General features: G+C 64.9%; 45 protein-coding genes and 1 pseudogene (1 of these 46 running past the window's edge). 20 read left to right on the forward strand and 26 right to left on the reverse strand.

What is annotated here, in order from left to right; all coding sequences use genetic code 11:
• Both GGR46_RS14495 and GGR46_RS14500 read right to left on the reverse strand, forming a co-directional pair.
• A protein-coding gene (locus tag GGR46_RS14495; protein ID WP_425506561.1) for a (2Fe-2S)-binding protein crosses the window boundary here: on the reverse strand, positions 1-151 show its 5' portion. It extends 149 nt beyond the left edge of the window; 151 of the gene's 300 nt are visible here — the first part of the coding sequence; its start codon is at positions 149-151; the stop codon falls past the left edge of the window.
• A gap of 287 nt (positions 152-438) precedes the next feature.
• Positions 439-954, reverse strand: coding sequence for a DoxX family membrane protein (locus GGR46_RS14500; protein ID WP_221262747.1), 516 nt, complete (start codon positions 952-954; stop codon positions 439-441).
• A 213-nt stretch (positions 955-1,167) separates the two neighbouring features.
• On the opposite strand from GGR46_RS14500, the gene GGR46_RS14505 reads away from it, so the two are divergent.
• The gene (locus GGR46_RS14505) at positions 1,168-1,977 is read left to right on the forward strand and encodes a LysR family transcriptional regulator (RefSeq protein ID WP_343058173.1); all 810 of its coding nucleotides are present in this window, start codon (positions 1,168-1,170) and stop codon (positions 1,975-1,977) included.
• A gap of 241 nt (positions 1,978-2,218) precedes the next feature.
• On the opposite strand, the gene GGR46_RS14510 is transcribed toward GGR46_RS14505, so the two are convergent.
• On the reverse strand, positions 2,219-2,695 hold the full coding sequence (locus GGR46_RS14510; RefSeq protein ID WP_183998635.1) for a MarR family winged helix-turn-helix transcriptional regulator: 477 nt from the start codon (positions 2,693-2,695) through the stop codon (positions 2,219-2,221).
• A gap of 42 nt (positions 2,696-2,737) precedes the next feature.
• Between GGR46_RS14510 and GGR46_RS14515 the strand changes: the two genes are divergently transcribed.
• Positions 2,738-4,249: an FAD-dependent oxidoreductase gene (locus GGR46_RS14515; RefSeq protein WP_183998636.1), complete on the forward strand. Its 1,512-nt coding sequence runs from the start codon at positions 2,738-2,740 to the stop codon at positions 4,247-4,249.
• A gap of 681 nt (positions 4,250-4,930) precedes the next feature.
• On the opposite strand, the gene GGR46_RS14520 is transcribed toward GGR46_RS14515, so the two are convergent.
• From GGR46_RS14520 to GGR46_RS14535, 4 genes are all read right to left on the reverse strand, one after another.
• Complete coding sequence (locus tag GGR46_RS14520) at positions 4,931-6,445, reverse strand: DHA2 family efflux MFS transporter permease subunit (RefSeq protein ID WP_246426091.1); 1,515 nt, start codon at positions 6,443-6,445, stop codon at positions 4,931-4,933.
• Between the two features lie 58 nt (positions 6,446-6,503).
• Positions 6,504-7,967, reverse strand: a complete 1,464-nt coding sequence (locus GGR46_RS14525; RefSeq protein ID WP_183998638.1) for an OprO/OprP family phosphate-selective porin — start codon at positions 7,965-7,967, stop codon at positions 6,504-6,506.
• 64 nt (positions 7,968-8,031) lie between these two features.
• Entirely contained in the window at positions 8,032-9,354 is a 1,323-nt protein-coding gene (tcuC, locus tag GGR46_RS14530) for an MFS transporter (protein WP_183998639.1), read from the reverse strand.
• Complete coding sequence (locus GGR46_RS14535) at positions 9,351-10,220, reverse strand: substrate-binding domain-containing protein (RefSeq protein ID WP_183998640.1); 870 nt, start codon at positions 10,218-10,220, stop codon at positions 9,351-9,353. Before GGR46_RS14535 ends, tcuC begins: the two co-directional genes overlap by 4 nt.
• A 191-nt stretch (positions 10,221-10,411) precedes the next feature.
• Here GGR46_RS14535 and GGR46_RS14540 point away from each other — a divergent pair, with 191 nt between their 5' ends.
• Complete coding sequence (locus GGR46_RS14540) at positions 10,412-11,626, forward strand: cation:dicarboxylate symporter family transporter (RefSeq protein WP_183998641.1); 1,215 nt, start codon at positions 10,412-10,414, stop codon at positions 11,624-11,626.
• Here GGR46_RS14540 and GGR46_RS14545 read toward each other — a convergent pair.
• A complete protein-coding gene (locus GGR46_RS14545) occupies positions 11,561-12,493 on the reverse strand; it encodes a LysR family transcriptional regulator (protein ID WP_183998642.1) in 933 nt (310 codons plus the stop codon). The two genes, GGR46_RS14540 and GGR46_RS14545, sit on opposite strands and share 66 nt — an antisense overlap.
• A gap of 777 nt (positions 12,494-13,270) precedes the next feature.
• The gene (locus GGR46_RS14550) at positions 13,271-14,842 is read right to left on the reverse strand and encodes a methyltransferase regulatory domain-containing protein (protein ID WP_183998643.1); all 1,572 of its coding nucleotides are present in this window, start codon (positions 14,840-14,842) and stop codon (positions 13,271-13,273) included.
• 292 nt (positions 14,843-15,134) lie between these two features.
• Here GGR46_RS14550 and GGR46_RS25180 point away from each other — a divergent pair, with 292 nt between their 5' ends.
• The 5 genes and pseudogenes from GGR46_RS25180 to GGR46_RS14570 all read left to right on the forward strand — a co-directional run bounded on the left by GGR46_RS25180 (position 15,135) and on the right by GGR46_RS14570 (position 19,456).
• Positions 15,135-15,275, forward strand: a complete 141-nt coding sequence (locus tag GGR46_RS25180; protein WP_221262749.1) for a hypothetical protein — start codon at positions 15,135-15,137, stop codon at positions 15,273-15,275.
• Positions 15,276-15,288: 13 nt separating this feature from the next.
• Positions 15,289-15,522: a hypothetical protein gene (locus GGR46_RS25185; protein WP_221262750.1), complete on the forward strand. Its 234-nt coding sequence runs from the start codon at positions 15,289-15,291 to the stop codon at positions 15,520-15,522.
• 451 nt (positions 15,523-15,973) lie between these two features.
• Positions 15,974-16,324: pseudogene (locus GGR46_RS14560) on the forward strand (YciI family protein); the annotation flags it as partial.
• Between the two features lie 130 nt (positions 16,325-16,454).
• Positions 16,455-17,726, forward strand: coding sequence for an RNA polymerase sigma factor (locus tag GGR46_RS14565; protein WP_183998645.1), 1,272 nt, complete (start codon positions 16,455-16,457; stop codon positions 17,724-17,726).
• A 452-nt stretch (positions 17,727-18,178) separates the two neighbouring features.
• The gene (locus GGR46_RS14570; protein ID WP_183998646.1) at positions 18,179-19,456 is read left to right on the forward strand and encodes a DUF6602 domain-containing protein; all 1,278 of its coding nucleotides are present in this window, start codon (positions 18,179-18,181) and stop codon (positions 19,454-19,456) included.
• A 68-nt stretch (positions 19,457-19,524) separates the two neighbouring features.
• Here GGR46_RS14570 and GGR46_RS14575 read toward each other — a convergent pair whose 3' ends face one another.
• Positions 19,525-20,901 carry a hypothetical protein gene (locus tag GGR46_RS14575; RefSeq protein ID WP_183998647.1) on the reverse strand — a complete coding sequence of 459 codons (1,377 nt, stop codon included), beginning with the start codon at positions 20,899-20,901 and terminating at the stop codon, positions 19,525-19,527.
• A gap of 137 nt (positions 20,902-21,038) precedes the next feature.
• Here GGR46_RS14575 and GGR46_RS14580 point away from each other — a divergent pair, with 137 nt between their 5' ends.
• Entirely contained in the window at positions 21,039-21,842 is an 804-nt protein-coding gene (locus GGR46_RS14580; protein ID WP_183998648.1) for a hypothetical protein, read from the forward strand.
• Positions 21,843-21,879: 37 nt separating this feature from the next.
• Positions 21,880-22,269 (forward strand): hypothetical protein, encoded by a 390-nt coding sequence (locus GGR46_RS14585; RefSeq protein ID WP_183998649.1) that lies wholly within the window; start codon positions 21,880-21,882, stop codon positions 22,267-22,269.
• Positions 22,270-22,608: 339 nt separating this feature from the next.
• On the opposite strand, the gene GGR46_RS14590 is transcribed toward GGR46_RS14585, so the two are convergent.
• Positions 22,609-23,382, reverse strand: a complete 774-nt coding sequence (locus GGR46_RS14590) for a hypothetical protein (protein WP_183998650.1) — start codon at positions 23,380-23,382, stop codon at positions 22,609-22,611.
• A gap of 240 nt (positions 23,383-23,622) precedes the next feature.
• On the opposite strand from GGR46_RS14590, the gene GGR46_RS14595 reads away from it, so the two are divergent.
• On the forward strand, positions 23,623-25,773 hold the full coding sequence (locus GGR46_RS14595) for a YecA family protein (RefSeq protein WP_183998651.1): 2,151 nt from the start codon (positions 23,623-23,625) through the stop codon (positions 25,771-25,773).
• Positions 25,774-25,824: 51 nt separating this feature from the next.
• Positions 25,825-27,183, forward strand: a complete 1,359-nt coding sequence (locus tag GGR46_RS14600) for an AlbA family DNA-binding domain-containing protein (RefSeq protein ID WP_183998652.1) — start codon at positions 25,825-25,827, stop codon at positions 27,181-27,183.
• 24 nt (positions 27,184-27,207) lie between these two features.
• Here GGR46_RS14600 and GGR46_RS14605 read toward each other — a convergent pair whose 3' ends face one another.
• The 8 genes from GGR46_RS14605 to GGR46_RS14640 form a co-directional block, all read right to left on the reverse strand.
• Positions 27,208-27,993 carry an HNH endonuclease gene (locus tag GGR46_RS14605; RefSeq protein ID WP_183998653.1) on the reverse strand — a complete coding sequence of 262 codons (786 nt, stop codon included), beginning with the start codon at positions 27,991-27,993 and terminating at the stop codon, positions 27,208-27,210.
• 94 nt (positions 27,994-28,087) lie between these two features.
• The gene (locus GGR46_RS14610; protein ID WP_183998654.1) at positions 28,088-28,780 is read right to left on the reverse strand and encodes a PIN domain-containing protein; all 693 of its coding nucleotides are present in this window, start codon (positions 28,778-28,780) and stop codon (positions 28,088-28,090) included.
• Between the two features lies 1 nt (position 28,781).
• Positions 28,782-29,411 (reverse strand): hypothetical protein, encoded by a 630-nt coding sequence (locus GGR46_RS14615; RefSeq protein WP_221262751.1) that lies wholly within the window; start codon positions 29,409-29,411, stop codon positions 28,782-28,784.
• Between the two features lie 475 nt (positions 29,412-29,886).
• Positions 29,887-31,206 carry an APC family permease gene (locus tag GGR46_RS14620; RefSeq protein ID WP_343058175.1) on the reverse strand — a complete coding sequence of 440 codons (1,320 nt, stop codon included), beginning with the start codon at positions 31,204-31,206 and terminating at the stop codon, positions 29,887-29,889.
• Complete coding sequence (locus tag GGR46_RS14625; RefSeq protein ID WP_183998656.1) at positions 31,203-32,663, reverse strand: S10 family serine carboxypeptidase-like protein; 1,461 nt, start codon at positions 32,661-32,663, stop codon at positions 31,203-31,205. Before GGR46_RS14625 ends, GGR46_RS14620 begins: the two co-directional genes overlap by 4 nt.
• 2 nt (positions 32,664-32,665) lie before the next feature.
• Entirely contained in the window at positions 32,666-33,874 is a 1,209-nt protein-coding gene (locus GGR46_RS14630; RefSeq protein ID WP_183998657.1) for a pyridoxal phosphate-dependent aminotransferase, read from the reverse strand.
• A 77-nt stretch (positions 33,875-33,951) separates the two neighbouring features.
• A complete protein-coding gene (locus GGR46_RS14635) occupies positions 33,952-37,002 on the reverse strand; it encodes a TonB-dependent receptor (RefSeq protein WP_183998658.1) in 3,051 nt (1,016 codons plus the stop codon).
• A 166-nt stretch (positions 37,003-37,168) separates the two neighbouring features.
• Positions 37,169-38,584 carry a S10 family serine carboxypeptidase-like protein gene (locus tag GGR46_RS14640; RefSeq protein WP_183998659.1) on the reverse strand — a complete coding sequence of 472 codons (1,416 nt, stop codon included), beginning with the start codon at positions 38,582-38,584 and terminating at the stop codon, positions 37,169-37,171.
• 329 nt (positions 38,585-38,913) lie between these two features.
• Here GGR46_RS14640 and GGR46_RS14645 point away from each other — a divergent pair, with 329 nt between their 5' ends.
• On the forward strand, positions 38,914-40,146 hold the full coding sequence (locus GGR46_RS14645) for an aminotransferase class V-fold PLP-dependent enzyme (RefSeq protein WP_183998660.1): 1,233 nt from the start codon (positions 38,914-38,916) through the stop codon (positions 40,144-40,146).
• 11 nt (positions 40,147-40,157) lie between these two features.
• A complete protein-coding gene (locus GGR46_RS14650; protein ID WP_246426092.1) occupies positions 40,158-41,669 on the forward strand; it encodes a S10 family serine carboxypeptidase-like protein in 1,512 nt (503 codons plus the stop codon).
• 71 nt (positions 41,670-41,740) lie between these two features.
• Here the strand turns inward: GGR46_RS14650 and GGR46_RS14655 are convergent, their stop codons facing one another.
• The 3 genes from GGR46_RS14655 to GGR46_RS14665 are packed head-to-tail and all read right to left on the reverse strand — an operon-like array spanning position 41,741 to position 45,405.
• Positions 41,741-42,331 (reverse strand): hypothetical protein, encoded by a 591-nt coding sequence (locus tag GGR46_RS14655; RefSeq protein WP_343058176.1) that lies wholly within the window; start codon positions 42,329-42,331, stop codon positions 41,741-41,743.
• 45 nt (positions 42,332-42,376) lie between these two features.
• Positions 42,377-44,452 carry an amidohydrolase family protein gene (locus GGR46_RS14660; RefSeq protein ID WP_183998661.1) on the reverse strand — a complete coding sequence of 692 codons (2,076 nt, stop codon included), beginning with the start codon at positions 44,450-44,452 and terminating at the stop codon, positions 42,377-42,379.
• Complete coding sequence (locus GGR46_RS14665) at positions 44,452-45,405, reverse strand: ornithine cyclodeaminase family protein (protein WP_183998662.1); 954 nt, start codon at positions 45,403-45,405, stop codon at positions 44,452-44,454. The genes GGR46_RS14660 and GGR46_RS14665 overlap by 1 nt, the downstream gene beginning before the upstream one ends.
• 129 nt (positions 45,406-45,534) lie before the next feature.
• Between GGR46_RS14665 and GGR46_RS14670 the strand changes: the two genes are divergently transcribed.
• Entirely contained in the window at positions 45,535-46,008 is a 474-nt protein-coding gene (locus tag GGR46_RS14670) for an Lrp/AsnC family transcriptional regulator (RefSeq protein WP_183998663.1), read from the forward strand.
• Here GGR46_RS14670 and GGR46_RS14675 read toward each other — a convergent pair.
• Together GGR46_RS14675 and GGR46_RS14680 are read right to left on the reverse strand one after the other, a co-directional pair.
• Complete coding sequence (locus GGR46_RS14675; protein ID WP_183998664.1) at positions 45,988-46,911, reverse strand: DMT family transporter; 924 nt, start codon at positions 46,909-46,911, stop codon at positions 45,988-45,990. The two genes, GGR46_RS14670 and GGR46_RS14675, sit on opposite strands and share 21 nt — an antisense overlap.
• Positions 46,908-48,098, reverse strand: coding sequence for an aromatic amino acid transaminase (locus GGR46_RS14680; RefSeq protein ID WP_183998665.1), 1,191 nt, complete (start codon positions 48,096-48,098; stop codon positions 46,908-46,910). The genes GGR46_RS14675 and GGR46_RS14680 overlap by 4 nt, the downstream gene beginning before the upstream one ends.
• A 143-nt stretch (positions 48,099-48,241) precedes the next feature.
• Between GGR46_RS14680 and GGR46_RS14685 the strand changes: the two genes are divergently transcribed.
• On the forward strand, positions 48,242-48,748 hold the full coding sequence (locus GGR46_RS14685) for an Lrp/AsnC family transcriptional regulator (protein WP_183998666.1): 507 nt from the start codon (positions 48,242-48,244) through the stop codon (positions 48,746-48,748).
• Between the two features lie 87 nt (positions 48,749-48,835).
• Positions 48,836-50,557 (forward strand): M61 family metallopeptidase, encoded by a 1,722-nt coding sequence (locus GGR46_RS14690; protein WP_183998667.1) that lies wholly within the window; start codon positions 48,836-48,838, stop codon positions 50,555-50,557.
• Between the two features lie 490 nt (positions 50,558-51,047).
• On the opposite strand, the gene GGR46_RS14695 is transcribed toward GGR46_RS14690, so the two are convergent.
• Both GGR46_RS14695 and GGR46_RS14700 read right to left on the reverse strand, forming a co-directional pair.
• Entirely contained in the window at positions 51,048-52,370 is a 1,323-nt protein-coding gene (locus GGR46_RS14695) for a sigma-54-dependent transcriptional regulator (RefSeq protein ID WP_343058177.1), read from the reverse strand.
• Positions 52,367-54,088, reverse strand: a complete 1,722-nt coding sequence (locus GGR46_RS14700; RefSeq protein WP_246426093.1) for a sensor histidine kinase — start codon at positions 54,086-54,088, stop codon at positions 52,367-52,369. The genes GGR46_RS14695 and GGR46_RS14700 overlap by 4 nt, the downstream gene beginning before the upstream one ends.
• A gap of 234 nt (positions 54,089-54,322) precedes the next feature.
• Here GGR46_RS14700 and GGR46_RS14705 point away from each other — a divergent pair, with 234 nt between their 5' ends.
• The 3 genes from GGR46_RS14705 to GGR46_RS14715 all read left to right on the forward strand — a co-directional run bounded on the left by GGR46_RS14705 (position 54,323) and on the right by GGR46_RS14715 (position 57,519).
• On the forward strand, positions 54,323-55,660 hold the full coding sequence (locus GGR46_RS14705; RefSeq protein WP_183998668.1) for a dicarboxylate/amino acid:cation symporter: 1,338 nt from the start codon (positions 54,323-54,325) through the stop codon (positions 55,658-55,660).
• A 28-nt stretch (positions 55,661-55,688) separates the two neighbouring features.
• Positions 55,689-57,221 carry an alginate export family protein gene (locus tag GGR46_RS14710; RefSeq protein ID WP_183998669.1) on the forward strand — a complete coding sequence of 511 codons (1,533 nt, stop codon included), beginning with the start codon at positions 55,689-55,691 and terminating at the stop codon, positions 57,219-57,221.
• Positions 57,222-57,375: 154 nt separating this feature from the next.
• The gene (locus GGR46_RS14715; protein ID WP_246426094.1) at positions 57,376-57,519 is read left to right on the forward strand and encodes a hypothetical protein; all 144 of its coding nucleotides are present in this window, start codon (positions 57,376-57,378) and stop codon (positions 57,517-57,519) included.
• Positions 57,520-57,671: the final 152 nt, after the last annotated feature.

The following is a 57,671-nucleotide window of genomic DNA, read 5'->3' on the forward strand; positions in this document are numbered from 1 at the left end:
GGTCGATGAAAGCCTGCTGCATCGGGTGGAGGTTGTCGCCGTCTGCAATGCCCTCGATCGTGATGATCTCTCGTCCATCGACCTTGGCAGCCAGGGTCAGGCACGATGCGATAGGGGGGCAGATGCACGGTACAGGCGCCGCATTGACCATGGTCGCAGCCTTTCTTGGCGCCAGTGAGGTTCAGCCGCTCGCGCAGCATGTCGAGGAGGGGGGCCCGCGCGTCGATCTCGAGCGAGACGGGCTCACCATTGATGCGCGCCTCGATCGAGACCGTGGAGCCGCTCTCGTTTCCCGGCACCGGCACAAACGCTAGCTGCTGGGCTCGCGCTTGCGGCACGAAGCCGACGACACCAGCAACGGCACCGGCCTGCAGGGTTTCACGGCGGGTGATCTCCAGCGCTGTCGATTTGGAGTGGGTCACAGCGGGCCTCCTGTTTTCAAAGCTCGCGCTTCAGGCGGGTGTCGACGGACCAAGCGACGGCGCCGTTCATGGAGATAAGCAGCGCGATGAAGCCGAGAATGATGGGGTATTCGATCCCACGGTCGATCCAGGGATAGGTCGGCCCAAGCGCAAAGCAGATTACCGCCATTTGAACCGCGAGCATCGGTGCGAACAACCGCGTTGCGAATCCGATAGCGACTGCGAATCCGCCAAAGGTCTCGAGCAGCGCCACGGACAGCGCAAGCTGTGGTGCAAAGGGGAAGCCCAGCACATTTTCGATCAGATTGACTGATCCGGCCATCGGGTTGGCCATGGAGCCGTGAGCGCTGCCGGTCAGTTTCGGCACGCCGTGCGTCATGATTGTGAGACCAAAAGCTATCCGGAGAGCGACGTAGACGGCCACTCGCCCACGACTGTAGAAGCGGGCCAGGGCGGGGAAGACTAAGCTCGGCACCTGCGCCGTCGCGCCGGCAGGTCTCTCCGGCATGTCCATCTCCTCGACTTGTTTCACTGGAAACAACAATATCGAGAGAGGATATCTACTCAAGAAACAATAATTGAATTCACCATTCCACATGCATCAACAATCGGCGGTTGATGTACGATGACGATCAGTCCATCGGAATAGCATGGATCGCTTCGAAACCATGCGGCTCTTCGTCCGGATTGTAGAGCGGGGAAATTTGCGAGTGCTGCCAGGGATTTGCGACTTCCGCGCGCCACGGTGACCCGAGCCATTCAGCAGCTAGAGGCGCACCTTGGCACGCGCCTGCTCGAGCGCACGACGCGGGCGGTTCGGCCGACGGACGACGGCAATATCTATTACGGTCGATGCGTCCGGCTTCTGGCCGATCTCGATGAAGTCGAAAGTGGATTTCGGGCTTCTGAGCCCAAGGGACCTTTGTGCGTCGACATGCAGGGGACGCTTGCTCGCTTTTTCGTTCTGCCGGCGCTCCCTGACTTCATTCGCCAGCATCCCGCGGTGGAAATCCGGTTGAGCGAGACGGATCGTATGGTGGATCTAGTCGAGGAAGGGGTGGATTGCGTGCTTCGCGCGGGTGTTCTCCCGGATTCTTCGCTGGTTGGCCGAAAGGTGGCGGAATCAGCGCAGCTGACGCTGGGGAGCCCCGTCTATTTCGAGCGCTTCGGCCTCCCTTTGACGCTCGACGACCTCAACGGGCATCGGATGGTTGCTTATGCCGCTTCCGCCTCCGGCCAACCCTACGCGCTCGACTTCGAAGTCAAGGGGGTGGTGCGAGAGGTGATGCTGCCGTTCGATGTCACCGTACGCGGCGCCGAGATCTACACTGCTGCGGGAGTTGCTGGGCTTGGGATAATCCAGGTTCCGCGTTACCGTGTGCAGCAGCAGATCGAGGCAGGTGAGCTTGTTCCGGTGCTCCAGCATACTCCGCCACCGCGAATGCCGATATCCGTGTTGCATCCGGGTCATCGCAACATATCGCCACGGACAAGGGTGTTCGCTGACTGGTTGGCCGCATTGTTTGAGCGGCTCCAGGTGGATAGGCGCCTATAGATCGACTAATCGTCGTTAGATAACTTGCGGACGATTTCGGAGATCAGCATGTATTCCGTTTTAAACACCAATATCAGACGCCTATCTGTGGTCTGATCCTCTCTGCCAACGCTCGATATTGCAGGAATAGACCATCCCTTAACGGCGCTGCAGATAGCGAGGATTCGTCGAACGCTCCCCGACCATCTGCCGAGCTTGATCAAGAGCCCAGGGAGAATGGCACGCCGACCCGCGCGGCAACTTAGCGCATCAGATCGTCGGCGAACCTGCGCAGCAGCTGACGAAGCTGATCGAGCTCGGAGTCCGTCCATGATGCCAGGATGCGATTGGCCAGACGCTCGCGCGCGGCGTTCAGCGCATCGATCATCCTTTGCCCCTTCTCGCTGACGCTGGCCTCGCGGACCCGCTTGTCGCGGGCAGAAGCTTGCCGGTTAATCAGGCCTAGTTCGTCAAGCCTCGTCATCTGGCGGCTGACGGTGGTGTGGTCCCGGCCCGTTCGGTCAGCGAGTTCGACGACACCAATCGGACCGTACCGAGCGATCCGCGTCAGCAGCGGGAACAGCGCACGGTCGAGCGGAATGCCAGCCTCCTCGATCAGTCGGTCGTCCCGGCGCGGGCGGTTGAGCTCATCCACCACATCGATGAGCGCGGCTTGAAGGCCGCTCAGGATGTCTCTATTATGTGCATTATTCACGGTTTCCTTGCTCCGCAGCATCATTGAATATATGTGCATAATGCACATTGATTCGCGGAGATGCCAATGTCTTTCGATACCGAAGTCCTGATCAGCGGTGCAGGCGCGGCAGGCCTCGCACTCGCTATCGATCTTGCCCGACGCGGCATCGCGTTCTCGCTGATCGAGCAAAGCGAGCGGCCTTTTGGCGGATCACGTGGCAAAGGCATCCAGCCGCGTACCCTTGAAGTGTTCGAGGATCTCGGCATGGTTGATCGCCTCGCGGCGGCGGGCGCTCCATATCCTCCATTGCGCCAATATCGCAGCGACGGCGCCACCGAGGAATCGCTGCTGACCGGGGAGGAATTGTCCACCAGCCCGTCGGAACCCTATGTCGCTCCGTTGATGGTTGCCCAGTTCAGGACCGAGGCCGTCATGCGCGAAAGGCTTGCGGAGCTTGGCCACCGCCCGCATTTCGGACGGCGGCTCACCGGGTTCGAACAGGATGAGGAGGGTGTTTCCGCCCGCGTCGCGGATGCGCAAGGCGAGCACCCAATCCGTGCCCGCTTCCTGATCGGCACCGATGGTGGCCGGAGCTTTATCCGTCATGCCCTGAACATCGGCTTTCCAGGCGAGACACTGGGCGTTCGCGCACTTGTCGCCGATGTCCGGCTGAAGGGGCTTGACCGGCTGGCCTGGCATCGCTTCCAGCTTGGCTCCCCCGTGACGCAACTGATGGTGTGCCCGCTGGCAGGCACCGATCTGTTCCAGTTGCAAGGGCCGGTGGCGCTCGAAGGGGATGTCGATCTTTCCCCCGCTGCTCTGACAGGACTGATCGCTCAGCGAACCGGCCGGAGCGACATCGTGGTGCGAGAAGTGTCCTGGGCTTCGGTCTATGCGATGAACGCGCGGTTGGCGGACCACTATCGCGTCGGGCGGGTCTTTCTGGCGGGAGACGCGGCCCACACCCACCCGCCAACGGGAGGGCAGGGGCTCAACACCAGCATCCAGGATGCCTATAATTTGGGGTGGAAGCTGGCAGCGGTCATCTCCGGTGGACCGGACACGCTTCTCGACACCTACGAGGAAGAGCGACGCCCCATCGCGGCGGGGATGCTGGGACTGGCCACGCGCCTGCTCGGCGAAGCCAAGGCGGGTACAATGCGCCGCGACCGCGAAGCCCGCCAACTCGACCTGGGATATCGCACATCGTCATTGTCACGCCCGTCCCGGTCCAGCGAAGCGCGGCTCCAGCCCGGCGACCGCGCGCCCGATGCGCCGTGCCGGGGACAAGCGGGCCAACAGACGCGCCTGTTCAACGTGTTTGCCGGGCCGCACTGGACCTTGCTGGGCTTCGATGTGGCCGAGCGTCCCTTGCCGCGCGCGGGTTTGCAGATCGCCCTGATTGGCGAGCAGGGCGACCTAGTCGATGAGGCGGGGTATGTCGCGCATGCTTATGGGCTCACTCCTGGTCAGTGGGCGCTGGTGCGTCCTGACGGCTATCTGGCCGCGATCGTCGATACCGGTGAACTGGATCGGACGCTGCGAAGCTTTTTCGACACGACGGTTGGAACAACCTTCCCCGAAGTGTCGGCATGAGACCAAGTGATCTGCTTTGACGGCGCAAGACTGGTTCGGCCACGACGGGTGGCAACAGACCTGGGAACCGCTCGCAGCCTTCCAGCAGCTCGGCTCAGACGTGCGGGGCGTCGCGAAGAACGTCGGCACCGACATGGTGTGCCACGAGCAGGATGATCCGTTCGGCTTGAAGCGGGCTCAAGGCGCTCAATCGTGTCCACGATGCCGCTATCGGGATGATCGACCTACAGCCGGCCATCGGCTTTGAGCCTGATCTCGGAGGTATTCGTGTCGTCCATCCGCCCCGATTCGGGCGAGATAGCCCAGGCTTCGGAGGACCTTGCCCGTCGCACCGAGAGCAATGCCGCGTCGGGGCTCGGATCTATGATCATGAAATTGAATGCCCGCAATCGGGGCGTGGGCCGCCGTACCAAAAACGGCAGTAGGTAGATGTCGTTTCGCGTTCACTTCACAGGCAATGACCGCCGTGGAAACGAACGATGGGACATTGGCATCTTGATGCTGTCGCACAGCGCCGGCCCGCGCGGAATGCCGGCAAAACAGCCGACACGAAACGACCGCTGACCCAGAAATAGATCTGGGTCGTTCGCTTTTTCTTGGATCGGGAAGGTGGCCTCTGAGGCAGAGCGCTGTTCGACCTGGCGATCGATAGCAAGTTGCGCGGTTGCGATCTGGTGAAGATCAAGTCCTGAGGGAGGATCCATTTCCCTTGGCATGAGACGAGCCGCCCGCTGCTTGCCACTGGTGACCGCTCATCGCGACGCCGGCATCGTGCGCAAAGCAGCGATTCCAGAACAGGGCCGAGGCCGAGATTACGGTGACGATCACGAATGCCAACGAGAAATCGCCGAGTTCGAACTGCTCCCAGTGCGCCAGCCGAGGCCCCAATTCCAGGGCCATGGCGGCGATGCAGATGCCAAGCGACAGGGTAAGCTGCTGGAAGGTGGCGTAGAGGCTGGTCGCGGCACTCATCTGGTGCTTCTCGACATCGGCATAAGCGATCGCATTGTAGCCCGTGAACTGGAACGAGGTGAAAAAGCCCGAAAGTGCCAACACCGCCATCATCGCCGCGACTGACCAACCCGGGTGGAACAGCGCGCAGATGGCATAGCCGAGGCTGCTCACGAGCCCCGAGACGATCAGGCTGTCGCGAAATCCCCAACGGCGCAGAACGCGCGGCGCCAGCGCCTTCATCGCCAGCGCCCCGATCGCGACTGCCATGGTGATGGTGCCGGTGGTCGCCGCAGACAAGCCGAAGCCCAGTTGGAACATCAACGGAAGCAGGAAAGGCTGGGCGCCCTGCGTGATGCGCGTGAGCGAGCCGCCGATCACCGATAGTCGGAAGGTATTGATCCGCATCAGCCGCGGATCGAGGATCGGGTCGCTCACCCGTCGGGCGTGCCGGACATAGGCAAGACCGAACACCAGCCCGATCACGAGCAGCGCAAGGGCAACCCGGCCGGTGCCGGGGCGGCTCGACAGTTCGAAGCCGAACAACAGACAGCCAAGCGCCACGCCAGACAGCAGGAAGCCGGGGGTATCGAACCGAGCGCAAGCATCGCCCCGCACCTCGGGCACCAGCAGCAGCGCCCCGATCGTCCCGGCGATCCCAATCGGCAGATTGAGATAGAAAATCCAGCGCCAGTCAAGCCAGGTGACGATGAAGCCGCCCAGGGGCGGCCCCAGGATCGGTCCGATCAGCGCGGGCATGACCAGCCAGGACAGCGCCTGGACCAGGTCTTCCTTCGCAACGCTCCGCAGGAGCACCAGCCGACCGACCGGCACCATCATCGCGCCGCCAATCCCTTGCAGGAAGCGGGCGGCGACGAGCATCGGCAGCGTTCCGGCCTGGGCGCAGGCGAGCGATCCGGCGAGGAAGATGCCGATCGCCGCGCAGAACACGGTGCGCGAGCCGAACCGGTCGGCCAGGGTGCCGCTCGCCGGGATGAACAGCGCCAACGCAAGGAGATAGCTGGTGAGCGCGAGGCTGAGGCTGGTGGCGGAGGTGCCCAGGTCTCGCGCCATCGTTGGCAGCGCGATGGTAAGAACCGTGCCGTCGAGTTGCTGCATGAACAGTGCTGCGGCGACTACCAACGCAATCGCTTGGTAGCCCCTTCCACCACCGGACACCGCTTTGGCCGGCAAGGTCACGGCCTCGACCCCCGGTGCTAGGCCATCGCCGACATCCGCGCTCATCGAGGCCAGGTTACGTCGTCTCCACCGCATGCCGTTTGTTTCCGTTTACCGCTAATCCTCAAAAGGCGATCTGCGCACGACCAACCAGACTCTGGCCGTGATCGCTTGCCATGCCGGTGCCGCTCGGGCTGGTGATCGTCCAGTCGATTGCATTCAGCTGCAGCCGCGTGAAATTGTTGAGATACCAGTTCACGCCAAGCGTAGCGGCGGTGCCCCGGCCGGCGAGCGGACTGTCGCTATAGTCGATTTCCTCATAGCGGGCGGCAAGCTCGAGCGCGCCGCTACCGCCAGAGGTCACGGGCTGTAGCACCTTGGGCCGGCTCCACACTCCGCCGCGCGCGAGGTAAGGCGGCGTCTCTCCGGTCAGGAACCAGCCCGTCGCCAGCGACCAGGCGGAATGGTGGGCCGCCTCGCCCGACCCCTTCCGCAAATCCCGCGCGCCGGCTTCCGCCGATGCCCAGAGCGTTCGATGAAACAGCGCGAATTCGGCGCCATAGCCATTGCCACGCGTGGCATGCGCGAAGTCGCCTGGCAGCACGCGGAGATTGTCGTTGTAGAAACCACCTATGGCGATGCTTCGGACAGGACGGACGACATCGCCGGCGATCTTCTCGTTGAAGCCCCACGCGCCGAGATGGACGAGCCAGTTGGCGGTTTTGACCGGATTCCAGTGGGCGCGCGCCGCGATCGTGCGGCTGTCGCTGCTGGTGCTGGCGTTGTTGATGTCGTCGCCCGAGACCTGCACGCCGACATGCCAGTGGCTCCCATAGACCCTAGCGGCGGCGCCGAGTCCGAAAAAGCCGCGGGCCGGGATGATGCCCTGCGCCACGACATTGCGCTCCAGGAAGGGCACCGAGATCGTGCCGCTAGATCCGTCCAGCCCGCGGTCGTTGAGACGGTTGCCCAGCGCGAACTCGGTCTGCTGTCCGAGGAAGCGCGTCGTCCAGGCGAGATAGGCGGATTTGATCGTGACGTCGTTGTTGGCGAAATCGCCTTCCAGCACATAGGAAAGGTGCTTGCCGATCGTGCCTTCCAGGCCGAGCCGAAGCGAGCGCGCCCGGGTAGCGGTGATGTTGCGGCTGGGCACCGAACTGCCGGTGGTGGTACCGAGGTCGATCAGGATGCGGCCGCGCGGGCGAAAGGTGAAATTGCCGTCGGCGCTGGCGAATTCCGGTGTTCCCTTCGACCAGTCGACCTGCACACCGTCGCGCTGGAGCCGCTCGATCCGTGCGAGCCGTGCATCGAGTGAGGGCGGATGGGCATCGGAAGGCAGAGCCTGGCCGAGCGGGGCGCGGCCGTGGTACTGGTTTTGTGCGGCTGTCAGCGTCTCGGCCTGGGGGGCTGGGGGGGCGACAGCGATGGCCTTGCCGGCATCGATCGCATTCAGCCGGGCCTCCAGCCGGGCGATCTGCGCCTGCTGCGCTTCCACCAGCCGCGCCAGGCGTGCGACCTCGTCGGTGCTCTGGGCACGGGCGGGTGCGGCGATCCACAGGCCCAGGATCAACAGGGCTCCTCGTTGCATCGAACTTCCTCTCCGGGGGCGGACGGCGGCGCGCGGCCGCCGTCTCGCTTCTCGTGTCGCGGGATCAGGCCGCGCGGCGGCGCGCGAGGTGGGCGCCGATCAGCAGGGCCAGCAGTGAGAGCAGTGCGGCGGCCGCGCACCAAGCGCCGGGGATCGCTTTGTCGCCGGTGGCCCCGATCAGCGCGGTACTGATCGCCGGCGTAAAGCCGCCGAAGATGGCGGTCGCCAGGCTGTAGGCGAGGCTAAAGCCCACGGTGCGGACATGCACCGGGATCACCTCGGTCAGATAGACGATGAAGGCGCCGTTATAGATGGCGTAGATCGCAGCGAGCAGCAGCTCCACGGTGAGCAACCGGCCGAAGCTCGGCGCCTCCACGAGCCAGTGCATCAGCGGATAGGCGAACACCATGCCTAGCAGCGTCGCCGTGATCAGCAGCGGCTTGCGCCCGACCCGGTCCGACAGCGCGCCCATAACCGGCAGCAGCGTGAAGTTGGTGATGCCGACACAGGCCGTGACGAACAGGCTTTCGCCGGGTCCCAGCGCCAGAACCTTGGTGCCGAAAGTGGGGGTATAGGCCGTGATCATGTAGAAAAAGACGGTCGTCATCACCGCCATGAAGGTGCCCTGTGCCACCAGGCCCCAGTTCGCGCCGACGGTGCGCAGGATTTGGCTTAGGTCGGGCCGCACCTTGCGGTTCAGGAACGCCTCGGTTTCCTCCATGTGGCTTCGGATCACGAACAGGAACGGGATCATCAGACAGCCAATGACGAACGGTACGCGCCAGCCCCAGGCTTGCATCGTCTCGGCGTCGAGGCTGGTTGAGACCAGCAGGCCAATCACCGCCGCGAACACCACTGCGGCCTGCTGGCTGGCCGATTGCCACGAGGTGAAGAAGCCGCGGCGGTCGGGCGGCGCGATCTCGTTCAGATAGACCGAGACACCGCCCACTTCGACGCCTGCCGACAGGCCCTGGATCAGCCGGCCGAGCAGGATGATGACCGGAGCGGCGACGCCGATCTGCGCATAGCTGGGCGTCACCGCGATCGCGAGCGTGCCGAGCGCCATCAGCCCCAGCGTGAGCAGCAGCCCGCGGCGGCGGCCATGCTTGTCGATATAGGCGCCGAGCACCAGCGCACCGACCGGCCGCATCAGGAAGCCGGCGCCAAAGGTCATTAGCGTCAGCATCAGCGAGGCGAATTCGCTGTCGGCGGGAAAGAACGCCTTGGCGATGTACGTGGCGTAATAGCCGAACACCATGAAGTCGAACATCTCCAGGAAGTTGCCGCTGGCGACGATGAAGATCGACTTGAAGGCCGAACTGCGCCGCTCGGCGGGAACGGGGGCGGAGGCCGAGCTGTCGGCATAGGGCGTGAAAATCTGGCTCATGGATGCACCTTTTGCGACGCGGGCTCCAATCCGCTGTCGCGGATGATCGAGTACGCACGGGGAGAGGCGAGATACGCGATCAACGCGAGCGCCTCGTTCGGATTGGTGGAATAGGCGACGACACCGGCGGAGAAGGGCGTCACCTTCTGCAGTGTTTCCGGCAGCAGCCCGACGATGCGGATGCCCTTGACGGGCTTGAGTTCGCTCAGTTGCTGGAAGCCGAGCTCTGCCTCGCCCCGCGCGACGATCTCGCCGACCGGCGTGGCGGGGATCATGCGGCCCTTGGGCCGGACCTGGTCTGCGATACCGAGCCGGTCGAGCATCACGGTCTGGATGTAAAATCCGGAGGCGCTGTCGGACCAGGCAATCGACGTGGCGTGGAGCAGCGTCTTGCGTACCGCCTCGGGCGTGGCGATGTCGGGGAGGGGCGCGCCCGCGCGCACGGCGACGGCGATCTTCGACAGGCCGAGATCGGTGACCGTCGCCGGTACCACGGTGTGTTGCGCGGCTAGCTTGTCGAGTCCGCTGCGGGCGAGGATTACGATATCGGCTGCCTCATGCCGGGCCAGCCGGTTCGGAATCGCCTGCGGCGTCTCGCCCATGGAGGGGCCGCGTTCCGTCACAATGTGGATTCCGGTCTCGCGTTCATACTGAGCGGCGAGCACGGCGAAAGCCGCAGTAAAGCCGCCCGAGGTGAAGACGCGGAGCTCGCGGATCCGCGCCGGCTTGTGGTCGCCGGCCGATGCTGGCCCTGCACCTAAGCCAATGAGGCTCAGCGCGCCAAGGATCGTCGCGCGTCGGAGAATGCCGCGGCGGCTCTCCGGCGTGTTGTGTCTGGCCAAGGTGGCGGGAGGAGCAGCGTGCATGAAAACCTCTCTCGTCGGTACCGCTGGTGCGCGGTCTCTTGTCGCGGCGGGGCTTGAGCCCGGCTGCCTTTGGCGACACTAAGAACCCGCACCGGGCCTTTATCAAATGCAATGATCGGTTCACTTTATGCGCTACACGCATAAAAATCAGGAGAGCGACTCTGCGCGCGGTACGGCACCTTTACGTTCAAATGCTGATCGGCATCCTCGCGGGTTCGGCGATCGGCTGGTGGTGGCCAGCGGCGGGGCAGGGGCTGGGCCCACTCGGCATCGCGTTCGTCAAGGCCATGCGGATGATGGTACCGCCTGTGCTGTTCTGCACCATCGTCGAAGGCATCGTGCGGCACGGCGCCGCGCGAGATACCGGGGCGACGCTGCTACGGAGCGTCGCACTCTTCCTCGCGATCACGGTGGTGGCGCTGGGTGTAGGGATGGGCGTAACAATGGCAATGCAGCCCGGCCGCGGTCTGGCGGTGCCGTCCGACGCCAGCGGCGCGGCCGACATCGCTCACCAGCTTGCGGGCCGGCATCTTACCGGTCCGGGCGACTTCCTCGTCCATATCGTTCCCGACACGCTGTTCTCCGCCTTCACAGCCGGCGACGCGTTGCCGGTGTTGTTCGTCGCCGGATTGGTCGGCTTCGGGCTGTTGCGGATCGGTGAGGCGGGCGCGCCGATCGTCCGCGCGATCGAAGCCTTGACCAAGCTGCAATTTGCGATCTTCGGCTTCCTGATTCGCGCAGCGCCGGTCGGCGCGTTCGGCGCGATCGCCTATACCGTCGGTACCTTTGGCATCGGCTTTCTCGGTTCGCTGGGCCTGCTGACCGCAACGCTTGCGCTTGCCTGTGGGCTGCTCGTTTCCTTACTGGTCGCAGCCGTTTGGTTATCGACTGGCATCGGCGGGCTCCTGCTGCTGCGCCTGTTCCGTGAGGAGTTGCTGATTGTGCTTGGGACTTCCTCCAGCGAGGTGGTGCTGCCGCGACTGATCCAGAAGTTGGAGGCGCTGGGCTGCCCGCGCGGCATTGTGGGGCTCACCGTACCGCTTGGCTATTCGCTCAACCTCGCCGGCACCGCCGTCTACCTGATCGTGGCGACCTTGTTCCTCGCAGAAGCGCTGGAGGTGCCCTTGTCGCCGGGCCAGGTCGCGCTCTATCTCGCGGTGATGCTGGTCACGTCAAAGGCTGCGGCCGGGGTAACCGGCAGCGGATTCTCGGCGCTTTTGCTCACGCTATCGCTATTGCCCGAGGTGCCGGTGGGGGCTGCCGCCATGCTGATTGCGATCGATCGCTTCCTGTCCGAAATCCGTGCATTGACCAGTACCACCGCCAATGTGACCGCGTCCTTACTCGTGGCCCGGTGGAGCGGTGCCCGGCCGGGCCTTCCCCCAGGCTTCGCCGAGCAGCGCTAGCAACCGGTTCGCGGCAGGGGAAAGCGTTGCGCCAGGGCGGCGCAGCACGCCGATTGTCCGGTTGATCTCCGCTCCCTTGAGCGGTCGCCACACCAGATCACGCGCCTCGGGCCCTTCACAGGCCAGTCGCGGCAGCACTGAGGGGCCGAGTCCGGCCTGTACCAGCGCGATCGCCGAGGCGAGGCGAGTCACCTCATAGAACCAGCGCAACTCGATCCCCGCGCGTGCTAGGCCCGCTTCCAGCGCGGTACGATTGCCGCTGCCGAGATGCACTGTCACGAGCCGTTGTCCGATCAGGTCTGACCAGGCTGGGTCCGCCAGCGCGGCCAAGGGATCATCTCGCCGACAGACAAGGCCGTAGGGGTCGTCCGCCAGCGGCTCGAAGATGACGTCATTGTCGGCAATGACCGGCAGAGTGATCCCCAACTCGGCTTCGCCCCTGCGCACGGCCTCGGCACATTCGGTGGCGGAAAGATCGAGAATCCGTACGCGGACGCCGCGATATTCCTGTGCGAACCGCTCGAGAACATCAGGAAGAAATCGGACGGTGGCGCTCGGGATGCTTGCTACAGTCAGCCGCCCGGATTGGCGTTCCCCCAACGCAATAATGCCGAGTAGCGAGCTGTCCATCTCTTCCAGCAACCGCTTCAAGAGTGGCAGTATTTCCTGGCCGGCGGGCGTCAGTCCTACCCTACGCGTCGTGCGCTCCAGCAAGGGAGTGCCAATTGCCGCCTCGAGTTTCTGGATGCGTCGGCTGAGCGCAGGCTGCGACAGGTTGAGAAGATCGGCGGCGCGCAGGAAGCTCTTGCCGTCCGCGACCGCGACGAGCGCCCGCAAATCGATCAACTCGCAGTTAAACGGTGCCATATATCGACGCTATCACAGGGCATCGTGCCTTTCGAGCGGTGCCGTGTGCGACCCTTGGCGCAGAATGGCGAAGGGACCGTCTACTCGGCCTGCCACTTCGTTCTGCCACACGAAGCTGGAATCTGCTCGACCCCGATGTGCTCCGATGGCTTGCGGGCGGCTGGCCGGCGAGCGCGCCGATGCATAAATTGTTCGGGTTCCGAGTGGCGTTCGAGCCGCAGGCGGCGTAGCTCGCTGCGGAAACCGCGCATCCCGAGCAGATTGAAGCCATTCAGAGCGCCTTGGCGCCGATGCTTGATCCAGCGCAGCGCGCAAGGGGGGGCAGAGCTCCCTATCGCCTTTAACCTGGCGGCGAAGTCATCGAGCCGGCGCTGCGAATGCCGTGGGGCTGGTCGACCCGCGAGAACCTAAGCGACCATCTTGCGGTTTTCGCGGCAATTGCTTCGCATAGATGCGACCAAGCCCGGGATGCGATGTATCTTCTATTGACGAAAGACGCGCCGGTCTCACCGAAAACGGAGCCGCCACTCGTAGCGTAGCGAAGCCGCACTGAAGAATAGTAGCCGCCCGCCCCGGGGCAGCATCGGTTACCGCGTCCGGCATGAAGAACTCCAGGCCAATATGTCGCGAGGAGTGAGCGGAATGCGCCGAGCATAGCAGCTCACAGAACCAGGTGCCAACCAGCATGGTGCCGTCGATTTGCCAGGGCCGCCTCAGCGTATTCCGCTCCCAAAGAATACAGCCAACTGCGGCCCGCGTCTCCGGCCTTTCCGCAGCTCAGGCGGCTGCCAAGCTCGGCGGCCTTGGCGGTATGACCTCCAATGCGGCGAAAAGCTCGGCATGACCGTTACTTTGGAACTTTGCCGCGCTGGCTCTAAAGTGCTCCAGCGCTTCTTCGCCCTTGGAAATGCTCTCGCCGTCCCTCCGCAGATCGCCGCCGTTCGCCTCGAAAATGCTGTGGAGGTAGAATGCCTGGTCGGCGGGCGTGTCCATGCCGGCCAGCTTCGCCAAGAGAATCATCTGTTGCTCCTGTGATACCAGTACACCTCCAGCCAGTACGGGCGACGCGAGGGCCGGCAGCTGATCTGCGGAAATCGCCCGTTGGCAGAGATGCAGATTGAGCGCCTCTGTTTGCCGCCGCACGCGGGCGGTCGGAGCACGAGCGGGCTGCGCATGGCCTAGGCCGGTAAGCGTTAGCAGCGCGCTCAGCACGTCGCGCAGCTCTGCGGAGGCCATAGCAGGGGTTTCGCAGATCTCGGCGACGCTCTTGGGCGCATAGCCATCGGAAGCGAGGAACGCGATGAGCGGAGCATAGGTACGCTCATCCAGTTCGAGTTCCCCCATGGGCGCCTGATGGATGTAGGCAATGAGGGGCGCGGGGGTCGTGAGCATGAAGGACTCCGCGAGCCAGCTATGCCGCCACTCCAGTGCCGTCAGCCGCCGCGTGCCCTTCGAAAATATGTCCATGCGGAATCGTTGATTGACGATGAAGTCGCGCACGGTCTCCCGGAAGACCGGATGGCCGGCTTCCTCTAGAATTCGGCGTGCGGAGGGATGCATGCCTTGGTTTTCCAGATTGTCTAGAAGGCGAGCGGAAGTGGTGAACGAGAGCTTCGCTCCGCTCAGCCTGTCCGCTACGTCCGAGAAAAATACGTTGTGCCAATCTCTGTTGAGATATTCGTGCGACAGATAGTTTCTACTGCGACTGTCCATATTCTCGATGTGGACAGCAAGCGACGGGTTCATTTCGAAATATTGGGCGCCAGAGTTCGCGACCCTGCGTACGTACCGCAAAGCGTCATCAATTCTGGCGATCGGTCCTACGCTTTCGGTACCTGTGGACCTTATAGATTGCGTCATTAGATGGCGCAGGGGCATTTGCGGTGCCCATCCGGGTTGGCAATTGTAGCTTATGAAGAGAATGCCGCCTGGTCTGAGCCGCTTGCGGACAAGCTCGGTGATGATGGATTGGTTGTGCTCACTTATCCAGCTCCAGACACCGTGCAGGACGATGACATCGAATAAGGGGATGTCGCTTCGCCGGGCGAACTCTTCGAATGATTCGTCGAATAAGGATAGCTCGGCGCCCGAAACATCTGCCAGCCCGGACGCATGTGCCACCTGCCCAGGATTCAGGTCGGTTCCCCAGAATTCTCCTTCGGATGCTGCGGCGTGCACGTTGAGCGAGACACCCTGTCCGAAGCCAAGTTCCAGATAGGTCGGGCTTTCGGAATAGGGAGGCACGACTCCCGCCGCGAGACAGGCGATGCGCAACATGGCCGGATTGAGTTCGCGATAGTAGCCGAAAGTGTAGTCAAGGCCCGTGAAATAGCCTTCTGCCCAGTCCATTGCCGACGACCTCCTATTGGCGCGGGGGCCATGGCGGCGAGCGCGCTGTGACAATCCCGCAGACTGACCATGGGGACTCCCTGCAAGACGTCCATGCCGAAAGGCCCGGAAAACGTGCCTGATCCTATCGACCGGCCGGCTCGAGCTGGCGTTCTTCGGCCTCGCCCTGGCAGTGACGGCCCATGATAGGACCCCCTCCACGCGAAACCCTCTCGGCCCGCTCGCGAGATTTCTGTCCGCGCGCCGAGCCGAATGAGCATTACCCATCCTCACCTTTGAACGGATACACGATATGACCCGTATCCTGTTCGTCGGCCAGAAGCCCGGAACCGTCGATTTCTCCGATCCGGCGCTGCCGCCGGGCTTCGACGCCGCCAAGATCAACGCCGGTATCGCCGTCGCGGTCGACAAGATCGCCGAACGCGGATGGTAAAGGCGCTACCTGCATGATCACGCCCGATGACGCCGGACGCGCCATGCTAGAACGGCAACTGAAGGCCGAGGTGTATGACTGCGTCGTGATCGGCGCCGGGCTCCGGCTCCCGCCCAAAAGCCTGGCGTTGTTCGAGGCGGTTGTGAACATCGTCCATCACGCTGCACCGGGCGCGGCGATCGCCTTCAACACCAAACCGGAAGACACTGCCGCCGCCGCCGCGCGACAGCTAGGTTTGGGGCGGTGATCGCTGCACGTCCCTGTCGCATGGGATGGGATGAAGGCTTTCCAGGTCACGCGCATGGCACATCCGGATGAAGGGATTCGGGATCAGGGCCAACTGGCTGGACGGCGATAATTGGGGTGTGAGCTGCCGTTCGGGCGGAGCCAGCGGCGAATGGCAGCAATCGAGATCGCCGGACTGAAAGCGGACTGTCAGCTTTGGGTAAGTTCAGCTGCTCGATTGACAGTCGAGAGGTTGATCGCTTGATGACAGCTTTCTAGGACCTGGTACCAAAAGCCGCCTGACCGCAACCGGCCCAAAACCTGGCCATTGGGCGCTTCGCTGGGGAAGCCCAGGACCGGACGCTCATCCGAGGTTTAAGAAATATCTTTTGAGTCGTGTCGATTCCGCTCAAGCCCGTTCGACGTACCATCAGGAGGGCGATTGATGCGCTCTACGGACGAGGAGATTTGACATGCGGGTAGTGGTTTTCGTGAAGGCGACAGCGGACAGCGAGCAGGGTGTTCTCCCCTCGACCGATTTGCTGGAAGCGATGGGCAAATACAATGAGGAACTGGTCAATGCCGGCGTGATGGTGGGCGGCGATGGCCTCAAGCCCACGTCGCAGGCGAAGCGCATCGCGTTCGACGGCTCCAATCGCTCCGTGATCGACGGGCCCTTTGCGGAAACCCGCGAGCTGGTTGCCGGTTATTGGGTCTGGGAAGTGAAGGACATGGACGAGGCGATCGCCTGGGCCCAGCGCTGTCCCAATCCCATGACCGGCCCGAGCGAGCTGGAGCTTCGCCCCGTCTACGGGATGGAAGATTTCGGCGACAACATGACGACTGAAGTCGCCGAGATTCACCAGCGTTCGCGCGACACACTCGCTGGCCAGTGAACCGCTAGCCGGCATAACTTCCACTTGTGTCGCCTCTCCGTTTGACCAAGATGCGCTCATGGCGGACGAGACGACGCGCCGCGCGATCGAAGCGGTTTTCAGAATCGAGCGGGCGAAGCTCATTGCCGGGCTTGCCCGCCTGGTTCGCGATTTCGATCGGGCGGAGGAACTGGCGCAGGAAGCGCTGGTCACGGCATTGTCCGAATGGCCGAAAGCGGGAGTGCCGAACAATCCTGCCGCATGGCTGATGGCAACGGCGAAGCGTCGCGCGATCGACGGGTTCCGTCGCGACACTATGCGCGAGCGGAAGCACGCCGAGATTGCCCGCGAACTGGACAATGAGCCTGACCATTCGCTCGAACGGATCGAAGTCGCCATGGCCGACGATATTGGCGACGAGCTGCTGGGGCTGATCTTCACGGCCTGCCACCCCATTCTCCCGGCCGATGCGCGCGCGGCGCTGACGCTGCGCCTCGTGGGCGGCCTGACGGTTGGCGAGATCGCGCGGGCCTTCGTCTCGAATGAAACGGCCATCGCGCAACGGATCGTTCGCGCCAAGCGGACGATCGGCAAAGCGGGCCTCGCTTTCGAGGTTCCTCGCGGCGCCGATCGCACCGCGCGCCTCGCGTCCGTGCTGGAGGTCATCTATCTCATCTTCAACGAAGGCTATGCGGCGACCGCTGGCACCGATCGCATTCGGCCGAGGCTGTGCGCCGAAGCCCAAAGATTGGGCCGTATCCTCGCCGGGCTGATGCCGGACGAGCCGGAAGCTTTCGGGTTGCTGGCCCTGATGGAAATTCAGGCGTCCCGCCTGTCGGCACGAACAAAGCCCGATGGCTCCCTGATCCCGCTGACGGAGCAAAGCCGCGCCCGCTGGGATCGCTTTTTGATCCAACGAGGTTTTGCCGCCCTTCACCGGGCGGAGGCCCTGCATGGCGCTGACGGCCCGTATGCACTGCAAGCGGCGATAGCAGCCTGCCATGCCCGGGCGCCGATAGCAGACGATACAGATTGGAGACGTATCGCCTCGATCTATGACCGGCTCCGTGAAGTCATCCCGTCTCCCATCATCGACCTAAATCGCGCCGTGGCGCATAGCATGGCCTATGGCCCAGACGCGGGCCTCGACATGATCGGTTCGATTGCTGGCCTCGACGCGCTTCGCGGCTATGCGCCGCTGTCGGCTGCGCGCGGTGATTTTTTGTTCCGCGCAGGCCGGATCGCGGAGGCGAAAATCCAGTTCGAGGTCGCCGCGAATCTAACGCAGAACGTCAGTGAGCGGTCCTTCCTGCTTGCGCGTGCTGCGACTTGCGTTGCTCAGTCGAACTGATCGGGAATGACAGCTTCAGCCAACCGCCTCCCCGAAAGCTACCAGAGCACTTTCGCACCAGGAGCGGCCGGGCAGGTACTGCCATAAGCTGACAGGCGGAAATGCGCCCCAATGTCGGCCATTCGTCTGGCCATAAGATGACCTTGAAAGCGGCCGTCCGTTCGAAGGCGTTGATAGATGCGGTCGGTGGAAGGCGGAACAGCTGCTTTCGAGCACTTCTCCTGTGCGACATGTTCTCGACGGGAGCTAGCAGTTGGCCGCGCTGCCTTGGGCGTATTGGGGATGGGAGGATGGGATTATCATCCTGCGCCGCCGGGTTGACGGCGTTTTGGCGGCTATCCAACATGATGTTTCGCAAGCCGATCTCTTGACAGTGACCGCCTTGGCGGTGGCCAAACCGCAGTTCGGACGCGATCCCGTCGAATGGAACCCAAAAAAAGGTCAGAGTTTGCATGATCAAGACCATCGCCGACCTACTGCGCGAGCTCATGGTGAAGGAAGCCGCCGAGCTTGACGAGGAACCTGTCAAGCACGGCCCGACCATCGGCGCGATGTATGAGGGGCTCGCCCGCGACATCCTTGATCGCGCAATCCCGGGTGAACTCGACGTCCGCGTTGTCGACGGATTCATCGAAGGCGTGGACAGTACACTCAGTCCGCAGATCGACGCCATGGTCGTCACCGGCGAAGGGCGACAGATACCCTATACCAGCAACTTCGTCTGGCCGATCGCCGACGTCATTGCCGTGTTCGAGGTAAAGAAGACGCTATACGCCGGTGATCTGGCCGACGCCTTCGAGAAGCTGCGGACCGTCAAGCGCATGTCGGAAGCCCATGTCCAGAACGGGGTGAAGGTCGTCGCCGGCCCGAGCTTTCGCGCCTTCGCCAAGACGACTGGCCACTATCCCCGATCGATCGAGGCCGTCGATGCGCTTCCGGACGAACTGAACTACATCTTTCATACGATGCTGGCGGAGCAGCTCGCCCCCGTACGGGTGATCCTGGGCTATCATGGCTATGTCGACGAGCATGGCCTGCGAAAGGGACTACTGGGGTATCTGCAGGACCAGGGAGGCCTCGCCGCCGGGTTCGGGGCATCATCGATGCCCAATCTGATCGTCGCGGGCTCCAACTCAATCCTCAAGATGGACGGACATCCCTATGTCGCGCCCTTGCACGACGGCTGGTGGCACCTCTTGGTCTCCAATCCAGAAAATCCGCTCCGGCTGTTGATCGAACTGCTCTGGACCAAGCTGGGAGACCGGTTCGGGGACATCTTTCCCGTCGATGATGATCTTGAGCTGGAGCGGCTCGCGCCCTTTCTCGACGCGCGGTTGGACCGCGACGGCGAGACGCTCGGCTGGGCCTATAACTATTATCCGCTCAGCAGGAAGGAGATGGCGGCGGCTGCGGGACCGAGCTGGGATCCCGAAGCCGTCGATACCTGCGAGATGGTCATCCAGCTCCAGCTCGCCCGCCTCGGATCGATCGACGTGCGGGATGCGGAATTCCGCGGCTTTGTTACAAAGGAAGGCATCGATCCGGACGCCCTGATCGCGGACATGGTGGCGCGCCGGATGCTCGCCTGGGTCGACGAGCACACCGTGCGCATGATCGACGGCGGGACTGTGTTCACCGGATTCATGCCCAGCGGTGTGGGCTTTTCGACCACGGATGCCGATCGCCTGTCGCCGTGGCTGACGCGCGAACTCGACAAGCGCAAGCGTTAGGGATCTCAGGCGAGAGCGGGGAGCGATACGAAACGGCCCTCTTCGCCAATGCAGATTAAAGCCGAGCGCTATTCTCGGCGGCTTCCGTCATTACGGAACCGCCCGATTTCGTCGCTGTCATCGCTCTGCAGCAGCGGCAGCAGCAAATCGCGGATTGGCGGCGCTTCGCGGAATTGCAGATTGTCGAGGTCGATCACCTCGCCGAGCGGGCGCTCCTGATCGGTCACCGGAACGATAAGCCGCTCGACCACATCGCCGCGCATATTGCCGGCGGTCACTCGCACCTCGATATGTGCGGCTTCGCCGGTACGCTCGAGCGGCTCGATCACCGCGGTGAGCGTCTGGACGCGGCCATGCCGGAAATCCTGGCAACGATATTCGACCTGAACATCGGGATCCTCAGACTCCTCGATACCGAAACTCGTGCGGTCGGTTCGCGCCAGGTTGTGCGACAGGCGTGGGATATTGGTCAGAAAGTCGCTCTGCGTGGACGGCGGCGGCGGTCCGAAGACGTCGACGACGTACGGCCCGTCATGCAGCACGGCATTCCCCGAGCGCAGCTCGACGGTGACATGCTCGGCAGCCAGGACGCCGACATTCTCGATGGTGACCTCGAAACCATATTGCGAGAACTGACGCGCCACTCCGAGATGGATGTTGGGCACATCGATCGCCTTCAGCGCCGCCGCATAGTCGTCATAGTCCTCGTCATAATGGCTGTTGGTGTGCAGCCCATGCGCCATGAACCCGCCTGTATGTTGGCGCGGGTGCTTGGCGAGGATCATCCGCGTCACGGGGTCGACGGTCTCGGCGGGAAGCGGTGCCAGGCGAAAGCGGACAAGCGGGGGCTCGTGCAGCATGCGGACCCCGATGCGCAACTGGGGCTCGCTCGTCTGTAGCAGCCGTACGCGCTGTTCGAGTTCGGCGACCCGCCGATCGGTCGGTGACGGCTCGGGGGCGAGCAGCCAGCTCTCGTCCGGCTTGATCGCCTTCAAGCCGTGCCGGCGCGCCGCCGCTCTCGGCCGGCTGTCGAAGCTCATCACCTCGACACGGGCCGGATCGTCGACCAGCGCGTGCATCGCCTGTGCCACGATCCGATCGTCGCCATTGTCGCGCTCCAGATCCTCGAGACGCTCCCAGTCGACACGTCCCGCCGGGACATAGGCAATGTCGATCCGGACCGGCTCTTCCGCCAGCATTGCCGCGCCACCGCTTTCGATCGAAGGTTCGAGGAGCCGATTGAGGTCGCGCGCGCGCTGCCCAAGCCGTCCATCGCGTTTGCGCGCATCGACCTCGGCGCTCACCTGAGGAAGCACCAGGAGCAGGATCGGTCCATTCGAGATCGTCGACCAGTCGATCTGGGTCAGCGGACGCGCTTCGAAGATCATCTGCGTGTCGAGCGCGAAGAGACGATCATAGCCGCTTGTATCAAGCCTGGAGTTCATGGGTAGATGTGACACCAATATCGATGTGCCGACAATCAGGAACGGTCCGTGCCTTCATCTTCGGTGCGTTTTTCCGATATGTTAGACGGCAATGCGACGTGTCGATATCGCGCTACTTCACCGGGGAGACGAGGCTGATGAAGTTCGATTTCGACACTATCGGCGAATGGGCGCCGCGGCTGTCCGCCGCGCTCGATACGCTAATGTCCGACCGGTTGCGCAAACGCGTCGCAGCAGGACCGATCGAGTGGCTCGAGGATGCGCTCGACATCATTCTCGAGGAGGTCGAGCGCAACGCCCTTATCGATGCAACGCGCGAATGGCTGCGCGGCCAAATGATCGTCGCTTATCATGGCTCGCGGCTCTCACCGGAGGAGATCGCCTCCGTCCGGACTGCTGGACTGAGGGCACTCGATCCTGGTACACGCAAAGGCCAACTCGCGCAGATACTCTCGCGCCATCCGGGTTGGGCGCAAGCCAGCATCGGACTCGACGCCGCGATTCGCGACTTTGGCGACGGCCAATTCGGGCGGCGGCAAGGACAGGCCCATTTGACGATCTCCCGCGGCGCATTGCTCACCGCCTTCAATCACTATCTCGTGGAGGGATCGGAATTTGATCAGGCCGTCGCGGTCGAACTGCTCGGTAAGGGCGCGAGAGCGCTTTTGCAGGAGGGCCGGTCGCCTGTGCTGTTTACCGTCGAAGTGCCTGGAGACCGCGCGCTCGATCTCGCCGAGCGATGGCTCCGCAATGGCGAAATGCCCGGCCTAATCCGTCACGTCCTGCAGTTCTGGGCCAATTGGCTGCACGATCCCGCTCTCGATCCGGGAACGCAGCATGTGGATTTCGGGCTGATCTTCTATGAGGGAATACCGTCCGACTGGATCACGGACGCAGCGTTGATCGACGAGGCCCGGCTCCTGGAATCTTATCACCGCTGAGGGTTACGGCTGAGTTTATGGATTGGGAGGAACCAGGATGCCCAAACTTAGTGTCGAAGGACCACAGGCGAGCGAAGCCGGCCGCTGGCTGGTGCGCCTTAATATCCGCCATCGCGCCGGGGTCGAACGCTATGGTGTTGCGCGGCTGACCAACAATGCCAATAGCAGGGGACTGGATGTCCTGCTGCTCGGCCATGATCGCGACGACGCGATCTTCATGCCCTACGACATCCGCGAGCGCCTAGGCGTCGCCAAGGGCGGCGAACTCGATTTCTCGCTGCGCAAGGTCGGGCTCTGGGGCTTACTTCGATGGTATGTGCGCTCGCCCGATCCCGCCGTGTCCATCCCCGCTTGGATCGCGGTGATCGGGCTCGCTCTCGCAATCGTGGGAATCGTCCTCGCCGCGTTGCCGCTCATCTGCATCTAGCATCCGGTCCTATGCCTTGCTTCACCATGTCGCGCGGCCGACGCGATAGACGTTGGGCCACGTAGCTACGGTTGCCGACGCTGAGGGGATGCTGGCTAGGACCCAGCTGGATTATGTCAGCTTTTGGCCGACCTGACGCTGCAAGCCGCCAGTCCGCAATCGGCCCAAGAGCCGACTGGCTGCTGCTGGCGAAAGCTGCCGGGCAGAAATGCGCCCCAATATCAGACGTAGCGCATGGGAGTTCATTCTCTCGAAAGCAGCCATTAGCTCGTCATCGTCAGTTGCGCTGATGGTCGTGCTGCGGGGTAGCGGTGAGGCCGCCACCCAAGTAACTGTGACCTACCCCGCGTGATGCTTTGGCCGAGGATGTATTATAACCGGCCCGCTGCCGAACGGAACAAGGTCACCGATCGGGCCCAGGTGGCTTCCGCCGGCGCCCATGAAGCCACCCACCGCCCGACCCGTTTCATCCACTTGAAGAACTGGTTTGAGTTCCACGCCGTGTTTGGTGGTAATCGCGCATTGCACACTGCCACCGACTGAGTGATGGCTGTCGTTGGTGATCACTGCCTGCAAAGCGCTGTAGCCTGTGGCTTTCCGTCCTGCTTTCCATTCACTGTCGATATGCTCTTGCGCGACGCGATGCCCTTGCCCGATTGCGTACAGGCCAAATTTGGCGAAATCCATTAGCTCGGCGTTCGCAACGGCCGTCGGTCCCTCCGCCCAAGTGATCTCGAAAGTATAAGCGAGCGGGCCATCTCCCTCCCAGCCGAAAACGAGGCCCTCAAAGGTTGCGAGGTCAGTCGGATAATGCGCTCGGATTTCCTCTTGGCCGACCGTCGGCGGCGTGGGGGTATCCTTACTCCAGAGCGCTTGTAGACCAGCTGTCGCAAGCGCGTTGGTCATATGACCCGCCGCAGTGTGGCCGGCAAAGGCGAAGCCCATCGCCGGGTCCCGTCGCGGCCCGTCAGCGAAGCTCGGTGAATGCAGCACAACCGGAACCGCGTATATTTTGGGGGCGGCGTCCACGCTAACTCGCTGCCCAGCGCTCAACCGCGTATCTGCGATAACGCATAGATTGTCGCCTGACAGCCACGCGAGGATGAGTGTCATAGTCGACCGTTTCCTTCTTCTCTCAAACGCTTTGAGCCACTTTGACTAGAGTAACAGTGGAAGTCAGAGGCGGGGATGCTCCCTCATGTCGGACGTTCCGCGCGAGCCAAGGCAAACCCAGAAGCTGCCCTTCGTTCAGCCATTCCGATCTAACCGCTCGCGCGCTGGGCCGACGAAAGCTCCAGGCGCGCCGCCCCTTTTGTGTATTCCGTTGCGTTCACTCTAGACTAAATACGGCGAATGGGAACGCCGCGGCGAGAGGACGAGATATTCGAAGACTTGGCCAAAATGGCGGCCGAGCCTGGATACGCTCACGTCATCGCTGGATTTTGCACGCGGGATAATTTCACTTGGTACAGCGACGAGATCCGCGCGGAAGATTTGTCGCATCTTTATTCGCGCTCCCGTCTGATCCGAACGGAGATGTTCACGCTCATCGGTCTCTTGGTCCGATTCGACCCGGACTTCGATGCCCCGCCGCCCGCACACTCAGCAGCGCTGGTGGAGCGGACCGAAGCGCTGCTCTCGGAGTTGCATATGAGCATGAGCCGCCCTTGGTTCGAGGAAATTCGGGCAGCCATGGAAGCCAGCGTTCCGGTGAACCCGTGGCAAGGCGGCGACGCGATGCGCGAACCGATCTTCTATGGCGGCGAGGCTGCCTTTGCGTTTCAGAACTGCGATTTCGCGGCGAGGAAATATGCCGCCGACGACAACTGGCTGATCGCAAACCGGGGCGCCTCGATCAACGACATGATCGTCGTCGCTAAGGTGATCGGCGAATTGCAGAACGAGAGGCTGGGCGCCGCGTTTAAGGCAGGTGCCACGCCGCTCGACGACCCTCGTGTGCTTGGCGCCTTTGTCTTCACCGTAGACGACCTCGCGGCTCGCTCGACGCTGTCCGCTGAGACGATCGCGGCCTGCGTCAATGCCTTCGCCTTCCCGCGCGAGCATGGCAATTCGAGCTTTAAGGCGCTGCACGACTTCAACGCCGTCAACGGTTCGCCCATCCTCACCATCGACAGCGAACGCTTCCTGCTCTTCCATTTCAACGCCCTCGCCGAGGCGCTGTACGAATCGCCTTTCTACTGGCTAGGCGCGGACAAGACCTATGCGGCGACGGCGCTCAAGCATCGAGGCCAGTATACTGAAGCGTTCGCGCTCGATCGCCTCGGCGCGGTATTCGGCGAGGCGCGCGTTTATCAGGGCGTGAACATCGAGCGCGGCAAGGGAGACCGGCTCGGTGAGATCGACGTGCTGATGCTGTTCGGCGATCGGGCAATCGTGCTCCAGGCAAAGTCGAAGCGGCTGACGCTCGAGGCGCGGCGCGGGAACGACCTGCAAATCCGCGGCGACTTCAAGGCGGCGGTACAGGACGCCTATGATCAGGCGATGGATTGCGCGGTCGCGCTGCGCGACCCGACGCTCCGGTTCGTGACGGCCGAGGGGGACGAGCTCTCCATTCCCGCCGTATCCCAGATATTCCCGGTATGCCTTGTCGCTGACCATTATCCCGCACTGGCATTCCAGGCGGACCAGTTTCTCCTTCGGCGCGATGTGGATGGCGTGGTCGCGCCGCTCATCATCGACGTGTTCACGCTCGACGTGATGGCCGAGATGCTGGACCGTCCCCTGCGGTTCTTAAGCTATCTCGAGCTGCGCGCTCGCGCGTCTAGCAAGATCCATATCCACCACGAGATCACGCTGCTCGCCTACCACATCAAATATAACCTGTGGCTCGACGACGAATATGATTTCGTCGCGCTCGAAGACGACTTCGCGGCCGACATCGAGATCGCGATGGGTGCGCGGCGCTTCGGCTTACCCGGCAAGCGGACGCCGAACGGCATCCTTACCGTGACCGAGGGCCGCAGGGTCGATGCTATCATCCGCGCGATCGAGGCCGAACCGATGGGCGCGATGATCGACCTCGTGCTGCTCATTTATCAGCTCAGCGGAAACGCGATGAAGGAGCTGCTCGGCGGAATCGATCGCGTCCTCGCTTCTGCGCTCACCAATGGGAAATCGGACTTCTCGCTGGGCTTCGCCGATACCGGTTTGACGGTGCACGCCAATTTCGCGCCTCGCAGCGAAGCGGAGCCACGGCTCGAAGCCCATATGATGCTCGGCAAATATCGCCAGCGGAAGGGAAGCTGGTACGGGCTCGCGCTTTTGCCCACTGACGGCAGCGTTCGATTCGGCAAAAAGGTCGCTTTTCCCTGGAAGTTCGACAGCAAGCTCGACCGCATGGCGAGAGAAATGCAGCGGGCTCGAGCGCCAGCCCCGATGCCGACGCTGCTGGCTGGCCCAAGGCCGGGTCGCAATGATCCTTGCCATTGCGGAAGCGGCAAGAAGTACAAGAAATGCCACCTGGCCGCGGATCAGGGCAGTTAGCGTTATGCGGTGCCATTGCGCACTTGCGAAGCAGTCGGAGCGCTAGATCGAATGGTCAACAACAATATCGCCGACCGCCTCGCCGATGTTCTGGGAGAGCCGCGCGAGGGCCTCGACGTCGAGGTGAAGAACTGGCTCGACCTCAGAAGCGACGAGGACGCCAAAGCTATTTTCGCGAAAGCAGCCCTCGCGCTCGCCAATCATGGCGGCGGGATCATCATCTTCGGAATGAGTGAGGCCGCCGAGGGCATGATACCGGCGCCCGGCCGACCGGCAACACTGGATGGCTATGGCGTCGACCTGCTCAATGGCATCATCCATAACTACGCCGATCCCGCCTTTCATTGTGCCGTGCATCTGCGCCCCGGTCCGGACGGGCAGGTCTACCCCATGGTCGTGATACCCGGCGGGCACCGCGTGCCTGTCCGATCGAAGCGTGGCGGCCCGAATGGCAAAATCGTCCGGGACAACAGCATATACCTGCGCCGGCCGGGCCCGCGCAGCGAGACCCCCCAAACCTCGCAGGATTGGGACGCGCTCCTCGGTCGTTGCCTTGCCCATCGCCGCGACGAGATGTTCGATCAGATCCGGGCGCTGATCACCGGTGCCGTACCAGCAGCCTCATTGCCGACGCCCCCCGATCAATTGGTCGAATGGATCGAGCGTTCCAAAGCAAGATGGAGGCGACTCCGTGATACGCTGCCCGCGGGCGCCCCCGAGCGCTGCCCGCACGGCTTCATGTGGTACGCGTTCGAGCTCGGTGGAAGCCGTCGTCGCCTGCCGGGTTCGCAATTCAGCGAGACACTGCGTTCGGCGGAAGTAAATCTCAGTGGCTGGCCGCCCTTCTGGTATCCAACACGCAGCGGCATCAAGCCTTACCCGTTTGAGGGGCTCGTCGAGTGCTGGATCGGTGGCGACACGGAGGAAGGCTATTCGAATCACGGCGCCGGGTTCGCCGATTTCTGGCGCGTCTCACCCGAGGGAATGGGATTCTTCCTCCGGGGCTATCGGGAGGACGATCTGGCCGGCGGACGCGGAATTCCGCCGGAGCCCGGCACCTGGACCGAGATCGAATGGCCCGTTGCCACAACCGCGGAAGTGATTTTCTACATCGAAAGTCTGGCCGCGCGGATGGTGGAGGGTCCTGCCAGTGTCCGGCTGTCGTGCGCCTATACCGGCATGGACGGCCGGCATCTGCGCAGCCTCACCGGTCGCTACCTTCATCCACGGGTCGCCCGGCAGGATGTCATCGAACTCGATGCGACGTTCAGTGCCGAGGCGGTCGCACCGAACATCGCCGAGATCGTGCAACCCTTGCTGGCGCCCTTCTATACCGCGTTCGACTTCTTCGACCTGCCGATGTCGCTGGTCACTGAAGTAATCGGCAAGCTGCGCCAGCGCTCATACTGACTCTCGCGGCGGGGCTGCTTACGGTTATGCGGCGCGCGGGAGGATCATCCAGTTTTGGACTTGGCGCTCCGTGAGCCGTTCGCGCATCTGCGCGAGCCCCTTCTGCTCGGGATCGAGATCAAGCCCGAAGCTGACGCCAAATATCGCGATGTCGAGGATCGGCATAGTGCAGCCTTCGGGCATGATCGGCTGACAGAAATAATGGCTTTCGCCCATTTCGCCGCCGCTCATCATCAGCACGTCAAAATCGCCTTGGCCCTTGCGCACGAAGGCACGCACCGGATCATAGGCGTCGCGCAGAGCCTCGGCGGCGCCGAGGTGAAAGGCTAACGTTCCGAACGCCACCTTATAGATCGCCCGCCGTAACTTCGGCTCGCGTCCGAATTCCTGTTTGAAGCTGATCTGGCTTTCCTGTCCGACGATGCGCGAGTCGTCGTTGGTTACGGCATGGATGCCGTTTCGAGACGAAGCAGCATGCAGATTCTTGCCCAGCGCCTCGACCGTCTGGGGTCCGGCATTGATGAAGATTTCCGGCCCTGTCGCGCCATAGTGGCCGCGGATCGCCGCCCAATTGTTGATTACCGGCGGCCGCCCGCCCTTGCGACGAACACCGTGCATGAAGGCAATGATCTCGAACTGGCGAAGCAACGCCTGATCGACATGTCCGAGGCCGTTGTTGCAAGCCATGCAGACGCAACCGCGCAGGACGAAGTCGGGCGGACAGCCGAGCGAATCCGGGAGGATGTGCTCGACGTTCGCCTTCCTCACAGGGCGCTTGCACCAGATGCAGTCCTGGATCGCCGAAGTCATGCTTCCTCCTACCTGCCCGACACAGGATTTGCGGTCGGGAAGAATAGAACGAAGTTGGAACATTGTGAAGGCGAGAGTGACCGCTGCCAGGCTCTCAAAAGCCGAGAAACGCCTTCGCCGCCGACATGTTAGGCGCATATGCCATGTTTGCGCGTCCGAAATCCCTGACGAGGTCGGGCGTCAGTACTTTGGCGTCGGTCAGATATTCCTTGGTGTTGGAGGAAAGAAAGACGGCGGTGGTCGGCATGCCGGCGGCGCGAAGGGCATCTACGGCGGTGAGATAGGTCTCCACAACCACACAATCCTTGACCGAATCCTTTCCCTTGCGTGCCGGCGCGATGTTTCGGTTCACGCGATCCATTGCGTTGGTGAAGATGGCGGTCGAGCTGGGCACGCGATGGGCGGCGTTGGTCCAGCGCGTGATGATCTGGCGGGCCGGGGCCACCACGCCGTCCAGATGCGTCAGGTCTATGTTCACCGCGCTCAGAAAGGCGGCGTGGATCCGATTTGCTTGGTCGACGCGCTCTCTCAGCTTGCGAATCGCATTCGTGGCCTCCAGTTGGATATCAGCATCATGGCTAGCGAATTCAATTTCCACCTGTTCGGCGACTAGGCAGACCAGGTCCAGCTTCTCCAGGCGTTGGACGATATCGATCGCTGCGAGCCGATCACGCGCCTGCGCGCCGTCGCGCGTCGGGTCACGCATGATGTCGAGCAACGAGCAGGTGTCGATGCACAGCACCGGCACGCTGAGCGCGGCGATCGCAGTGGGATCAAACGGCTGCACCTCAGCGGGTCTCGGCTTCCCGCGTCAGGAGCGCGAGGCCGCGTTCGAACTCGCCTGCGAGGTCGTGCGCCGTTTCCTCTCCCCAGCCTTCGACTTCGTGGAGCCAGCGCGCCAGCCGATCGGTCCCGACATCGTCGCCGGCGCGGTGAACGGCGATGATGAAGTCGAACCAGCGGCGTTCATCCATCGGATGACTCGCCCCGGTTGACTTGTTCGCGGCAGCCGAGAAGCGGCGAAGGGCCTTGGCCGCATCCTCGGACATCCAGTCCTCGAGATTCTGTACTGCCGAGGTGATGTTGACGAGATAGCCAAACCGGCGAGCGACGGGCTTGGCGATCGCGTCGGCGAAGTTCGACAGCACCGCGTTGTACTGCGCGATAGTCAGCTGGCCGATCTCGGCGGGCGTGATGTTGGGCACATAATAGCCCTCTCCCTTGGGCCACAGCACGAGCCGTGCGGCGGGGAGGTTTGCGTCCCCATCACGCTGGAAGATCAGGATACCCTTGTCACCGAGCGCATTGCGCTCGGCATCCTCGGATCCTTTTTCGTCGAATGCCCATGGCGCGATAGCGCTTTGTCTGAGCTCGGCCGCAAGTGCTGCGCGTTCGCTTGCTGGCCCCGTCAGCGCCATGTCCTGGAAGACGTCAATTCCGCTCATGTCGCTCCTTGCCGATTCAGCTGCTCGATCACCGCACTTGGCGTTGCGTTGGCTCGCCTATAGGGCGGGCAAGGATGGCTTTGCCAGCCGTTGTAGAGAACGTGACACCAAGCTGCGCGTTGCCTCTTCACCCTGAGCATCCCGACTGTGAGCGAATGGCAGCTTATCTACGTTCCGCCCAGAAACTTGCCTGACCGATTTCGGCCCAAGAGCCGACTAGCTGCTGCTGGCGGAAGCCGCCGGGCAGAAATGCGCCTCATTTGCGGTCATTCAGCACGACGTAGATGAAGCCTGAAGGCAGACCTTCGTTCAGCCGGCGCCGGTCGGCAGTTCCTTGGAGTTCACCCACCATCTTGTAAGATCCCTCACCATAGCGGACGAACGAAGGGCGACTTTGCCAAGTTTACAACTCGCTGCGTCGCAATCCTTCAGCAATTTTAGCGATTTGTTAACGCTTGCGGGCGTTGGTACGATGACGCCCAATCCAGCGGAAAACGCCGCCGACCGCAAGCCACCCGATCAATAGCGCATAGGGGCGCCAGTCCGCTTCGAGGCCGACAAAGATGAGTGCCACCGCGCAGAGCGTACCGGCATAAGAAACCAGCAGCATAGGGCCAGGGGCCAGCTTGAACGCGGCGGCCGCGTACAGCTCGTGATGGCGTTCGGTCACGCGCGCGGCGGACAGGCAGATGCTGGCATATTTGAGCAGGTTCGGGATGTTCACCGCCAGGAACAGGAAGGTCAGCTCCATCGGCAGGAACAGGCCGACACAGCCGATCGCGAAGACGGCGATCAGCGCCACATAGGGCGTCTTCCAGCGGGGATGGACGCGGGCAAAGGCAGCTGGGAGCATGCCGGCGGTGCCCATCGCATAGAGGCTGCGGCTGAACATCGCGAACATCGCGTTGAGCGACTTGCCGATCGAAAGCACCGCGGCGAGTACGATCAGCGGCGTCGCCACCGGGCCCATGAACTGCCTGGCGGCGTCGAGGATCGGCGCCTGGCTCGCGCCCAATGCCGGCGCGCCGAGCACGCCGAGCGCGACGAAGCCGACCGCGAGATAGAGCAGGGTGGCCGAGCCGATCGACAGCGCGATGCCAAGCGGAATGGTCCGCCGGCTGTTGGCGACTTCGGCACCCGCTTCGGTCGCCGCCTCGATCCCGAAGAACAGGCCCATCAGCAGCGGGGTGGCGGCGATCACGCCGTGCCAGCCCTCAGGGAACATCGGCTCGAAATGGTCGAAACTCACCGCCGTCGCGCCGCCCCAGATCACGAAGATCGCGAACAGGATCAGCATGCCGATGAGTAGGATCTTCTGCGCGCGGGTGGCGATATGGACGCCGAACAGGTTGAGCAGCAATGCCAGCAGCAGCGCCAGGAACATGGTCGGCTTTACCGGCAGCGGCACCAGCATCGAAGCGTAGCGGACCAGCACCAGCGACAGCACCACCATCGCCCCCATGTTCGCGATGATCCGCGCCCAGGCGATGTAGAAGCCCCAGCTCGGGCTCAGGAAGCGCGCCGGCCAGGCGAAGGAAGCGCCGGACACCGGCAATGCCGAGCCGAGAAAGGCGTAGCTGACTGCGATCAGGTACATCGGCAGCGCGGCGATCAATGCCGAGAGCAGCATCGCCGGCCCCGCGATCGCGGCGGCCGGGGCGATCGCCGAGAAGATCGAGACGCCCACGGCGGTGCCGAGCCCCATCGCGATCACACCGCCAAGGTCGATGCCCTTGACCAGCTTCTCGTCGCCCGCGCCCTCGCTCACTGCGCGGCGCCTGCGATCAGGAAGGCGCGGATATCGGCGACCAGCTTCTGCCAGCTCGCATCGTCCGAATAGGCGACATGGCCGGCGGGATAGCGCGCGTTCCGGTAGCGCTCGGCGGGAAGCGCGGACTGGGCGAACAGATAATCGGCGGCTCCTACGGTGGTGGTCAGGTCGAACAGCCCGGTGCCGACGAACAGCCGCATTCTGGGGTTGTCGGCCATGTTCTTCTCGAGCTGAGCCATGAACGGCCAGTCGTTGAACGGGGAATCGCCGGCGCCATAGGCCCAGTCGCCGGGGAAGCGGGCGATCACCTTATAGGCGGAAGGGTCGGCCACGCCGATCCGCTTGAGCTCGCCGAGCACTGCCTTGCCGTACAGGTCGGAGACTGCCGAGAAGGCGTCGGGCCCGACGATCTCGCCGGCATTGGCGGGGCGCGGCGCGGTGTAGCGCGCATCGTAGCGGCCGAGCACCTTGCCCTCGGTGCGCAGCAGCTCGGTGCGGAACTGCTCCTTCGAGATGCGCAGGTCGTGCGACAGGTAATAGGCGCGCGGGATGCCGGTCAGGTCTTCCAGCTTCGTCGTGATCTCGGCGCGGGTGGCGGCGTCGAGCGCTGCGCCGCGGAACAGCGCGTTGAGATAGACGGGGCCGAACGCGGTCGCCTCGGCGGCGCTCGCGGCGGGATCGCAGGCGGCGGGGCGCTTGTGGTGGTAGCAGGCGATCGCCGCCAGGGTAGGCAGCGAGATCGGATAGGTGATGACATTGTCCGGCCGCTGCGACGTCTCGATCATGTTGAGCGCCTGGCCGAGCAGCAGCACGCCGCGCACCTGCAGCGCGGGGTCGCGCAGGCGCAGCGCCTCGACCATCGCTGCTGCGCGGATCGTGCCATAGCTCTCGCCCAATATGTAGAGCGGCGCGCCGGTGCGGCCGTGTGCGGCCAGCCAGGCCTGGGCGAGCTGCGCCACGGCGTCGGCATCGCCCTTTACCGACTGGTAGACGCTGCGATCGGCATCCTCGGCGAAGCTCGAGAAGCCGGTGCCCGGCGGATCGAGGAAGACGAGATCGGCAAGGTCGAGCAGGGTCGCAGGATTGGCCGAGACACTGGCTTGGTCAGGCAGCGGCGCGGCGGGGTCCTGCGGCACCTGCGCGCGCATCGGGCCGAGCGCGCCCATGTTGAGATAGGCCGAGGCGGCGCCTGGGCCGCCGTTGAAGATGAAGAGCACCGGCCGATCGGCGCGGGCCGGGCCGGTATAGGAGACGTATCCGGCGGTCGCGTCCTGCTTGCCCGGCTTGCTGGCGACGGGCACCAGCCCGACCTCGGCCTGTACCTTCACGGTCTTGCCGGCGACCTTCACCGCCTGCTCGCTGCGCGCCTGGACCTGTGCCAGCGCCGCGTTGCCGCTCAGCAGGGCGGCGGCAAGCGCGGTTCCGGCCAGCAGCCGCCTGATATTCCCCCGCATGCTCATCCTCCCTGTTGTTCCCGGTAGCGGATCAGGCCTTCGGTCAGGGCCTGCAGGCCGTAATCCACTTCCGCCGGTGCCCCGGCGAAGCCGATCCGGATATGCCCCGGCGCGCCGAAATACTCGCCAGGTGCTACGATCACGCCGCAGCGGTCCGCCAGCCATTCGGAAAAGGCGATGCTGTCCTCGATGCCGACCAGCCGGGGGAAGGCGATGCAGCCGAAATCGGGCAGGGCGCCTTCGAATAGGCCTTCGTCGAGCCAGTGACGGTGATAGGATTCGATGATCGGCCGCGCGCGCGACATGATCCGGCTGCGATAGCCGTCGAACATCTTGGGCTGCTCGAGCACCAAGGCGGCAAAGGCATGGGCGAGGTTGGAGACGCCGAAGTCGATCTCCTCGGCCAGCGCCCGGATCCGCGCCATCCGCCCGGGCTCGCCGACGATCCAGCCGCAGCGCAGCGTGCTGAGCCCGTGCGACTTGGTCAGGCTGCTCACGCTGATCAGCGCGGGCGACAGGCTGGCGGCGGGCAGGGGACGCAGCGCCGCGTCGACATAGTCGCCATAGACCTCGTCGACGATCACGCTGATCCCCCGCGCCTCGGCGATATTGCCGATCGCGATGAGGGGCTCGCGGTCCAGCGCCATGCCGGAGGGGTTGTGCAGGTCGGACAGCACGATCAGCCTGGTCCGCGGGTCGATCCGCGCGGCGAGCTCGTCGGGGTCGATAGTGAACCGGTCCCCGCGCCGCTCGAAGCGGTCGACGCCGAAGCCGTGGGTCTCGGCGATCTTGTGGAACAGGTCGAAGCCGGGATTCTCCACCAGCACCCGGTCGCCCGGCGCCAGCATCGCGCGGTAGATCAGCGACAGCGCGCCGGTCGCGCCGGTCGTGCACAGCACCTGCTCCGCCGGCACCTGGTAGCGGTGGGCGAGCTGCTCCACCACATAGGGATTCCCGCTGGCGAAGGCGCTGGTGTAGCGCGAGGTGATCGGTTCCGAGAATCCTTCGAGGATGATCTGGCGCAGCAGGTCGAAGGGTTCCGGCACGGAACTGTCGAACAGGCTCACCAGCAAATTGCGCTCCGAACGGACGGCGCGGATCACCCGGCGCACCCAATGCGAATAGGATTCCCCAACCGGCGCCCCGGCGCCAGGGATATCCGCTTCGCCCAGGGCCGCGGGGGAAAGGTCGGTAAATTCCGGCCGGTTCATGTTCTGGTTCGTTTTCCGTCCGTGCCTGGGGTCAAGCCATGGGGTGCCGCCCGGCACTGTGCCGGGCGGTCGAGGGATCACTTGAGCTTGATGGTCGCGCCGACGAAGAAGCGCCGCCCGAGAATGTCGCCATAGGCGATCTGCGGGTAGGACGGTGCCTTGTCGGTGAAGTTGTCGATGCCCGCCCGCAGAGCGAAATTGCCGAGGTCGTACTGCGTCGAGATGCTGTGGACCACATTGGCATCCAGCATCGGCGTCGGCGTCGTCTCGATCGTCGCGTTCGCCGCCGAGCGGGTGCGGCCGCGATAGTCGAGCTGATAGGTCAGGCGGAACGGCCCATTCTCATAGACCGCGTTGAACTGCCCCACCCATTTCGGGCTGAGATAGGTGTCGTCGGTCCGCGTGAAGGTGGTGCCGGTCACCGACCGCGTCAGCAGCGCATTGTGCGTCGCCACCGCGCGCAGCCCGAGCTTGCCGATATCGCCGCCGCCGAACACATCGGCCAGCGCGAAGCGATAGTCGATCATGTAGGTCTCGCCGCGATACTTGATCACGCCGGCGTTGAAGGTGGTGGTGGTGCCGGTCAGCACCGAGCCGCCGATCGCCGTCGCGCTCGGATTGGCGATGCGCGAGAAGGCGCTGCACACCGCCGCGTCCGGGCTCGCCTCGTCATAGCAGGCCGCCATGAAATCCTCGGTCGTGAAGGGCGACAGTCCGTCCTTCAGGTCGATCTGGACGCGGTCCGCGCTGATCGTCAGCCCGGGCACGAAGCGCGGCTGGAACACGAAGCCATAGGTCAGCGTGTCCGAGATCTCGTTGCGCAGGCCGGTATTGCCGCCGCTGGTGATCGTCGCGATGCTGAAGTTCTCGGCCGGATCCTGGAAGCGGGCGAGCCGCTGGGCCGCGCTCAGCCCCGCGCCGGTGCCGTCGGGATCGACGCCATAGCCGGGGTTGGCCGCGAACAGCGCAAGGCAGTTGGCCCGGCGGTTCGCGGGATTGGGCCCGCTGTTGATCCGGTCGGCATCGCAGGGATCGAAGCCCACCGAGCCGAGCCCGCTCGAGGTCGGCGCGAGCAGCTGGGTGAGCGTCGGCGCGCGGAAGTTGCGGCTGCGCGAGCCGCGCAGGGTCAGCCCGCCGGTCACTTCCCAGCGCAGCCCGACGTCCCACACATTCTCGCTGCCGGCGAGCGAGTTGTCGACATAGCGGAACGCGCCCTTCAGCTCGAGCGCCTTGACCAGCGGCAGGGTAAAGCCCTTGCCGACCAGCGGGATCGAAAGCTCGGCCGAAAGCTCGTCGGTGTTATAGCCGCCGGACTGGGCGACCTGGGTCGATCCGTCGCCGAAGGTCCCCTGCAGGTTGGCGGCGAGCGGCGAGAAGCGCGCCTTCTCGTCGCGATGCTCATAGGCGGTGCTGAACGCGACATCGCCCATCGGCAGGCTGAACAGCGATCCGCCCAGCGTCGCGAGCAGGTCGACCTGCTCGTTGGTCCAGTCCATGCCCGCGCGGGTGCTCACATAGTCGCGCGCCGCCTGGCTCACATTGCCGCGGCCGAACGGATTGATCGGGGCGCAGCTCGCATCGTCGTTGGTCGTGATGGCATCGGCATTGATCGCGCAGACCACCTTGCCTCCGCTCAGCACCGCGTTGATCGCGTTGTTGTAGCGGCTGTTGATCACTTCCCAGGTGCGCTGCTTGCCCTCGACCCGGCCATAGCTGCCCGAGACCGACCAGTAGAAGTTGCGCGCGCCGATATCGAAGTCGCCGTCGAGCGTGACGAGTGCGCGATAGGTGTCGGTGGTGGTGGTGCGGGTGGCGTCCGGCACCAGGTCGTAGAAATACTTGGACAGGTACAGCGGCGCGCCGGCGGCGAAGGTCGGCGAGATCGCGCTCAGCGCCGCCTTGGCCTGGGCGGTCAGGAAGCCGTTGTTGATCGTGAAGGCGATCGGCCCGGCATAGGTGCCGGCGTTCAGCGTGGTGCGGCTGTTGCCCTGCGGGATCTCGCTGCCGGTGGTGCGTGCGAACAGCAGCTCGGTCGAGATCTTCATGCGATCGGTCAGGTCGTAATGGCCGATCAGGTTGGCGGTGTAGCGCTCCACGCCGGTGCGCAGGCCGGCCAGCTCCTGGTAGGCGAAGCCGTCGCCGCCCGAGGCGAAGGGAATGCCCTGGATCGTGCCGGTGTTGTAGGCGCCGACATTGCCCGCGGAATCGAACTGCAGCGCGCTGCCGCTGGCGTTGCGCGCCAGGAAGTTGGGCGGCGGCGCCGGGCGGGTGAAGATCACGCCATTGCCGTTGAACGGCCAGAAGGCGGCGTTGAAGATCTCCTTCACCGAAGGGATGCCGTCGCTCGGGCCGGTATCGGCCGAGTTGCTCACGGTCAGGCGGCCGAGATTGGACAGCGGGCGATCCGAGAAGCGCAGGATCGGCGACTTGGACCAGCCCACATCGATCGCGACATTGCCGCGGCCGCCGGCGAAGTTGGTGCCCGCGGTGCCGCGCAGGCTGTAGGTGGCGTAATCGCCGCGGCCCGAGATGCCGGTCTGCCCGTCGAGCACCAGCCCGGTGAAGTCGCTCTTGAGGATATAGTTGACCACGCCCGCGATCGCGTCCGAGCCGTATACGGCGGCGCCGCCGCCCTGATAGACTTCGACGCGCTCGAGCAGGCCGAGCGGGATGATGTTGGAATCGACCTGTGCGTCACCCACGCCGCCGGGATCGCCGATGCCCGAGCTGCTGGTGACCATGCGGCGGCCATTGACCAGGGTCAGCGTGCGCCCGGCACCCAGGCCGAACAGGTTCGGCGCCTGGATGCCCGATCCGCTGGCCTCGCCCGATCCGTCCGCCTGGTTGAGCACCGGAACGTTGGAGGGCAGGTCGTTCAGCGCGTCGGCGGCGCTGGTATAGCCGCGATCGATCACTGCCTGCTGGCCGATCACGGAGACCGGCGCGGCATTGTCCGATTCCGGGCGGCGGATGCGCGAACCGGTGACGATGATCGGCTCGCCGGCTTCGCTTGCGCCCGTGTCCTGCGGCGCGGCCTGCTGTGCCAGTGCAGGCATCGCGGCCATGGCGGTGAACAGCGCCGTCGATGCCATCAGCCGGCGCGCGATGCGGGTATGTGTGTTTGTCATGCTACCCCTTGCTCCCTGAAATGCGTTCCGGTGGCCTGTGCGGCTCTTTCCCGGATCGGCATCAGAATAGGCGGGCGGCGCGGAATTTTTTGCCGAAGCCACGCCCGGGAGCGAAAAATATGAAACAAATTCGCAATGTCTGGGCGGGTGAGCGCAAGATTTATGCTCAGGGTCGGAGGAAGGCCGCGAGATCCTTGCCGAAACGCAGCGTCTCGCGCGGATCCTCATACATCATGTGCCCGCCGGCATAGCAGCGCAGGGTGAAGCGGGCGGAGACGGCCCGGGGCAGTCCCGCCGCCACCGCTTCGTTGCCGGCGCAGCTGTTCAGCGAGTCATACAGGCCGGTCGCCACCCAGGCGCGCAGGCGCGGGGCCTTCTCCATCGCGCGCAGCGTCCAGGGCTGGGAAGGACTGGGCGGCCCTTCGCCGGCACGGGCGCGGGCGAGCGAGTCCGGAGTGATCGGCGCCTGGTCATATTGCCACTGGCTGCCGGCATCGCTTTCCGGCGCATCGATTCCGGCATAGCTGCCGGTGCGATAGTTCAGCGCGGTGCGATAATAGTCGAGCACGGTCCGGCCATCGGAGCTGTCGTCCTCGGGCGCTCCGGTCTTGCGCATGTCGAACAGGCCCAGCGTGTCGCCCGCGATCAGCCCGGTGCGGAAGGCGCGCGGCGAGACCCACAGAGTCTTGGCGTCGATCGTCGCGGGATCGAGCCCCTGGAAGCGGGCAAGCGCGGCGATCACTCGGGCGCGGTCCTCGGCGGAGAGTGCATCGGGCGCCACCAGGGCAGGGGCATAGACCTTCTCGGCCCAGCTTCGCGCTTCGGCCAGCGCGCGCGGCTGGTCGGCCTGCAGCTCGGGCGCCAGCTTGCGCAGCGCAAGCGCGGTGGCGGTGCGGTTGACCAGCGACAGCGCGCGCAGTCGGTTGCGGTCGGGCAGGTCGCCCAACGGGATACCGCCCGAGATCAGCGCGATGCCGGCCACCGGCACCTTGGCGTCGATCAGCCGCTCGGCCACGCCGGCGGCGCGCCACGTCCCGAAGCTCTCGCCGGCGAGGTAGAGCGCGGAACCGGTGCGGCGATAGGCGGTACGGAAATCGGTGACGAAGCCGGCGACCGAGGCGATATCGGCATTGGTGCCGTAGAAGTCGGCGGCATGGGCGGGATCGTCGGCCTTGCTGAACCCGGTGCCCACCGGGTCGACGAACACGAGATCGCTCACCCCGAGCGGGCTTGCTTCATTGTCCACCAGCTTGCCCTGCTTGAGGATGCGCGGGCCGACCGCGTGGAACTGGAGCGTGCGCGAATCCGCGCCGGGGCCGCCATTCCACACAAAGGCGAGCGGGCGTGGCTTGCCGCCGGGCACCAGATAGGCGGTGTAGAAGATCCGCCCGCGCACCTCGCCGCGCAGGTTGCGCACCGGCAGCGTGCCGGCACAGGCGATGTAGCGCAGCGTCTTGCCGCCGATCCGGGCGCTGTGCTGCGTCTCCACCGCGTCGCCGGTGCAGGTCTTCGCGCTGGCGGCGATCGGCATCAGCGCTCCGCCGGCCAGCAGCATCGCGCAAGTCAGTGCTCGAACCTTCATCGCTTTGTTCCTTCGAGAAGCCCACCGCTTGGCGGACACGCCTTCCGTCATTCTCACTCCCGTCATCCCCGCGAAGGCGGGGATCCATTCTGGCTGGCCGCAATGTGTCTCACTGCCTTCGGCGACTATGGATCCCCGCCTTCGCGCGGATGACGAAGAGAGGTTCGATCCATCCTATCCGGGCCCGTGGGGAATTTTTATGCGCAACATGGCGAGTTTGCGGGGAAGCACGGGATCGGCTTCGCTGTGATAGCCCGTGAAAATCGGCAAAAACTATTCGCGCGACCGGCGCTAAGCTGATCGGCAATTCTAACAGGGGAAGGCGGGGCATGCGATCGGGCGTCACACGGCGCGAAATCCTGGCAGCGGCGGGCGCCGCGCCGCTGGTCGTGCAGGCTGCCTCCGCTGCAGGGGCCTCCACACCGCTGCCCGACAGGGCGAGCTTCGCGCCGATGCCCGGGCCCTATCTGGATTCGGGCACGATGCATCCGATCCCGCTCGGTGCCCGCGACGCGGTGCGCGCCTATCTCGATCAGCGCGCCACCACCGATGGCCATTATCCCACCGATGCGGTCGAAACCCGGGTCAAGGCGAGCTTCGCCAAACTCATCAATGCCACGCCCGAGGAGATCGCCTTCGTCCAGAGCACCACGGCGGGGGAGCAGCTCGTCATCGACGCGCTCGATTTTCCGCGTGCCGGGGGCCGGATCGTCACCGATACGCTGCACTTCTTCGGCTCCTTCTACCTCTATCAGGAGCTGGCGAAGCAGGGCGTCGATGTCGCCTGGGTGCGTCCCACCGACAATCGCATCTCGGTCGAGGCGATGGAAAAGGCGATCACCCCGGGCACAAGGCTGGTCGCGCTGTCGCTGGTGTCGACGTACAATGGCTTCGAGCATGACCTGAAGCGCGTGTGCGAGATCGCCCATGCCCGCGGCGCGCTCGTCTATGCCGACATCATCCACGCGGCCGGCACGATCCCGATCGACGTGCGCGCCACCAATGTCGATTTCGCCGCGACCGCCAGCTACAAATGGCTGATGGGCGATTTCGGGCTGGGCTTCCTCTATGCCCGCGCCGACCTGCACGACCGGCTTAAGCGCACCCGCTATGGCTATTACCAGCTCGCGAAGTTCGCCCCGCACGTCTATCCCTTCGATCCGCCGGGCGAGACGATCGCCGATGTCGCGCCGCGTCCGGACATGGAGGGGCTGTTCGCCGGCGGCACCCATTCGCACACTGTCGTCGCGCAGCTCGACTGGTCGCTCGACTATATCCTCAAGCTGGGCGTCGATCGCATCGCCGCGCATCGCCAGCCGCTGATGGCGCGGCTGCGCAAGGTGCTGGCCGATCGCGGCTACACGATCGTCACCCCGGCCGGCAGCCGCACGCCGCTGCTCACCTGCGCGCTCGAGGGCGCCTACGCCAAGCTCTCCGATCCGCTGAAGGCGGCGAAGGTGCAGATCACCCTGTCGCGCAACCGTTTCCGCGTCTGCCCGTCCGTCTTCAACGACCTGGACGATATCGAGCGGCTGCTCGCCGCGCTTCCCCGCATTTCCTGAAAGGCTCCCTGATGCGCCGTGCTTTGTCTGTCGCCCTGCTGCTCGCTGCCGTCAGCCCCGTTGCCGTTCATGCGCAGGACGGCAATGCGCCGATGCCGCCGGCCTTCCTGCGCGCGATGGAGCCGATGGTCCCGCGCGATGCCGCCAGCGATCGGGTGGTGACGACGCAGCATGTCGCGATGATCGGCGGCAAGAAGCTCGCCTATCGCGCCGTCGTCACCGAGCTGCCGATGCCGGGGGCGGGCGGCACGCCGGTCGCGGTGGCGGTCAGCTATGGCTATCTCGCAGATGTGAAGGGCGATGCGACGAAGCGGCCGGTGCTGTTCGTGTTCAACGGCGGCCCGGGCGCCTCGTCCTCGCCGCTGCACATGCAGGCGCTCGGCCCGCGCCGGATCGTGGGCAAGGGCGATGCGGCGCATCTCGAGGACAATCGCTTCAGCCTGCTCGACGCCGCCGACCTGGTGTTCATCGATCCGGTGGGGACGGGCGCGAGCATGCCGCTCAAGGACAAGGATGCTTCGGGCTATTGGGGCGTCGGCGGCGATGCGCGCGGGGTGGCGCTGATGATCGAGCGCTGGCTGGCGGCGAACGGGCGCACGGGTTCGCCGGTGGTGCTGGTCGGTGAAAGCTATGGAACCTCGCGGGCGCTTGCGGTGTTGAACGAGACCAGCAAGGCGAAGAAGGCGCTGCCTGATGGTGTCGCGTTGCTCTCGCTGGCGATCGGCGACAGCGACGGGCCGGTGATTTCGGACGTGGTCAAGCTGCCGACCCTGGCTGCGGTGGCCTGGTATCACCAGGCGATCGATCGCGGTGGGCGCAGCGTCGAGCAGTTTTATGCGGAGGCTCTGGCCTTCGCGCAGAAGGACTATGCGCTTGCGCTGCTCAAGGGCTCGACGCTTTCGGCCGCCGAGAAGCGCAAAGTCGCGGAGCGCATGTCAGCGCTGACCGGCCTGCCGGTGTCGCTGCTCGAGGAGAAGAACCTTCGCCTCGACAATTACGACTTCATGCTCAACCTGCTCGCCGCCAAGGGCCTGCGCACCGGCCAGCTCGACGGCCGCGCCACCCGGGCGATCGCGGAGTCCAAGCTCCGCCCCCCCTTCGACGATCCCTCGATGACGCTCGGCGCCAGCTCGGCGCAGCTGATCGAGACCTATCTCAAGACTGAGCTCGCCTATACGCTGCCCAGCCCCTATCGCAGCCTCAATCTGGGCATCAACTTCAAGTGGAACTGGGACAAGGAATATGGCGGCAGCTACCGCTCCATGTCCTTCGCGCAATATCTGAAGGCGGCGATGGACGCAAAGCCGAGCCTGCGCGGTTTCACCGGCGGTGGCTATTACGACATCACCACGCCGGTCTATGCCGGGCAGTTCGCGCTCGAGCAGGCGGGTGTGTCGATGGACCGCGTCGCGGCGCATCACTATGCCGCCGGGCATTCGGTGTTCGAGGACGAGGAAGGGCTGGCGGCGCTCAGCGCGGACCTGCACGCCTTTGTGGCGCAGGTCGTTGCCGCCAAGCCGTAGTTACCGGGCGGGGAAGTTCGCCTTCCAACGTTCGTCCAGCTTCGCCGCCGCGCTCTTGCCCTTCGCCGCGGCTATGAAGGAGATGCCGCGCAGCGTGACGCTGTGGCCGCCGAGCAGCTTGCCCGAGATAGTGTACCCACATCGTAGAGCGCGCTGTCCGAATGCGGCTCGCCATTGACCAGGAACTGGGTGGTGACCAGCACCGGAAGGCGCTCGTCGCCGCGACTGTTGTCGGGCAGCTTGGCCGCATTGCGCGCCTTTTTCAGCGCCTCGTCGAACCATTTCACGTCGATCCGCGGTTCGCCGGTGGTCTCCACCGCGGCGATGCCCAGCGGCGAGGGGAAGGCGATCTTCTGGCTCTGGACGGTCTGGTCGGCCGAAGACGGCTTGAGCACCAGCACGCGCTCGCCGGAATCTGCCGCGACCAGCACCAGCGTGCCGGCGCGGGCGGAGGCACGCTCGGCGCTCGCGCTCTCCGCAGCCTTGCTGTCGCTGCGCTCGCTCCAGTTGTTCCACAGGGTCAGCGCGGAGATGAGGACGGCAACCACCGCCAGCACTTCGCCCACGGTTATCCAGCGGCGACGGATCGCGGCGGCCTCGGCCGCGCGTTCCTCGTTCTTCTGATCCACAGGCGCTTCGGGTTCGGGGGAATCGAGACTCACGCCGGCCGTTCGATCATCCCGCGCCTGGGCGTCAAGCCGCTGCGCTCAGAACAGGAACTCGTCTGCCGCATCATGCGACGGACCGCTGCCCGGCGCCTTGGCCGCCGTCGCCGGGCGCGTGATCTTCGGCGCCTCCGCGAATGGCTTCACCCCGAAGGCCGGATAGATTTCCGAGGGGAAATAGATCGTCCCGCCCTTCACCACCATCGCGATGCGGTGCAGCTCGCGCAGATCCTTCGTAGGATCACCGGGCAGCAGCAGGAAGTCGGCGCGCTTGCCACGCGCGATCGAGCCCAGCTCCTGGTCGCGGCCTATATAGACTTCGGGCGTCAGCGTGCCGAGGCGCAGCACCTCGGGGATCGGGATGCCCGCCTCGCCATAGATTTCCAGCTCGCGATGCACCGACAACCCGGTCTGGTCGTCGGTGCCGGGCAGGAGCGTGATGCCGCGATCGTGGAGCAGCTTGAGCAGCTGCTTCACCTTGACCATCGCGCCGTCATAGGCGGCGGCATCCTCCGGCCCGGCGATCGGCGCGATCGCCTGGCGGCGGCGGCGCTGCAGGCCGATCGGCAGGTGATCGATATAGCTGGCGACCGAGGGGCTGGGCGCGCCATTGCGGCTGAGCATCAGCAGCTCGAGCGTCACGGCGGTCGGATCATGCGCGACATGACCGGCGACCATCGCGTCCACCGTCTTGCTCACCTTTGCCGAAGCGAGATCGAGCCCGGCCGTGCGCCGCATCGCGGTCAGGCGCAGCGGGGTGCGGGTATCCTCCTTGGGATCGAGCACCCAGCCAAGCATCAGCTGGTTGATATGAGTGACTTCGTTATAGCCCGCCGCGATCATCGCATCGGCATTGGTGAAGGCGGGGATGTGCCCGGTCACGCCCATGCCCAGCCGGTGCGCCTCCTGCGCGATGGCGGGCACCCAGGCGGGGTTCATGCTGTTGTAGATCTTGACCTGCCAATAGCCGCGCGCGGCATACCAACGGACGGCGTCGATCGCCGCGCTCTCGCTGTCGGCGACCACGCCCAGCCGCGCCGAATAGGGGCTGCGGCCCTCCAGGAAGCCGTTGGGCACGATGCGCGGCCCGGCGACTTCGCCCGCATCGATCCGGCGGATCAGCTGGGGCAGGAAGACATTGTCATTGCCCATGTCGCGCACCGAGGTGACGCCGGCGGCGATATAGAGCATCGCCGATTCCAGCCCGATATGCGCATGCATGTCGTGCAGCCCGGGGAGCAGCGTGCCGCCATTCCCCTCGATCGTCGCTTCGCCGGGCGAGGCGGGGGCGTCGAGCGGCTGGATGCCGGTGATCCGGCCCTCGGCGAACAGCACCGAGACCGGCTCGCCGAGCTTGCCCGAGGCCGCATCGAAGACGCGGACGTTGCGGATGCGCACCGGCGCGTCGATCTTGTGGGCGAAGCGCTGCTGGAGCGCGGCATAGCGCTTCGCGGTCAGCGCGGTCGCCAGCTTTGTCAGCGCCGGCACCTCCGCCTCATGGCCTTCGCGCACCACCGCGCCGCCGGTGTCGAGCACTGCGAAAAGACGCTGCTGGCCGTCGAGCAGGATCATCTCGGGCGAGAGGTCGATGCCGCTGATCGCATAGGCCTGATAGGTCGCGGTGCCGATCTTCGCCGGCCCCAGCTTCTCGATGCGCAGCTGCCCGCCGGGCATTGCCGGCAGCGTGCCGTCCGCGCGCTTGAGTAGGGCACGGGCATAAAGGCCGAGCGCCCAGGGGCTGGCATTCTGCCCGATATACAGGCCGGCGCCAGTGACGGGGGCGGTGCGCTCGCCCATGGAATCGGTCCAGCGCGCGGAACCTCCCTCGCGGGTGAAGCTCTCGTGCACATCGCCGCCGAAGGTCGACTTGCCGTCGAGCGCCCAGCGGACCGGCAGGCCGTCGGTGCCCAGCGCGATCGTCTCCGCCATGGTCGGGCCGCGGCCATTGTTCTTCACGTCATATTTGATCGTGACGTTGCTGCCCTGCTGGTCCGCATCGACGAAGCCGACCTTCTCGCCATTGGCGATCACGCTCAGCCGCTCATGCTGGGCAAGCGCGGGTGTGACGGTGAAGAGGGTGGAGGCGAGAAGAGCGGCACGCAAAAGGGTGGGCGACATCAGCTGAGCGAGCTCCGGTAGAGATGGGCGGCAACGGCCAGGTCCTGCACGGCATGGCCCAACGACTTGTAGAGGGTGATCTCATCGGCGCTTCGGCGGCCGGGGACGCGGCCGAGCAGGACTTCGCCTATCTCCGCGACGATATGGTCGTCCGTCACCACGCCGGCCTGCTTCGCCACTAGGAACTCGGCGGCGGCGTCCAGCGCGGAGGCGCGGCTGTCAGCGATATAGCGGCTCATGGCGACCAGCGCATTGTCGGCTTCGACCGGACCCGGGCCGCTCGATCCAACTAGGTTTACGTGCGTGCCGGGGCGCAGCCAGGCGCCGAGGATCACCGGCTCGGCCGAGGTGGTGAGCGTGCAGATCACGTCGGCCCGGCTGGTGGCGGCTTCGAGGTCGGAGACCGCTTCGGCGCCGATCGCGGCGAACTCGGCGGCGAGGCTCACCGCCTTGTCGAACGAGCGACCCCAGATATGCACGCGGTCGAAGTCGCGGACCAAAGGCAACGCGCGCAGATGGGTGCGCGCCTGGCCGCCAGTGCCGACGATCAGCAACGTGCGGGCATCGGCGCGAGCGAGCGCATCGGTGGCGACCGCGGTGGCCGCCGCGGTGCGGATATGGGTGATCTCCTCGGCATCGGCGATCGCGACCGGCTCGCCTTCGTCCGGCTCGAACAGCAGCACGACACCGCGATGCCGGCGGAGGCCCGGCGAACTGGGATCGGCGAAGACGCTTATCATCTTTGCGCCGAACATCTCGCGCTCGCCGAGCGCTCCGGGCATTTGGGCAAAGGTGCGACCCGAGCCCAGGGGGATCATCGTGCGGAGGAGCTGGCGGGTGGTGCTCGCGGACAGCGCCTCCATCGCGTCGCGGACGACGCGGATGCAGTCGGGATAGCTCAGGTGATCGCGCACATACTGGCCGTCGAAAATCGCCAGCTGCTCGCGCTTCATGCCTCGTCCTCCCGTCGAAACCTTGCAGGCAGGATAAGTCGGCGACCCCGCAAACGCTTGCCTGTCATCGTACTGTAATTTAGCGTTCGCGAAAATATGATCCAATTTTCGCCGGGGAGGCGCATAAATATGGCGGACAATCTCGACCGGATGGACATCAAGATCCTGGAGCGGCTGCAGATCGACGCCTCCGAGTCCTCCAGCGAGATCGCCGAGCGGGTGGGGCTGTCGCAATCGCCCTGCTGGCGCCGGATCCAGCGGCTGCGCGAGGAAGGCTATATCAAGGCGCAGGTCGCGATCCTCGATCGCGAGAAGTTCGGCGAGAGCATGTACATCTTCGCCCAGCTCAAGATGGGCCGGCTGAGCGACGAGGGCCGCGAGCGCTTCATGCGCGCGGTGGAGGAAATCCCCGAGATCACCGAGGCCTATACGCTGTTCGGCGAGATGGACGTGATGCTGAAGGTGCTGGCGCCGAGCATGGCTTGGTATCAGAATTTCACCTTCCGCACGCTTCTGCGCCTGCCCGGCGTCGAGGATATCCGATCGGTGGCGACGTTATCCGAGATGAAGTGCAGCCACCGCTTACCGCTGCCGTCGCGCTGACAGGGCGAAGCCGGCACCGACCAGCAGGAAGCCGGCGAGTTCGACCGCGCCGATGCTCTCGTGCAGGAAGATACCGGCGAAGATCGTGCCGAACATCGGCATCAGATAGAAGAACAGCCCTGCCCGCGCCGATCCGACCAGCGCCACCCCGCGGTTGAACAGGAAGAAGGCGAGGATCGACGGCCCGAGTGCGAGGTAGAGCAGCGCGGCGAACCCGCTCGCGTCCTTGAGCGGTAGCGGCGTCCCCATCGCAAGCTGGAAGGGCAGCATCAGCAGCGCGGCGCCTGCAAAGGTCAGGAACAGGAAGCTCGCCGGATGCACGCGCGGGCGCTTGCGCAGCAGCGTGGCGTAGAGCGACTGGGAGAGCATCGCCGCGCAGGCGAGCAGGGTACCCATGTTGAGGCTGCCCGAGGTGCCGGGCTTGCCGAGGATGACGCAGAGCACTCCGGCCAGCGCGAAGGCCATGGCACCCAGCTGGCGTGCCGCGGGGCGCTCGCCGAAGAACAGAAAGCCCAGGCCGATGATCGCGATCGGGATCGCCGATTGCACCAGCAGCGCCGGTGTCGCCCCGGTCACCCGCACCGCGTAATAGGCGAGGGTGTTGCTGCCGGCGAGGCCGAGCCCGGCGAGAAGCAGCAGCACCGGCCAGCCCCGGCGGATCAGCGGCCAGTCGCGCGCCAGATAGGGGAAGGCGAAGGGCAGGGTGAAGGGCACCGCCAGTGTCCAGCGCCAGAAGGAGATGCTCACCGGCGCCATGCCGTGCGGTATCGCCCGGCCGAGCACGAAGTTGCTTGCCCAGAGCGATGCCGCCAGCGTGAGCAGGAGGTAGGGGCTGTTCCACAGCGACCAGCGTGCGTTGGACGATCGCGTCCCGGCGCCCGTGGTCAGGTTCGCTCCGGTCATGCCACGCCCGCGCGGTCCAATGCGCGAAGCGCGTCGCAAAAGCGGGCGATGGTGGGCAGGGTGAAGCCGGCGATGTTGATCCGGCCGGAACCCGCCAGGTAGATCGCATGCTCGTCGCGCAGCCAGTCGATCTGGGTGCGGCTGAGCGGCAGCGTGGCGAACATGCCCTTGCCACGGGCGATCTGGGTCAGGTCGACCTTGCCGATCCGTCCTTCGGATGCCAGCGCCCGGCGCAGCCCGGCAAGCCGCTCGCGCACAATATCCAGCTCCTCGCGCCAGATGCGGGTGAGTTCGGCATCCTCCAGGATCACGCGGACGACGGCAGCGCCGTGATCGGGCGGCATCGACCAGTTCGCGCGGGCGAGCGCGAGGAGGTTGGAATGGGCGATCGCGCCCTGCTCTGCATCGGGTGCGGTCACCCACAGCGCGCCGACGCGCTCGCGATAGAGGCCGAAATTCTTGTTGCAGGAATAAGCGAGCAGGCCGAACGGTGCTGCTGCCAGCAATATGCGGGTGCCGAGCGAGTCTTCGCAGAAACCCTCGCCCAATCCCTGATAGGCGAGGTCAACCAGCGGCAACAGGCCGCGGCGCACCACCACCTCTGTGATTGCCTGCCAGCCGAGCGGGCCGGGATCGATCCCCATCGGGTTGTGGCAGCAGCCGTGCAGCAGCACCGCGTCACCAGGTGTCGCGCCATCCAACTCCTCAAGGAAATAGGCGAGGTCGAGATGCTGCGCGGCGATGCTGAAGCACTCGATGAAGCGCGGCTCGATCCCGGCTGCGAGGAATACCGGGGCGTGGTTCGCCCAGCTCGGCGCGGCGACCCAGATGCGGCGCACCCCGGCCTTGGCGAGCAGTTCGGCGGCGAGGCGCAGCGCGCCCGTGCCCCCCGGCGTCTGCAGCCCATGACGCCGCTCGACGGGCACGGCATTGCCCAGCACCTTGTCCGCCAGCCGCTCGACGAAGCCGATATCGCCTTCGGGGCCCAGATAGGACTTGCTCTGCTGCTCGCGCAGCAGCTTCTCCTCGGCCAGCTTCACCGCGCGCATCACCGGCGTGTTGCCGTCCTCATCGCGGAATACCCCGACGCCCAGGTCGATCTTTTCGGTGCGGGTATCGCGGCGAAAGGCGCCGATGATCTTCAGCAGCGGATCGGCGGGCTGGAGCGCAAGCGTATCGAACGACATGGTGAGACCCCTTTTGTTTATTGCGCTGCAAAATACGGGGGTGGCGCGCCAAAGTGCGTGCGAAATGGTCGGCCTTTTCGTGGATATTGCATCATCGATGTATGGATGTGGTAGTTCGTGCAAATTTGATGCAGGATCGCGGAATGGCGCGCGAACTCGACAGCTTCGATCTCCGTATCCTCGAGCAATGGCAGGTACAGGGCGATATTGGTCCGGTAGAGATGAGCGAGCGTGTGCACCTCTCCGCCTCGCAATGCTCGCGCCGGATGCATCAGCTGCGCGAGGCCGGTTATCTGGCGCGGGTGGCGGGCGTGCTGGATGCGGAAAAGCTGGGGATCGGCGTGAGCGCCTATGTGTTGCTGAGCCTGCGTTCGCACGAGCCCGGGTGGCTGGAGACCTTCCACCAGCGCATTACCGCCATGGATGAAGTGCTCGAATGCCAGGCGCTGACCGGGGAGGCGGACATCATCCTCAAGGTGGCCACGCGGGACCTGGCGAGCTTCAACAGCTTCCTGGTCAGCGAGCTGCTGGTCGCTCCCGAAGTGGCGACGGCGCGCTCCAGCATCGTGCTGGAAAACCTCAAGAGCAGCACGGCGCTGCCGGTCCGGTTCGCGCGGCAATCGGTCGGGCAGGGCCCCGACCACGCATAAATCATGTGCGGGGGCGGCTCTGCGGCGGGAGATCGCAGAAATTTTCGCGGCTCCAGCCGATAGGATCGGGGCAGCGGAGGAGAATTCATGACCAAGATTGCCCGAAACACTGTCCTGGCAATGGCCATTGCACTGGTGCCGGTTTCGGCGAGCAGCGGGGGGACCGCCGAGCCCGTGCCCGAACTGGCGATCACCATCGCGCCCTCCGCGCCCGACGCCGCGCACAACGTCCCCTATGTCGATGTGACGGTGGTCACACAGGGCGTGCACCGCAAGGCCGGGGAAGACCTGTTCAAGCTTGCGCTGGTCGCCAACACCGTGGTCACCAGCGGCAAGGACGTGCAGGGCCTGGCGATCACCGACGCCGCCGGCACGATCGCCGCCACGGTCAAGGATGTCGAGGAAGACGGCTCGAACCGCACCCGTATCTGGCAGGCGCCCCGCGCGATCGATGGTGCCGTGACTATCCGCTACCGCGTGCCGATCGATGCCGCCGCGCCGCCGCTCGCGCTGCCGCAATATGAGATGCGCACCGAGCTGGACGGCTTCTCCGCCGCCGCCAATGCGTTCGTGATCCTCCCCGCCGACGAGACCGCCCGCCGCGCGAAGATCCACTGGGACTTCGCCGCTTATGGCCCGGGCGGCATCGGTGTCTCCAGCTTCGGCGTCGGCGACGTTACCAGCAGCGAGCCGCTGCCCGCATCGCGCCTGTCCTCGGTCTATTACATGGCGGGCAAGCCCGGCGTGTTCCAGGCCGGTGGCGATGGCTTCTTCGCCGCCTGGCAGGGCACGCCGCCCTTCGCGATGGACCCGCTGATGCACTGGGCGGGCGACCTTCATCGCTTCTACGGCAAGTTCTTCGGGTACATGCCGCCCAGCTTCGGCGTGTTCGGGCGCACCAATGTCCGCAACCCGGGCAGCGGCATCGGCCTGACCGACAGCTTCGCCTTCACCTTCAACCACACGTCGAAGCCCGACGACCTCAAGTCGCTGCTCGCGCACGAGATGCTGCACAGCTGGGTGCGCTCGCTAGATGAATCGATGGACTCAGCGGGTGGGCTCGACCGCTCCTGGTTCGGCGAGGGGCTGGCCGTGCATTATCAGCGCATGCTGCCCTATCGCGCCGGGATGATAACCGCCGACGAATTCCTGGCCGACCTCAACGAGACCGCCGCGCGCTACTACACCAACATCAAGATCAACGTGCCGAACTCGGAGATCCCGGGCGGTTTCTGGAAGGACACCCGCATCCGCGTGCTGCCCTATGACCGCGGCTCGCTCTATTTCGCCGCGCTTGACGCCGCGGTGCGCAAGGCTTCGGCCGGCAAGCGCAGCCTCGATGACATGGTGCGGACGATGTTGGCGGTGCGCCAGGCCGGCAAGCCGATGAACGAGGCGCTGTGGCGTTCGCTGCTCAAGGAGCAGCTGGGCGCGAAGGGCGTCGCCGATCTCGACGCGATGCTCGCCGGCGGCACGGTCACCCCGCCGTCGGATGCCTTCGGTCCGGGCTTCCGCCGTGTCTCGCGCCAGCTGCGCCGGTTCGATCTCGGCTTCGATCCCGCCTCGCTGACCATCCGTCCCAAGCTGGTGAAGGGTCTGATCGCGGGCTCGGAGGCTGAGAAGGCCGGACTGCGGAACGGTGACGAGATCCTCAACACTTTCTCGCAGGACGGTCTCCAGGGCGACCAGACCCGCATGCTCACGCTCGAAGTGAAGCGCGGTACCGAGACATTGTCGATCCGCTATTTGCCACGGGGCGAGACGGTGGCTGCCTGGCAGTGGGAACCTGTTCCCAGACAGAGCAGGTGATGCCACTGCGTGGCTGGCGAAGAAGCCGCCGGCACGGGGGCAAGCTTCCTGGACTTCGCGCGTGTGGGCGTGGAGGCGCTTCGCCGGGTCGAACGACAGCTCGCTAGGACAGCGTGCCCAGCGTACGCGAATTGCAGCCGAGAGCCCCTCCGGCCCGCATCCGGTCGTCACCATCGCGATTCAAGGTCGCACCGATCCGCACCTGCAACAACCGTGCCCGCTTTCTCTGTCGGATGCCCAAAAGGCGACAGTCGGGAAGCGGCCCACAAGCCGCCGGGCCGTTCTGCGCAAAAGCTACCGGTCGGCATCGCGCGCCAAAAGTCGGCCATCCGACCGCCCGACACTTTCCCGAAAGCCGACGTACGTCACAAGCCGCGATCGGCACGATTGGTGGATAGCGGCCCGTCCGCTCTGGAGCATTCGAACGGCATTTCATGGCGATCGTTCATGCGGTCGTCGGCGGACATCCTTTAGGGTGCGGGACCTCGTTTTATCGAGAGGGTTCGCTTGCCGCCTTGCGGAGGGCGCGAAGATCCAGGCCTAGCCGCTGAACCTTGTAGTAGAAGGTCTTGCGGGGAATACAGAGGCGTTCGATCGCAGCGCCGATGTCGCCGCGAGTCGCATGCACGGCCTGCATAATGGCCTCGCGCTCAAACGCCGCCACCCGCATCGGGAGCGCATCAATGCAGTCGGGCACGTGGGGATCGGCGATTTCCTCCACGCCGTGCACGATGCGGACGGCATAATGGGCGATCTCGCGCACATTGCCCGGCCAATCATGCTCGCGCAGATAGCGCCGCTGGCCTTCGGAAAGCGGCGGCAGATCGCGGCCCAACCGGGCCACCTCCTCGCCAGCGAAATGGGCAAACAACAGAGGAATGTCCTCGCGCCGCTCGCGCACGGGCGGCACGCGCAGGCGGACCCCTGCCAGCCGATAGAAGAGCGCGGGATCCATCGTGCCGACAGCCGGCCGATCGTGGTCGCTGCCGGTTGCGATCACGCGAAGATCGATCGGCACCGCATCCTCGGGACGGCGACCCAGAATCGCGCGCTCCTCGATCAATGCCTTCAGGCGAAGCTGCAATGGGCGCGACGCCTGATCGACATCGTCGAGAAAGAGCGTGCCGCGATGTGCGGAGACGACGCTGCCGTCGCCCGCGCGCGCGAACAGATCCGTATCGAGCAGCGCATCGGGATAGCCGGCGCAGGCCACGCGGCGAAAACGGTGCCGGGCGCGCCGGCCCGCACGATGGATCAGGCGGGCGAGCATCTCTTTGCCGGTGCCGGTCTCGCCCTCGATGTACAGGTCGATCGCCGCATCGGCCAGAGCAGGGATCATTTCGCGCAGGCGGCGGATGGCCGGCGAATCCCCGATTAGGGCCGGCATGTCGTCAGCGCCCGCCAGCGCCTTCAGTCGCCGGTTTTCCAGCGCTAGGGAGCGCGCCGTGCCCGCACGCGCGACGGCGGCAAGCAACGCATCGGGATCGAAGGGCTTGGTCAGGAAATCCCAGGCGCCCGCTTGCAGCGCCGCCACAGCCATGGCCACATCGCCGTGGCCGGTGAGCAGCAGTACTGGAAGCGTCGCATCGCGCGCCTGCAGGATGGCGAGCAGCTCCGTGCCGGACATGTGCGGCATACGCACGTCGCTGACCACCACGCCCGGATAATCAGCCTCGATCATGGCCAAGGCGTGGGTTGCCAGCGCGAAACTGTCCACCGCATAGCCGGCGAGCGAGAGAATCTGCGCGGTCGACGCGCGCATATCGGCATCGTCCTCGACCAGCGCGATGCGGAGGGCCGCTTCGGTCGTCACGGCCGCCGCAGCTCCATCTCGAAGCAGGCGCCCGCTTCGGAGGGCACGAGCCGGAGCACGCCGCCCAGGTCGGCCATGATGTCCTGCGCGATCACCAGCCCCAGGCCGAGCCCGGTGGGCCGGCTGGTGACGAAGGGGGTGAAGATGCGGGCGACGACGTCCGCCGCGACGCCGGGGCCGTTGTCGGTCACCGAGAGCCGGACCGCATCCGGCTGGAGCGTAAGCGCTACCTCCACGCGCGGATCGGTGCGCCCGATCAGCGCCTCGATCGCATTCTGGAGAAGGATGACCAGCACCTGCTCCAGCCGGATGCGTCCGCCCGTCACATGCAGGCCCGGCGGGATATCTGGCCAGATCATGAGGACGCGCGAAAGCTGATCCTTCAGGATCAGACGCGCGCCCTCCACTATGTCTGCGAGGGGCACGGGGCCGATCTCGCCGCTGCCCTTGCGCGAGAAGCCCCTCAATTCGTCCGTGACGCGGCCGATCCGCTCGGTGAGGCGCGCGATCGCCTTCAGGTTTTCGCGCACCGTCTCCGTATCGCCGCGATCGAGCAGCTTTTCGCCAGAGGTGGCATAATTGCGGATCGCGGCGACGGGCTGGGCGGTCTCATGCGCCACGCTGGCCGTGATCTGCCCCAGTGTGGCGAGGCGATTGGCCTGGCGCAGCGCGTCGCGCAACTCGGCCGCCTTCGCCTCGGCGCTCGCCCGGTCGCGCATCTCGCGGGTAAGGTCGGCGGTCCGTTCGGCCACGGCGAGTTCCAGCGCGGCGGTCTGTTCGGCGCGGCGGCGGCGGCGTTCCCGCACTGCCACGAGCAGGCCGACCAATGCGAGCGAGGCCAGCAGCGCGGCGATCCGCGCCGAGCGCACAGGGTCGCCGATCGCCTTTTGCTCCGGCATGCCGAGCACTACCCGCCAGCCCATCGCGTCGGGCGGCGTCTGTGCGAGGAGGAAAGTGCCGCCCCGCGCTGGCATTGCGATCCGCGTTTCGTCCAGCGGCCGGAACGGTGTCGGGAGTAGGGCGGCGATGCCGATGTCCGTGCCGACGCGCTTCGCGACGGCAGGGGCGATGGGTCGCGTGGTCGCAAAGCGCCAGTCGCGCCGGCTGGTGACGAGGATGATCCCCTGCGCGTTCGTGACGTAGGTGATGCCGCCCGCCGATCGCCACTGCCGCTCGATTCGATCGAACTCCAGTTTGACGACGACGACGCCCTGGCCCGTGGCGGTACGGCGCGTGAGGTAGAGGCCGGGAACGCGGCTGACCATGCCGAGCGCGAATTGCTCGCCCGCGCCGGTTGCGTGCGCATCGGTATAATAGCGGCGAAAGCGATAGTCGCGGCCGACGAAGGAGGTAGCGGTCTGCCAGTTGCTGGCGGCGATCGCACGGCCGCTCTCGTCGATCACGTAGATGGTGGCCGCGCCGGTCTGACCGGCGAGCCGCTGCAGCTTGCGATCGAGCAGATCGCGCGCGCCCGGCGCCCGCGCCAGCGCGGAGATCACGTCGCGATCGTCGGTGAGCGCCAGCGGCAGGAGCCGGAAACGCGCGATCTCGCTCGACAGCAGCGCCTGCCGCAAGCGCGCATCTGCCGTAACGGTGGCTGCAAACGACTCACGCGCGCGTCGCTCCGCGACCAGACCGGCCAGCAAGATTGCGGAGGCGGCGAGCAGCATCGCGGTGAGCGCTGTGAGGGGCCAACGAACCGGTCCGACCATCCGCATAAGGCAGACTTACAGCGTTGCTCCCGGTTGTGCAATTATTTGCACTTCTAGGCGAAGTGATGTGCATGAAATGATACATGCTGCACCGCGCAGATGTAGATATATCATTGATATAAAATTGTTTTTTTAATGTTCATTGGTGCGTTTGTCCGCATCGACATGCCGCATATCGTCCCTCTCACCCGGACCGGCCGCCAGAGACCGCACCGAGAGAGGACGAAAGGTACAAAGACGATGATGATAGCGCCCACCTCCGCCGATAGCGGCCCCGCGACCCCGAAGCCCTGGTATACGCACCTCTACCTGCAGGTGTTGGTCGCGATCGCGGCGGGCGTTCTGCTCGGCCACTTCGCACCGTCCGCAGGCGAAGCGCTGAAACCGTTGGGCGACGCCTTCATCAAGCTGGTGAAGATGGTGATCGCGCCCGTGATCTTCCTGACGATCGTGACCGGCATTGCCGGCATGCGCGATCTCCAGAGCGTCGGTCGCGTCGCGGGCAAGGCCTTCGCCTACTTCTTGTTTTTCTCCACTTTTGCACTGATCGTGGGCATGGTCGTGGCAAATGTCGTCCGGCCGGGCGCCGGCCTGAACATCGATCCCGCTACGCTGGACGCTTCCAAGGTCAGCGAGTTCGCGGCCAAGGCGCACGATACGACGATCACCGGCTTCCTAACCGGCATCATCCCCGAAACCTTCCTGTCCTCGCTGACCGAAGGCAATATCCTCCAGACTTTGTTCGTAGCGATCCTGTTCGGCATCAGCCTCGCGCTGGTCGGCGATCGCGGGACGCCGGTGCTGACCCTGCTCGAAAATATCTCGGTCGCCTTCTTCAGGCTGGTCAGCATCCTGATGCGCGCGGCGCCCTTGGGTGCGTTCGGCGCGATGGCCTTCACGATCGGCAAATATGGCGTGGGTGCGCTGGCCAATCTCGCCTTCCTCGTCGGCACTTTCTACCTCACTTCGCTGATCTTCGTGCTGGTGATCCTTGGGATCGTCGCGCGACTGTCCGGCTTTTCGATCTTCCGCCTGATTGCCTATCTGAAGGCGGAACTGCTGCTGGTGCTCGGCACCTCCTCGTCGGAAAGCGCGCTGCCGGCCTTGATCGAGAAGATGGAGCGCGCCGGCTGCCCCAAATCGATCGTCGGCCTGGTCGTGCCCACCGGCTATAGCTTCAATCTCGACGGCACGAACATCTACATGACGCTCGCCGCGCTCTTCATCGCGCAGGCGTGCAACGTGGAACTGACGCTGGACCAGCAATTGCTGCTGCTAGGAGTGGCGATGCTCTCGTCCAAGGGCGCGGCGGGCGTGACGGGCGCTGGCTTCATCACGCTGGCCGCGACGCTCTCGATCGTGCCGTCCGTGCCGGTTGCCGGTATGGCGCTGATCCTCGGCGTCGATCGTTTCATGAGCGAGTGCCGCAGCCTCACCAATTTCATCGGCAATGCCGTCGCGACGATCGTGGTGTCGCGCTGGGAGAATGCGCTGGACGAAGAGGCGCTGGAAAATGCGTTCGCGGGTCGGGTGACACGGGAGGAAGCACCCGTCCTCCGCGCCGTCGCCGCCGAATAATCCCGCACGCTAACCCCAGGAGCCGTCCATGAAGACGTCGCTGCCGCGGCTTGCTGCCGCCACCCTCTGCTTTGCCTCCGTTCCGGCGATCGCCCAGACCACGACCGGCGAGGCGCCCAGCGTCGAGTCCCCGCTCCCGATCCGGCCGATGCCCGCACCGTCAACCTATCCGCGCGCGCCCGCCACGCCGATCGCCACCACCTATCCGGCCGCCGCCGCGGGCGAAGGCGCTAACACCGCCGGATACAATCTGTCGCGTTGGGCCGAGGATTGGCGCGCGCTGCGCGATCCGAAGAAGCGCGACGATCCGCTCGATCGCCTGAAGTTCCTGCCGCTGGACAAGGACGGGGACGTCTATCTGACGTTGTCGGGCGAGCTTCGCCTGCGGATCAACAATACGAGTAGCCCCAATCTGCGCGATGGCCCGGACCAGAGGCAGGACATCACCCGCATCGTCGCCGGGGCGGACCTGCATCTCGGGCCGCATCTGCGAGCCTATGGCGAGATCGTGCATGGCGGCCTTGCTGGCACCAATCTTGGTGTGCCATCGGGCAATTTTCGCAACGATCTGGCGGTCCAGCAGGCCTTCGTCGAGGCGGACGCGCTGATCGGCGGCACGGCGCTGGGCGTGCGCTACGGCCGGCAGGAATTTACCGACGGTCCCAATCTGCTCGTCTCCCAGCGCGATAATAATACGATCCGCTACACGCTGAACGGCGTGCGCGCCTGGGTGCGCGGGGCGCGGCTGCGGGTCGATATTTTCGATCTCAAGCCCACAGCCTATGGCAATGATGGCTTCAGTGACGATCGGACCGATGATGCCCGTCGCTTTTCCGGCGCCACCTTCGGCATCGTCCTGCCCAAGAGCTTCCTCGGCGGATCGAACCTCTATCTGGATCCCTTCGTCTGGCGGCGGCGCAACCGCGTCGGCACCTGGGGCGGACGGATCGGCCCGACGACGCGTTATTATGTCGGCGCGCGCCTTTGGGGCGATGCGGGCAGGCTTTCGGTCGACTGGTCGGCGAGCCACCAGTCCGGCCATTTCATCGATCAATCGATCGACGCCTGGCTGTTCACCGCCGCCAACACCGTCCGGCTGGGCAAATCGCGCAACGCGCCACGCGTCGGCTTTCATGCGGATTATGCGTCGGGCGGCGGCGCCTATGGCGGGCGCAAGCTGCGCAACGCCTACGCGCCGTTCGGGAACAACGTCTATTACAGCTACCAGCTGTTCCTGACGCCCTCGAACCTGATCGCGGTGGCACCCGGCGTGACCTTCACTCCGCTGGAGCAGGTGCGCTTCAACATCGAATATCAGTTCACCTGGCGCGATGACGTCCGCGATGCGGTTTACCGCGCGAACGGGCAGCCCTTCGCCGGCACGCAGAACGTGCCCGGTACCAAGGTAGCCGAGGTTGCCCGCGCGCAGATGGTGTGGACGATCACGCCGCGCCTATCCGTCACCGGCCGGTACGAGCATCTCGCCGCCGGCCCCGTCCTGTCCCGCGCCGGCTTTCACAGCTCGGATTTCCTGTCCGGCTGGATCAGCTTCCGCTTTTGATCGCTTAGAAGACAGACCATCTCTCCCCATGCCCATGCCCATGCCCATGCCCATGCCCATGCCCATGCCCATGCCCATGCCGCCGCCCGCGCCCTGCTGGCCGATCCCCTGACCAACAAAGGGACCGCGTTCACGCAAGCGGAGCGCGACGCGCTTGGCCTATGAGAAGCGGCTGATGGCCGAGTGCTATGACAGCGACGGCATGATCCCGGAGGCCGGAAACGTCGAGCGCCTGACCGGCATCCTAGGGCGGCCGCTGAACGGCCATCGGGAGTTCGCGCTGGCTGCGGCTGGGTGACCATGGCGTTTGCGCGGGAGGGGCGCGTCGGAGGGCGCGCCCCTTTGGGGGCGGCTACCCGCTGCGCGCGGCTCTATCGGCGCCTTGGCCGACCGAACTCCAGCTGTGCTGGATCTCGGCCCCGGCGGGTAATGATCCGCTGCCGGGCAGGG

It is taken from the genome of Sphingomonas kyeonggiensis (assembly GCF_014196745.1).
Taxonomy (GTDB): domain Bacteria; phylum Pseudomonadota; class Alphaproteobacteria; order Sphingomonadales; family Sphingomonadaceae; genus Sphingomonas; species Sphingomonas kyeonggiensis.

Bases quoted from the DNA above. Each gene is read 5' to 3' on its own strand.
- GGR46_RS14525 (WP_183998638.1), bottom strand. From the start codon at position 7,967: ATGCAACGAGGAGCCCTGTTGATCCTGGGCCTGTGGATCGCCGCACCC.
- GGR46_RS14580 (WP_183998648.1), top strand. From the start codon at position 21,039: ATGAAGTTCGATTTCGACACTATCGGCGAATGGGCGCCGCGGCTGTCC.
- GGR46_RS14675 (WP_183998664.1), bottom strand. From the start codon at position 46,911: ATGACCGGAGCGAACCTGACCACGGGCGCCGGGACGCGATCGTCCAAC.
- GGR46_RS14640 (WP_183998659.1), bottom strand. From the start codon at position 38,584: ATGAAGGTTCGAGCACTGACTTGCGCGATGCTGCTGGCCGGCGGAGCG.
- GGR46_RS14615 (WP_221262751.1), bottom strand. From the start codon at position 29,411: ATGGCGCTGACGGGGCCAGCAAGCGAACGCGCAGCACTTGCGGCCGAG.
- GGR46_RS25185 (WP_221262750.1), top strand. From the start codon at position 15,289: ATGATCACGCCCGATGACGCCGGACGCGCCATGCTAGAACGGCAACTG.
- GGR46_RS14575 (WP_183998647.1), bottom strand. From the start codon at position 20,901: ATGAACTCCAGGCTTGATACAAGCGGCTATGATCGTCTCTTCGCGCTC.
- GGR46_RS14520 (WP_246426091.1), bottom strand. From the start codon at position 6,445: ATGAGCGCGGATGTCGGCGATGGCCTAGCACCGGGGGTCGAGGCCGTG.
- GGR46_RS14710 (WP_183998669.1), top strand. From the start codon at position 55,689: ATGAAGACGTCGCTGCCGCGGCTTGCTGCCGCCACCCTCTGCTTTGCC.
- GGR46_RS25180 (WP_221262749.1), top strand. From the start codon at position 15,135: ATGACCCGTATCCTGTTCGTCGGCCAGAAGCCCGGAACCGTCGATTTC.
- GGR46_RS14645 (WP_183998660.1), top strand. From the start codon at position 38,914: ATGCGATCGGGCGTCACACGGCGCGAAATCCTGGCAGCGGCGGGCGCC.
- GGR46_RS14660 (WP_183998661.1), bottom strand. From the start codon at position 44,452: ATGTCGCCCACCCTTTTGCGTGCCGCTCTTCTCGCCTCCACCCTCTTC.
- GGR46_RS14680 (WP_183998665.1), bottom strand. From the start codon at position 48,098: ATGTCGTTCGATACGCTTGCGCTCCAGCCCGCCGATCCGCTGCTGAAG.
- GGR46_RS14545 (WP_183998642.1), bottom strand. From the start codon at position 12,493: ATGGCACCGTTTAACTGCGAGTTGATCGATTTGCGGGCGCTCGTCGCG.
- tcuC (WP_183998639.1), bottom strand. From the start codon at position 9,354: ATGAGCCAGATTTTCACGCCCTATGCCGACAGCTCGGCCTCCGCCCCC.
- GGR46_RS14570 (WP_183998646.1), top strand. From the start codon at position 18,179: ATGATCAAGACCATCGCCGACCTACTGCGCGAGCTCATGGTGAAGGAA.
- GGR46_RS14585 (WP_183998649.1), top strand. From the start codon at position 21,880: ATGCCCAAACTTAGTGTCGAAGGACCACAGGCGAGCGAAGCCGGCCGC.
- GGR46_RS14595 (WP_183998651.1), top strand. From the start codon at position 23,623: ATGGGAACGCCGCGGCGAGAGGACGAGATATTCGAAGACTTGGCCAAA.
- GGR46_RS14535 (WP_183998640.1), bottom strand. From the start codon at position 10,220: ATGCACGCTGCTCCTCCCGCCACCTTGGCCAGACACAACACGCCGGAG.
- GGR46_RS14690 (WP_183998667.1), top strand. From the start codon at position 48,836: ATGACCAAGATTGCCCGAAACACTGTCCTGGCAATGGCCATTGCACTG.
- GGR46_RS14665 (WP_183998662.1), bottom strand. From the start codon at position 45,405: ATGAAGCGCGAGCAGCTGGCGATTTTCGACGGCCAGTATGTGCGCGAT.
- GGR46_RS14625 (WP_183998656.1), bottom strand. From the start codon at position 32,663: ATGCGGGGGAATATCAGGCGGCTGCTGGCCGGAACCGCGCTTGCCGCC.
- GGR46_RS14605 (WP_183998653.1), bottom strand. From the start codon at position 27,993: ATGACTTCGGCGATCCAGGACTGCATCTGGTGCAAGCGCCCTGTGAGG.
- GGR46_RS14635 (WP_183998658.1), bottom strand. From the start codon at position 37,002: ATGACAAACACACATACCCGCATCGCGCGCCGGCTGATGGCATCGACG.
- GGR46_RS14510 (WP_183998635.1), bottom strand. From the start codon at position 2,695: ATGATGCTGCGGAGCAAGGAAACCGTGAATAATGCACATAATAGAGAC.
- GGR46_RS14515 (WP_183998636.1), top strand. From the start codon at position 2,738: ATGTCTTTCGATACCGAAGTCCTGATCAGCGGTGCAGGCGCGGCAGGC.
- GGR46_RS14600 (WP_183998652.1), top strand. From the start codon at position 25,825: ATGGTCAACAACAATATCGCCGACCGCCTCGCCGATGTTCTGGGAGAG.
- GGR46_RS14630 (WP_183998657.1), bottom strand. From the start codon at position 33,874: ATGAACCGGCCGGAATTTACCGACCTTTCCCCCGCGGCCCTGGGCGAA.
- GGR46_RS14590 (WP_183998650.1), bottom strand. From the start codon at position 23,382: ATGACACTCATCCTCGCGTGGCTGTCAGGCGACAATCTATGCGTTATC.
- GGR46_RS14540 (WP_183998641.1), top strand. From the start codon at position 10,412: ATGCTGATCGGCATCCTCGCGGGTTCGGCGATCGGCTGGTGGTGGCCA.
- GGR46_RS14650 (WP_246426092.1), top strand. From the start codon at position 40,158: ATGCGCCGTGCTTTGTCTGTCGCCCTGCTGCTCGCTGCCGTCAGCCCC.
- GGR46_RS14685 (WP_183998666.1), top strand. From the start codon at position 48,242: ATGGCGCGCGAACTCGACAGCTTCGATCTCCGTATCCTCGAGCAATGG.
- GGR46_RS14565 (WP_183998645.1), top strand. From the start codon at position 16,455: ATGGCGGACGAGACGACGCGCCGCGCGATCGAAGCGGTTTTCAGAATC.
- GGR46_RS14550 (WP_183998643.1), bottom strand. From the start codon at position 14,842: ATGGACTGGGCAGAAGGCTATTTCACGGGCCTTGACTACACTTTCGGC.
- GGR46_RS14705 (WP_183998668.1), top strand. From the start codon at position 54,323: ATGATGATAGCGCCCACCTCCGCCGATAGCGGCCCCGCGACCCCGAAG.
- GGR46_RS14670 (WP_183998663.1), top strand. From the start codon at position 45,535: ATGGCGGACAATCTCGACCGGATGGACATCAAGATCCTGGAGCGGCTG.
- GGR46_RS14700 (WP_246426093.1), bottom strand. From the start codon at position 54,088: ATGCGGATGGTCGGACCGGTTCGTTGGCCCCTCACAGCGCTCACCGCG.